Origin of the sequence: Pedococcus sp. NPDC057267 (assembly GCF_042668795.1) — a bacterium.
Classification (GTDB): domain Bacteria; phylum Actinomycetota; class Actinomycetes; order Actinomycetales; family Dermatophilaceae; genus Pedococcus.
Genome location: NZ_JBHUYG010000006.1, coordinates 1 through 57,062, shown reverse-complemented (window position 1 = coordinate 57,062; position 57,062 = coordinate 1). Strand labels below are relative to the sequence as shown.

53 protein-coding genes (1 of these 53 running past the window's edge) are annotated in these 57,062 nt (G+C 67.1%); 11 read left to right on the top strand and 42 right to left on the bottom strand.

Annotated features, from left to right (window positions below; genetic code table 11):
- The 8 genes from ACFUC1_RS02965 to ACFUC1_RS02930 all read right to left on the bottom strand — a co-directional run.
- Positions 1-82, bottom strand: partial view of an arginase family protein gene (locus ACFUC1_RS02965; RefSeq protein WP_379116453.1) — the beginning only. It extends 830 nt beyond the left edge of the window; 82 of the gene's 912 nt are visible here — the first part of the coding sequence; it begins with the start codon at positions 80-82; the stop codon falls past the left edge of the window.
- Positions 82-1,536 carry a purine-cytosine permease family protein gene (locus ACFUC1_RS02960; protein WP_379116451.1) on the bottom strand — a complete coding sequence of 485 codons (1,455 nt, stop codon included), beginning with the start codon at positions 1,534-1,536 and terminating at the stop codon, positions 82-84. The genes ACFUC1_RS02965 and ACFUC1_RS02960 overlap by 1 nt, the downstream gene beginning before the upstream one ends.
- Before the next feature lie 207 nt (positions 1,537-1,743).
- Entirely contained in the window at positions 1,744-2,484 is a 741-nt protein-coding gene (locus ACFUC1_RS02955) for a glutamine amidotransferase (protein ID WP_379116449.1), read from the bottom strand.
- Between the two features lie 14 nt (positions 2,485-2,498).
- On the bottom strand, positions 2,499-3,317 hold the full coding sequence (locus tag ACFUC1_RS02950; RefSeq protein WP_379116447.1) for an N-acyl homoserine lactonase family protein: 819 nt from the start codon (positions 3,315-3,317) through the stop codon (positions 2,499-2,501).
- 1 nt (position 3,318) lies between these two features.
- A complete protein-coding gene (locus ACFUC1_RS02945) occupies positions 3,319-4,422 on the bottom strand; it encodes an ABC transporter substrate-binding protein (protein ID WP_379116445.1) in 1,104 nt (367 codons plus the stop codon).
- Positions 4,423-4,435: 13 nt separating this feature from the next.
- Positions 4,436-5,242, bottom strand: coding sequence for an ABC transporter permease (locus tag ACFUC1_RS02940; protein WP_379116443.1), 807 nt, complete (start codon positions 5,240-5,242; stop codon positions 4,436-4,438).
- On the bottom strand, positions 5,229-5,999 hold the full coding sequence (locus ACFUC1_RS02935) for an ABC transporter ATP-binding protein (protein ID WP_379116441.1): 771 nt from the start codon (positions 5,997-5,999) through the stop codon (positions 5,229-5,231). The genes ACFUC1_RS02940 and ACFUC1_RS02935 overlap by 14 nt, the downstream gene beginning before the upstream one ends.
- An 11-nt stretch (positions 6,000-6,010) precedes the next feature.
- Positions 6,011-7,021, bottom strand: a complete 1,011-nt coding sequence (locus ACFUC1_RS02930; protein ID WP_379116439.1) for a LacI family DNA-binding transcriptional regulator — start codon at positions 7,019-7,021, stop codon at positions 6,011-6,013.
- Positions 7,022-7,583: 562 nt separating this feature from the next.
- On the opposite strand from ACFUC1_RS02930, the gene ACFUC1_RS02925 reads away from it, so the two are divergent.
- Positions 7,584-8,057 carry a pyridoxamine 5'-phosphate oxidase family protein gene (locus ACFUC1_RS02925; RefSeq protein ID WP_379116437.1) on the top strand — a complete coding sequence of 158 codons (474 nt, stop codon included), beginning with the start codon at positions 7,584-7,586 and terminating at the stop codon, positions 8,055-8,057.
- Between the two features lie 94 nt (positions 8,058-8,151).
- On the opposite strand, the gene ACFUC1_RS02920 is transcribed toward ACFUC1_RS02925, so the two are convergent.
- Complete coding sequence (locus tag ACFUC1_RS02920; RefSeq protein WP_379116435.1) at positions 8,152-9,372, bottom strand: IS110 family transposase; 1,221 nt, start codon at positions 9,370-9,372, stop codon at positions 8,152-8,154.
- A 395-nt stretch (positions 9,373-9,767) separates the two neighbouring features.
- Between ACFUC1_RS02920 and ACFUC1_RS02915 the strand changes: the two genes are divergently transcribed.
- The gene (locus tag ACFUC1_RS02915; RefSeq protein WP_379116433.1) at positions 9,768-10,202 is read left to right on the top strand and encodes a GNAT family N-acetyltransferase; all 435 of its coding nucleotides are present in this window, start codon (positions 9,768-9,770) and stop codon (positions 10,200-10,202) included.
- A gap of 467 nt (positions 10,203-10,669) precedes the next feature.
- Complete coding sequence (locus ACFUC1_RS02910; RefSeq protein ID WP_379116431.1) at positions 10,670-11,026, top strand: Lsr2 family protein; 357 nt, start codon at positions 10,670-10,672, stop codon at positions 11,024-11,026.
- Positions 11,027-11,138: 112 nt separating this feature from the next.
- On the opposite strand, the gene ACFUC1_RS02905 is transcribed toward ACFUC1_RS02910, so the two are convergent.
- The 8 genes from ACFUC1_RS02905 to ACFUC1_RS02870 form a co-directional block, all read right to left on the bottom strand.
- The gene (locus ACFUC1_RS02905; RefSeq protein WP_379116429.1) at positions 11,139-11,321 is read right to left on the bottom strand and encodes a YegP family protein; all 183 of its coding nucleotides are present in this window, start codon (positions 11,319-11,321) and stop codon (positions 11,139-11,141) included.
- Positions 11,322-11,410: 89 nt separating this feature from the next.
- Positions 11,411-12,514, bottom strand: coding sequence for an ATP-binding protein (locus tag ACFUC1_RS02900; RefSeq protein ID WP_379116427.1), 1,104 nt, complete (start codon positions 12,512-12,514; stop codon positions 11,411-11,413).
- 308 nt (positions 12,515-12,822) lie between these two features.
- Entirely contained in the window at positions 12,823-14,262 is a 1,440-nt protein-coding gene (locus ACFUC1_RS02895; protein ID WP_379116425.1) for an SCO6880 family protein, read from the bottom strand.
- Positions 14,259-15,617, bottom strand: coding sequence for a type IV secretion system protein (locus tag ACFUC1_RS02890; RefSeq protein WP_379116423.1), 1,359 nt, complete (start codon positions 15,615-15,617; stop codon positions 14,259-14,261). Before ACFUC1_RS02890 ends, ACFUC1_RS02895 begins: the two co-directional genes overlap by 4 nt.
- Positions 15,614-16,219 (bottom strand): hypothetical protein, encoded by a 606-nt coding sequence (locus ACFUC1_RS02885; protein ID WP_379116421.1) that lies wholly within the window; start codon positions 16,217-16,219, stop codon positions 15,614-15,616. The genes ACFUC1_RS02890 and ACFUC1_RS02885 overlap by 4 nt, the downstream gene beginning before the upstream one ends.
- Before the next feature lie 206 nt (positions 16,220-16,425).
- Positions 16,426-16,704, bottom strand: coding sequence for a DUF6112 family protein (locus ACFUC1_RS02880; RefSeq protein WP_379116419.1), 279 nt, complete (start codon positions 16,702-16,704; stop codon positions 16,426-16,428).
- Between the two features lie 154 nt (positions 16,705-16,858).
- Positions 16,859-17,164 carry a hypothetical protein gene (locus ACFUC1_RS02875; RefSeq protein ID WP_379116417.1) on the bottom strand — a complete coding sequence of 102 codons (306 nt, stop codon included), beginning with the start codon at positions 17,162-17,164 and terminating at the stop codon, positions 16,859-16,861.
- Positions 17,142-17,366, bottom strand: a complete 225-nt coding sequence (locus ACFUC1_RS02870; protein ID WP_379116415.1) for a GDCCVxC domain-containing (seleno)protein — start codon at positions 17,364-17,366, stop codon at positions 17,142-17,144. Before ACFUC1_RS02870 ends, ACFUC1_RS02875 begins: the two co-directional genes overlap by 23 nt.
- A gap of 110 nt (positions 17,367-17,476) precedes the next feature.
- Between ACFUC1_RS02870 and ACFUC1_RS02865 the strand changes: the two genes are divergently transcribed.
- Positions 17,477-17,779, top strand: coding sequence for a hypothetical protein (locus ACFUC1_RS02865; RefSeq protein WP_379116413.1), 303 nt, complete (start codon positions 17,477-17,479; stop codon positions 17,777-17,779).
- 318 nt (positions 17,780-18,097) lie between these two features.
- Here the strand turns inward: ACFUC1_RS02865 and ACFUC1_RS02860 are convergent, their stop codons facing one another.
- Complete coding sequence (locus tag ACFUC1_RS02860) at positions 18,098-19,102, bottom strand: C40 family peptidase (protein WP_379116411.1); 1,005 nt, start codon at positions 19,100-19,102, stop codon at positions 18,098-18,100.
- Positions 19,103-19,251: 149 nt separating this feature from the next.
- Here ACFUC1_RS02860 and ACFUC1_RS02855 point away from each other — a divergent pair, with 149 nt between their 5' ends.
- Positions 19,252-19,758: a hypothetical protein gene (locus ACFUC1_RS02855; RefSeq protein WP_379116409.1), complete on the top strand. Its 507-nt coding sequence runs from the start codon at positions 19,252-19,254 to the stop codon at positions 19,756-19,758.
- On the opposite strand, the gene ACFUC1_RS02850 is transcribed toward ACFUC1_RS02855, so the two are convergent.
- Genes ACFUC1_RS02850 through ACFUC1_RS02840 form a run of 3 tightly spaced genes read right to left on the bottom strand, consistent with a single transcriptional unit; the run spans position 19,728 to position 20,895 of the window.
- Positions 19,728-20,147: a hypothetical protein gene (locus ACFUC1_RS02850; RefSeq protein WP_379116407.1), complete on the bottom strand. Its 420-nt coding sequence runs from the start codon at positions 20,145-20,147 to the stop codon at positions 19,728-19,730. The two genes, ACFUC1_RS02855 and ACFUC1_RS02850, sit on opposite strands and share 31 nt — an antisense overlap.
- Positions 20,144-20,575, bottom strand: coding sequence for a hypothetical protein (locus tag ACFUC1_RS02845; RefSeq protein ID WP_379116405.1), 432 nt, complete (start codon positions 20,573-20,575; stop codon positions 20,144-20,146). Before ACFUC1_RS02845 ends, ACFUC1_RS02850 begins: the two co-directional genes overlap by 4 nt.
- Positions 20,572-20,895: a hypothetical protein gene (locus ACFUC1_RS02840; protein WP_379116403.1), complete on the bottom strand. Its 324-nt coding sequence runs from the start codon at positions 20,893-20,895 to the stop codon at positions 20,572-20,574. The genes ACFUC1_RS02845 and ACFUC1_RS02840 overlap by 4 nt, the downstream gene beginning before the upstream one ends.
- Positions 20,896-20,918: 23 nt before the next feature.
- On the opposite strand from ACFUC1_RS02840, the gene ACFUC1_RS02835 reads away from it, so the two are divergent.
- Positions 20,919-22,094, top strand: coding sequence for a hypothetical protein (locus tag ACFUC1_RS02835; RefSeq protein WP_379116401.1), 1,176 nt, complete (start codon positions 20,919-20,921; stop codon positions 22,092-22,094).
- Here ACFUC1_RS02835 and ACFUC1_RS02830 read toward each other — a convergent pair.
- Together ACFUC1_RS02830 and ACFUC1_RS02825 are read right to left on the bottom strand one after the other, a co-directional pair.
- Entirely contained in the window at positions 22,032-22,742 is a 711-nt protein-coding gene (locus ACFUC1_RS02830) for an NUDIX hydrolase (RefSeq protein WP_379116400.1), read from the bottom strand. The genes ACFUC1_RS02835 and ACFUC1_RS02830 overlap by 63 nt on opposite strands.
- Before the next feature lie 34 nt (positions 22,743-22,776).
- Entirely contained in the window at positions 22,777-23,094 is a 318-nt protein-coding gene (locus tag ACFUC1_RS02825; protein WP_379116399.1) for a hypothetical protein, read from the bottom strand.
- A 325-nt stretch (positions 23,095-23,419) separates the two neighbouring features.
- Here ACFUC1_RS02825 and mobF point away from each other — a divergent pair, with 325 nt between their 5' ends.
- Positions 23,420-26,635: a MobF family relaxase gene (gene mobF / locus ACFUC1_RS02820; RefSeq protein WP_379116398.1), complete on the top strand. Its 3,216-nt coding sequence runs from the start codon at positions 23,420-23,422 to the stop codon at positions 26,633-26,635.
- A 356-nt stretch (positions 26,636-26,991) separates the two neighbouring features.
- Here mobF and ACFUC1_RS02815 read toward each other — a convergent pair whose 3' ends face one another.
- The 14 genes from ACFUC1_RS02815 to ACFUC1_RS02750 all read right to left on the bottom strand — a co-directional run bounded on the left by ACFUC1_RS02815 (position 26,992) and on the right by ACFUC1_RS02750 (position 44,477).
- Positions 26,992-28,143 (bottom strand): DUF262 domain-containing protein, encoded by a 1,152-nt coding sequence (locus tag ACFUC1_RS02815; RefSeq protein ID WP_379116397.1) that lies wholly within the window; start codon positions 28,141-28,143, stop codon positions 26,992-26,994.
- The gene (locus tag ACFUC1_RS02810) at positions 28,140-28,928 is read right to left on the bottom strand and encodes an FRG domain-containing protein (RefSeq protein ID WP_379116396.1); all 789 of its coding nucleotides are present in this window, start codon (positions 28,926-28,928) and stop codon (positions 28,140-28,142) included. Before ACFUC1_RS02810 ends, ACFUC1_RS02815 begins: the two co-directional genes overlap by 4 nt.
- A 170-nt stretch (positions 28,929-29,098) precedes the next feature.
- Complete coding sequence (locus ACFUC1_RS02805; RefSeq protein ID WP_379116395.1) at positions 29,099-30,268, bottom strand: DNA cytosine methyltransferase; 1,170 nt, start codon at positions 30,266-30,268, stop codon at positions 29,099-29,101.
- On the bottom strand, positions 30,265-30,708 hold the full coding sequence (locus tag ACFUC1_RS02800) for a very short patch repair endonuclease (protein ID WP_379116394.1): 444 nt from the start codon (positions 30,706-30,708) through the stop codon (positions 30,265-30,267). Before ACFUC1_RS02800 ends, ACFUC1_RS02805 begins: the two co-directional genes overlap by 4 nt.
- A complete protein-coding gene (locus tag ACFUC1_RS02795) occupies positions 30,705-31,331 on the bottom strand; it encodes a hypothetical protein (RefSeq protein WP_379116393.1) in 627 nt (208 codons plus the stop codon). Before ACFUC1_RS02795 ends, ACFUC1_RS02800 begins: the two co-directional genes overlap by 4 nt.
- Positions 31,328-32,989, bottom strand: coding sequence for a DEAD/DEAH box helicase family protein (locus ACFUC1_RS02790; protein ID WP_379116392.1), 1,662 nt, complete (start codon positions 32,987-32,989; stop codon positions 31,328-31,330). The genes ACFUC1_RS02795 and ACFUC1_RS02790 overlap by 4 nt, the downstream gene beginning before the upstream one ends.
- Complete coding sequence (locus tag ACFUC1_RS02785; RefSeq protein WP_379116391.1) at positions 32,986-35,319, bottom strand: ATP-binding protein; 2,334 nt, start codon at positions 35,317-35,319, stop codon at positions 32,986-32,988. Before ACFUC1_RS02785 ends, ACFUC1_RS02790 begins: the two co-directional genes overlap by 4 nt.
- 1,245 nt (positions 35,320-36,564) lie before the next feature.
- Positions 36,565-37,446, bottom strand: coding sequence for a polysaccharide deacetylase (locus ACFUC1_RS02780; RefSeq protein ID WP_379116390.1), 882 nt, complete (start codon positions 37,444-37,446; stop codon positions 36,565-36,567).
- A 45-nt stretch (positions 37,447-37,491) separates the two neighbouring features.
- Positions 37,492-38,457: an asparaginase gene (locus tag ACFUC1_RS02775; RefSeq protein ID WP_379116389.1), complete on the bottom strand. Its 966-nt coding sequence runs from the start codon at positions 38,455-38,457 to the stop codon at positions 37,492-37,494.
- 32 nt (positions 38,458-38,489) lie between these two features.
- Entirely contained in the window at positions 38,490-39,338 is an 849-nt protein-coding gene (locus tag ACFUC1_RS02770) for a nitrilase-related carbon-nitrogen hydrolase (protein ID WP_379116388.1), read from the bottom strand.
- An 11-nt stretch (positions 39,339-39,349) separates the two neighbouring features.
- Positions 39,350-40,591, bottom strand: coding sequence for a M20 family metallo-hydrolase (locus ACFUC1_RS02765; protein ID WP_379116387.1), 1,242 nt, complete (start codon positions 40,589-40,591; stop codon positions 39,350-39,352).
- Positions 40,588-42,015 carry a dihydropyrimidinase gene (gene hydA / locus ACFUC1_RS02760; protein ID WP_379116386.1) on the bottom strand — a complete coding sequence of 476 codons (1,428 nt, stop codon included), beginning with the start codon at positions 42,013-42,015 and terminating at the stop codon, positions 40,588-40,590. The genes ACFUC1_RS02765 and hydA overlap by 4 nt, the downstream gene beginning before the upstream one ends.
- 28 nt (positions 42,016-42,043) lie before the next feature.
- Entirely contained in the window at positions 42,044-42,982 is a 939-nt protein-coding gene (locus ACFUC1_RS02755) for an N-carbamoyl-D-amino-acid hydrolase (RefSeq protein WP_379116385.1), read from the bottom strand.
- A 7-nt stretch (positions 42,983-42,989) separates the two neighbouring features.
- Positions 42,990-44,477, bottom strand: a complete 1,488-nt coding sequence (locus ACFUC1_RS02750; protein ID WP_379116384.1) for an NCS1 family nucleobase:cation symporter-1 — start codon at positions 44,475-44,477, stop codon at positions 42,990-42,992.
- 678 nt (positions 44,478-45,155) lie between these two features.
- On the opposite strand from ACFUC1_RS02750, the gene ACFUC1_RS02745 reads away from it, so the two are divergent.
- Complete coding sequence (locus ACFUC1_RS02745; RefSeq protein ID WP_379116383.1) at positions 45,156-46,187, top strand: LacI family DNA-binding transcriptional regulator; 1,032 nt, start codon at positions 45,156-45,158, stop codon at positions 46,185-46,187.
- Positions 46,188-46,423: 236 nt separating this feature from the next.
- Here the strand turns inward: ACFUC1_RS02745 and ACFUC1_RS02740 are convergent, their stop codons facing one another.
- The 5 genes from ACFUC1_RS02740 to ACFUC1_RS02720 all read right to left on the bottom strand — a co-directional run bounded on the left by ACFUC1_RS02740 (position 46,424) and on the right by ACFUC1_RS02720 (position 52,658).
- A complete protein-coding gene (locus ACFUC1_RS02740; protein ID WP_379116382.1) occupies positions 46,424-47,929 on the bottom strand; it encodes an FGGY-family carbohydrate kinase in 1,506 nt (501 codons plus the stop codon).
- A gap of 61 nt (positions 47,930-47,990) precedes the next feature.
- The gene (locus ACFUC1_RS02735; RefSeq protein WP_379116381.1) at positions 47,991-48,761 is read right to left on the bottom strand and encodes a DeoR/GlpR family DNA-binding transcription regulator; all 771 of its coding nucleotides are present in this window, start codon (positions 48,759-48,761) and stop codon (positions 47,991-47,993) included.
- Between the two features lie 188 nt (positions 48,762-48,949).
- On the bottom strand, positions 48,950-49,996 hold the full coding sequence (locus ACFUC1_RS02730) for a substrate-binding domain-containing protein (RefSeq protein WP_379116380.1): 1,047 nt from the start codon (positions 49,994-49,996) through the stop codon (positions 48,950-48,952).
- Between the two features lie 84 nt (positions 49,997-50,080).
- Positions 50,081-51,094, bottom strand: coding sequence for an ABC transporter permease (locus ACFUC1_RS02725; protein WP_379116379.1), 1,014 nt, complete (start codon positions 51,092-51,094; stop codon positions 50,081-50,083).
- Between the two features lie 52 nt (positions 51,095-51,146).
- Entirely contained in the window at positions 51,147-52,658 is a 1,512-nt protein-coding gene (locus ACFUC1_RS02720; RefSeq protein ID WP_379116378.1) for a sugar ABC transporter ATP-binding protein, read from the bottom strand.
- Positions 52,659-52,819: 161 nt separating this feature from the next.
- Between ACFUC1_RS02720 and ACFUC1_RS02715 the strand changes: the two genes are divergently transcribed.
- Genes ACFUC1_RS02715 through ACFUC1_RS02705 form a run of 3 tightly spaced genes read left to right on the top strand, consistent with a single transcriptional unit; the run spans position 52,820 to position 55,881 of the window.
- The gene (locus tag ACFUC1_RS02715) at positions 52,820-54,556 is read left to right on the top strand and encodes a dihydroxyacetone kinase family protein (RefSeq protein WP_379116377.1); all 1,737 of its coding nucleotides are present in this window, start codon (positions 52,820-52,822) and stop codon (positions 54,554-54,556) included.
- A 35-nt stretch (positions 54,557-54,591) separates the two neighbouring features.
- Complete coding sequence (locus ACFUC1_RS02710; RefSeq protein WP_379116376.1) at positions 54,592-55,065, top strand: ribose-5-phosphate isomerase; 474 nt, start codon at positions 54,592-54,594, stop codon at positions 55,063-55,065.
- 51 nt (positions 55,066-55,116) lie between these two features.
- On the top strand, positions 55,117-55,881 hold the full coding sequence (locus tag ACFUC1_RS02705) for an SDR family oxidoreductase (protein WP_379116375.1): 765 nt from the start codon (positions 55,117-55,119) through the stop codon (positions 55,879-55,881).
- Positions 55,882-57,062: the final 1,181 nt, after the last annotated feature.

Genomic DNA, 57,062 nt, shown 5'->3' with positions numbered 1-57,062 from the left:
GGCCTGGGGTGTAGTGGGTGACAGCCTCCGGTTCACCCCCCTGCCATTGGGGCCAGTTGAGCCTGAGCGTGGTGTCGGCCATCATCGGCCTCCGATCGTGGAGACCGCGGGGCTCGGAGCAACAGGTGCCTCCTCGATCGTGTTGATTGGAGCAGCTGCTACCAGTTCGTACTCTGCTTGGCGGTCGAAGTTGCGGGTCAGCAAGAGGTAGAGCCCAGCGGAGACCAGCAGTCCCACGGCGAATGAGAAGTCGGCTCCGCCCATGGCCTTTGCGGCTGGGCCAACCCAGACGGTGGTGCTGAAGAACGGGATCATGGCGAGGAATCCGGCGGCGTAGCTGATGAGACCCGAGCGACCCCAGAAGCCGTAGATCCCGCCATCGGTCTTGAGGATATCGGTGATGGACAGGATTCCTCGACGCACCACGTAGTAGTCGGTGAGGTTGACCGCAGTCCACGGGATGAGGAAGTAGACCAGGATCGCAAGGAAGACGCTGAACGAGTTCAACGCGTTCTCGGGAAGGAAGAGGCTGGCGACGATGGCGATGGACCCTAGAGCCAGGATCGCCTGGGCCCGGATCCTGAAGGTTGACCGGAACCGGCGGAAGCCTTCGACGGCTGTCAGGAAGGCGACTGACCCGCTGTAGAAGGCGACGGCAACGGCGTTGAGGCAGGTGATCAAGGAGACAACCATGACGATTACCTCGAGCCCGGAGGAGGCATTGCGGGCCAACAGGCCGAACGCCGACACAGTGCTGGCGCCAGGGTAGGCGATCGCGAGGATGGCACCGAGGATCTCGATCCAGATCGCGGACAACAGGGTGCCGCCGAAGACGGTGGCTGACACTTTGGCCCCCGAGATTCGCTCCGGCAGGTACCGGGTGTAGTCGGAGACCACGGGTGCGACCGCGATCTGGAAGGTGGCTGAGGCACCGAACTGCAGGAGGAAGGGGGTGAGCCTGAACTCGGCGTTGGCGAAGTAGTTGCTGACCGGCAGGTACACGAAGGTGCACACGGTCAGGAAGATGAGTGCGGCGACCATGAGGTAGGACACGGTCTTTTCGGCGCGCATCACCAGCTGGTAGCCGACGGTGGCCACCACGAGGGCGGCGATGCCTACGCCCAGCTGCATGAGACCGAGGGAGGAGCCGGCGGACACCTCCTTGATGGACGACGCCCCGGTCTGGACGTAGAAGATGGCGAAGCCGAACTGCACCAGGGCCGCCGCGGCGAGGGGAAGAACGGCACCACGGGTACCGAACTGTGCCCGGGACTGGATCATCTGCGGCAGCCCCATCCGCGGTCCCTGCGCACCGTGGAAGGCCTGGAAGAAGGTGCCGAAGACACTGCCGAGGACGATGGCAACGACGGACCAGGTCAGGTCCAGTCCCGCAAGGGAACCCAGGGCTCCGGTGAACGCGGTGAGGAACGAGGCGTTGATCATGAACCACAGCTGGGTCTGGGACCACAGGCTCCCAGTGCGCTCATCAGGGGGCACGTAGTCGAACGAGCGGTCCTCGAGGAGTTGGTTGGCCATCTTGTGCCCTTAGTGTGTGAGGGGAAACTGTTTGGGTGTATGGGCTTGCGGCCTAGCGAGTGCTTGGCCGTGCGTAACCGACGCGTTGCGTGCGGTGAGCTGTTTCGCGTGGGAGTTCGTGGGCAGACGGAACGCGGGCCGCCTGCCGCCGGGCCCGGCAGCACGGAACTGGCCGCCGGAGCCCGTCGGGTCGGTGTCCAGCGAGGTTCAGTCGCTGTTGCTTAGCCAGGTGAGCAGGTTGTGCCACAGCTGCGCGTAGCCATCCCAGGCCAAGAAGGTGGGGGGCGCCCAGTGCGGCGCGAGGTCGGAGGTGAAGACACCCGCGCGACCTTGGCCCACGTTGGCCACTGCTACGAGAGGGGCATCCTCGACGGTCACGACCACCTCGGCGTCCGGCTTGGCGATTGTGGCGTTGTATCCGAGAAGTGCTGGCCAGTCCGTGTCGGTGGGGATGGCTGGGTGCTCACGTAGGACCACGGGCTTGACCCCTTGGGGTGCCTCCATGCGGTCGTCGCCCACGAGCAGCTCCACCGGCAGAATCGGGGCGAGTGGGCTGCGGGCGTAGTGCGCCTTGCCGTCGATGCCCGAGAATGACAGGTAGCCGCCCACCATGAGCATGGCCCCACCTTGGCGGACGTATTCGGCGAGAACCTCCAGGCGGTTGACCTCCGGCACGGAGGTCTTGAACACGCCGGGCGTGAGCAGAAAGGTGTTGGCGCCTACGTCGCTGACGACCACGCAGTCGTACGCGGACAGCCCTTCGACGGTTTGGGGCATGTCGTCTGCGATGCGATGTGCCGGGATGTGTACGACATCCCAGCCTTGCTGTGTCAGGGCTTCCTTGAACTCGGCTCCTCCTTCGACGTACTCGCTGTTGGTGAAGCTGTCGAAGCCCTTTTGATGGATGAGGTGGATGTGCCAGGACTCACCCAAGAGGAGGATGCGCATTGTCGGAGTTGTCCTTACTTGATTGTTCCGGTGGGGAAGCGTTGGTGGAATTGCCAGTCGTGCTCGGGGACTATGAGGTCCGCTTCACGCCGGATCCGGTCGTACCCGAGCATCAGTTCCGGCAGGTTCCAGAAGGAACCCATGGGCCAGTTGAGCTCGAGGTTGCGGTAGTTGTACATGACGTCGCTCGTGAGGCACACCACCCCGGAGTCGGTCTCAACCATGACGACCATGCAACCGGGGGTGTGACCGCCGATCTTGACGAGGCGGACACCGTCCGCGATGTCAACGTCTCCGTCAATGACGACGAGGCGGTCGCGGACTTCCGTGACCTTGTAGGAGTACTCCGGGTAATAGAACATGCAGAAGGATGGTGGTGCGATGCCCTGTGGGAGCTCGTCGCGCTGCACGTAGAACTTGGCTCGGGGGAAGAGGTGGTTGTTGCCGACGTGGTCGAAGTGAAGGTGCGTCAGGACAACGATGTCAATGTCCTCGGGCTTGATGTCGTGACGGGCAAGTCCGGCCACGAGGTCCTGGTCCCGGCTGCGGCTGGCGACGAAATCTACGCCGTAGCGGCTCTGCATGGTGCTGACCTCGTCGATGTCGCCGAGGCCGGTGTCGATGAGGATGGTCTTGTCCGCACCCTCGATCAGCCAAACTGGGACTGGCACCATCACCCCCGAGGTCACGTCCCCATTGCGACGCCGGATGTCGTTGCGGAATCCGAACGGCTTGACGTCTTCGGGGTCAAGGTTGGGGTGGGCGCCGGCGTTGAGGAGGCTGACGGACAGGGAGCTCTCGAGCTCCCCGGTGACGATGTTGTGGATTCTCACGTCAGGATCCCGTCTCGTTCTCGCCGTACTTCTTCACGTAGGCGTCCCACGTCTGCTGGACCAAGAAGTGGTCCTTCGCGTCGACCGTCCTCGGGATGGAGCCGTTGGCGGTGAGGTACTCGTTGTCGCCGGTCCAGGTCTTCTCCCAGTACGCCACACCGGTGGGGGAAAGGATCATGTCCTTGACGCCCTTGGCATTACCTGCGTAGAGCTCGAACTTCTGCCAGAAGTCTTCGAAGCCTTGAACGGTGAGGTTGGCGCCGGTGTCCTTGTTGAGCTTGTCAGTGATGATCTTTCCGCAATCGGCGGTGTTGGCGTCGCAGTAGCGGATGGTCTTGTGCATGACGTGGACCAGCTTGAGCATGTTGTCCTCGTTCTTGTTGGCGTACCCGGTAGTGGTGACGAGCCCGTTGATGGGCGGCGGTGCCAGGTCGGGACCTGAGGCGATAACACTCATGCCCTCGGCAGTGGCGCGCACGCGCTGTGGAATACCTCCCAAGTAGGCATCACCGGTGCCACTCAGGAAGGCGGCCAAACCCTGATCTGGGTCCATGTCGACGATCTTGACGTCCTTCTCGCTCAGGCCCACCGACTTCAGCGCTGCGACGACCTGTTTGCCCATGTCTGTCGACATAGTGGTGACGATGGTGCGTCCCTTGAGCTGCTCGAATGCCTGCTTGCGGGCGTCGTCGGGGGACGACCCGGAGGCCTTCAGCTCGTCCATGGTCTTGAGTCCAGCCCCCTTGCGCCCCATCAGGGCTGACCCTTGGGTGAAGGGATTCCATGCATACCAATAGACGATCTCGGGTGACTTGTTGGCCACCGACACCACGCCAGTGGTGTTGTTTATGGCGGCGTCGACGCCTCCCGAGGCCACTGCAGGCATGATGGCGTCCCAAGCGAGGGACTTGAGTTGAACGTTGATGCCTTCAGCCTTGAACCATCCCTTCTGCTCGGCCACGATCGGGAGCATCGTGTCTTGGAAGGGCGAGATGCCCAGACGGATGGTGGGATTCGAACCGTCCGAGGCTCCGCCGGAGCCACCGCAGGCGGCGAGCGCGAGGGCCGAGGCCGCGGACACGGCCAATGCGAGGGTGCGACGCATGATGTCTACTTCCTTAGTTGTTGTTCTCGGACCAGGTGGTGGCACGTGAGCTGACCAGCAGGATGAGTCGGTCAACCAGCACTGCCTCGAGCGCGATGACGACGGTGCCAATGAGTACGACGGGGGTGTTCAGAGTCCTGCTGGCCTGCATAATGAGGCGCCCGATTCCGTGCTCGGCCCCGAGGAACTCGGCAGCCACCACGACCGCGAACGCCAGGGCGCTTCCGATGCGCAGACCTGAAACGAGCTCGGGCACAATCGCTGGAAGCACGATGGTCCGGTACACCTGCCCCTCTCGCGCGCCGAGTGAGCGTGCGGCTCGCCCGTAGACGGGCGGGACGTTGCCGGCTGAGACGATGGCGTTTACCACCATCACCATGAAGCAGGCCAATGATCCAAGGAACAGCTTTCCGCTGTCGCCAATCCCGAACCACAGGATGACGAACGGGATCAAGGCGATCGGCGGGATCGGGCGCAGCGCCTCGATGATGGGGGTCAGCGCGTAGAAGGTCACACGAGACCGGACCATGAGCAGGCCGACCACGACGCCGGCGATAGAGCCGAGTGCCCAGGAGCCGAGGACTCGCAGCAAGGTGGCCAGGGCGTCGGATCCCAGAGACGTCCAGACTTGGCCGAATGCTTGCCCGACCTCGCTTGGCGATGGGAAGAACAGCGGCTTGACCGCGCCTGTCACATCGGTGAGTAGCCACCAGACCACAAGCAGTATCGCCATGACGAGTGCGCCGATAGCCATGCCCGCGAATCGCGCCTTGTCTCGGGCGGCCGTCGATAGGCGCGCCGTCTGGTCAGGCGTGTGCATAGGAGACCTCCCTCAGCGAGTGGGCGATGTCGATTCGAAGCTGCTGGAAGTCAGCGGTTCCGCGGATGTCTAGGTCCCGATTCCTGGCAAAGGGGACGGTCACGTCCGCATGTACGCGGGCGGGCCTTGGCGTCATGACGATGACGCGGTCCCCCACAAAGAGAGCTTCTTCAATGTCGTGGGTGACGAAGACGATGGTTCTGGGTTCGGATGCGTTGATCGCTTGTAGTGCCAACCACATGGACTCCTTGGTGAAGATGTCAAGGGCACCGAATGGCTCGTCAAGCAGAAGAACCTGCGGTCCCGATGCGTAGGCGCGGGCGATGTCCACCCGCTTGCGCATTCCACCGGAGAGCTCCTTGGGGAACGCATCGCCGAACTGGTCCAAACCGACCAGGGAAAGGAACTTGTCGACCCGCTCTTCACGAGTGGTCCTATCCACGCCGCGCAGGCGAAGGCCGTACTCGACATTGCGCCGGACGGTGAGCCAGGGAAAGACTGCGTCGGCCTGAAAGACGACAGTGCGTGATGCGTCTGGCGCGGCGACCTGGCGGCCGTCTACCAAGACACTTCCGTGCGTCGGCGCGAGGAATCCTGCAACCAGGTTCAGCAGAGTGGTCTTGCCGCAGCCGCTGGGCCCGACAACGCACACCACCTGGTGTTCTTCGACCTTCAGAGTGGTCTCGGAGAGGGCCAGTGTGCGCTTGCCGCGACTGGCAAACTCCTTGCTGACCTGGTCGAACTCGATGACACCCATGAGCTGGTTCCTTACTGATTTGCTGGAGCGGTGGCCGTGCTGGCGCGCACGATGAGCTGGATGGGTAGGGCTGTCTTGGGATCGGGTGCAGATCCGGATAGCTGCGCGACGAGGGCTTCGGCTGCTCTGGCTCCCATGCCCGCCGCGTCCTGTCGGACAGTCGTCAGAGGAGGGTTTGCGTGGCGGGCTGCAAGCGAGTCGTCGAATCCGACGACTGAGCAGTCCCGGGGCACGTTGATTCCGGCGTCCCGTAGCGCACTGATCACACCGAGGGCGCCGAGGTCGTTCGTCGCGAAGATCGCGGTCACTTCGCCTGATCGGATCTTCGTCAAGAGTGCGCGTGCGCCGTGAGCGCCGGACTCCTCGTCGAATGATCCATTGACGACTAGGGCCCGCCGACCTGTGGCCTTGCGCCACTGCGTCTGGAAGCCGTTCAGCCGTTGCGCGTTGCTGGCGAGGTGGGTGTTGACGCCCACGACCGCAGCACCCCTGTGGCCCAGCGACAACAGGTGGTCCGCGGCCACTCGGCCGCCCTGTCGGTTCTTGGACAGCACTGAGGTGACGGAGACACCAGGAAGCGCCTCATCGACAGCTACAGCTGGGAACCCTGACAACAACTCCGCAAGCTTTGACGCAGCCGGCGGCGACCCGGATGCATACACGACACCGTCAACTGCGCGGGAACGAAGGGTCTCGAGATAGAACACCTCGCGCTCGAGGTTCCAGCCTGTATTGCATAGCAGAACGTTGAACCCGTTCTCGATGGATGTGGCCTCAACGCCCTTGGCAAGGTCAGCGAAGAAGCCGTTACTGATGTCGGGAACGAGCAACCCGATGGTGCGTGTCGATCCCAGCGCCAAACTCTGGGCCGCGCGGCTCGGCACGTATCTCAGTTCCGCCATCGCAGACCTAACGCGCTCAGCAGCCGCGGCGCTGACCGGTCGGTTGCCGCTCAAGACGTGCGACACGGTCGTACGGCTGACACCCGCGCGCTGCGCGACATCCGCGATCGAGACCGTCATGGGCTGCTCCTATGCAAACCGGTTTGGCAAACCGGTTTGCATAACGTAGGAGCCTCGGTCAGAACTTGTCAATACTCAACCTCCAGACGGGTCCACATCGTGAGCCACTGAGCCCCTTAAACCGCACGCTCCCCCTATAAGCCTCGATCCACGTATGGGCCGTCGGTGACTGGGCGCGGTCGCTGAGATGCAGGACCAGGGCATCGCGGCATGGGTAGATTCCTGACCTCGCTGTCAGGGGTGTTCCACGTCGGGTTCTGATCTGTGATTCCAGCGACCGGTTGGGTCGTGACTTTGAAGAGGGCGCTGAGCAGACGAGGTGGGAGGCGGCTGGAATGGGCGTGGGTCACAGCACCTACTTGCTGACCAAGGCGTGGCGGTCGAGAGGGACCGGGCCCTGCACTTGGTATACCGCGTCCGTCGCCGACGGGACGAGCCCCTCCCGGCCGGCCGGGTCCTCGCGCCACGAAGTAGGGGCTTGCCGAGGCGCTCGGGGCGCGTAGTTTAAACAGATGCAGACGATCAACTGGGGAAGGCAGATGGGCTGCCCCTGGTGGACTGGATGGCGATCGTGGCCAAGCTCGATGCTGGCTCGCAGCCCGATCCGGAGTCGCCAAACAGGCGCACGACCTGGTTGACGACCATCAACGAGAATGGCAGCCCGCACGCGACGGCGGTCGGTGCGGTGTGGCTAGAGGGTGCGTACTGGTTCCAGACCGGGGCGGGCACGCGCAAGGGACGCAACGTCGCCCGTGACCCGCGCTGCTGTGTCGCGGTGTCGATCCGGGATGCCGACGTCGTGATCGAAGGCGAAGCGGCCAGGGTGACCGAACCAGCCGTCGTGGCACGCGTCGCGAAGGCGTGGGCGGATGGCGGGTGGCCAGCAGTGCCGGACGAGACTGGGTCGGGCATCACGGCCCCGTTCAACGCGCCGTCTCAGGGCCCACCGCCGTGGAACGTGTACCGCGTCGATCCTCGTTCGGCGACAGTGGTCCTAGCGACGGATCCGGGTGGACTGACCCGCTTCCAGTTCTGACGCCTGGACGGCGTTGGTAGTTCGAGAGCGTCGAAACCCGCTCGACGGGCGGTAAGAACCATTCGAGCTGCGTCACTTCGGCTCCCTTCTGTTGTCAACCGGTCGCCGCGAGGTTCTTGGTGGCGTGGGGCTTCCGGGGCGTCGAGGCTGGGCGTAGCGTCGACTCTGCGGGTCCGGGAAGTGGCTGATCCGAAGTGTCGATAAGCGGGGGTAGGTCGACCGCGCTGGATTCTTGAGTCGCCCCGCAGTGCCCTCCCGGGCCCGCGCAAGCTCGCTGTGCCGCATCGAGCTGGGCATCTGCGAGCAGCTGTCGATAGATGGCGTCAGAGATCCTTCGCTTCAGACATCTAATCGCCTCCAGAGGCTTCTTACCCTCGGCTCGTTTGCGTCTGTAGTAGGCGCGGCCGTCGGTGTCCAGGCGGATCTGGCTGATCGCGGCGATGTGGATCATGTGGTTCATCCGCCGGTTGCCGGCCCGTGACAGGCGGTGGCGGTTCTGCTCGCCCGAGGACGCGTCCAGTGGTGCGGTGCCGGTCCAGGACGCGAAGCGGTTGCGGTCAGCGAACCGGGCGACGTCACCGACGTCAGCCAAGGTCCGGGCAGCGTCGACGGGTCCGACGCCGTGCGGGTCCATCAGGTGTGAGCCGCGGGCCAGCACGTTGGCCTTCAGCTCGGTGGTGGGCTTCTTGATCTTGGCCTCGACCGCGATCAGTTCGGCCAACTCCTCAGCAGCGATGCGTCGGCGCGTCTTTCCGGCGATGTCACGCGGTCGCACGGACGCGAGCATCGTCTTGGCCTGACCTTTGGTGATGTCCTTCTTCGCCTGTCCCGGAAGGAGTTCGGCCAACAACGCCTGGAGTCGGTCGACGGTCTGTACCCGACGCCGGGTCAGTGCCTCGCGGCGGTCGGTGAGCATCCGCAGCGCCTCGAGCTCCCCGTTGAGCTGCAGCACCCGCAGGGTTTTGGTGCGGACCGCGACGACCGCGATCGAGTGCGCGTCGCGGGCATCGGTCTTGCGGTTGTGACCGGTGTCGAACAGCCGAACCCGGGCGGCGAGCTTGGCGGGGACATCGACCACATGTTCGCCATCCTCGAGCAGTCGCTGCGCCAGCGGTCGGCCGGCCCCGTTGCTGCCTTCGACCGCCCACACCCGGTCCGGCCACCCGGCGACGTACTTGCGCATCGTGGCGTAGCCGGCCCGGTCGGTGGTGAACCGTCCCGAGCCCAGCAACTTCTCGTGCGCGTCGACGACCTCGATCGTGGCCGACAGCTTGTGGGGATCGACCCCGATGATCACTTGCTTGGTTTGCTGCATGTGCTGCTCCCGCCTTCGCTCGCACCAATGTGGACGGCGAGGTGGGCATTGCTACTACGAGCAGGGCAGTCCCTTCTTGAGCCACGCCTCGTCATGGTGACCGGCGGGCTGCAGACCGAAAGAGAACCACACCAGTACAGCCGGTGGGCAGCCGCATGGAGAGCTGCGCGCCGATCACCTAGACCGAGTTTGGCCAGACACCGGCCCTAGAGGAATCGTCTAGTAGCCGCTCAGGTCGCCCGTATGGACCGTAAGTGGTCGACGGCACGGCAGCGCAATTTCGAGCGTGACTCCATCCATCGGCCTGTAAGAGTTCATCATTACAGCGGGGTGGCGTTGGGCTCCGCCAGAGTCCAGCAAGTTGGACTCGCGGTCCTCGTGGGATCCTCTTGCTGATGACAACGGACCCGACTCGGATCACAAGTGGGACCGCCTCCCAAGCCTCCGCGGTATTCACCGCCGCCGGGATGCGCACCGCCTGTGAAGACTTATCAGAGGGCCTGGCAGATGACGAGCTCTGCCTGATCGCGTGGCTTGGGGAGGAGGTCGCGGGTGCGGCAGTAGGCAGGCCCGACAGTCTCGCGTTCGACGATGCCGGCCGTGAGTACCTCTACGCAGTCCTCGAGTGGTTGGCGGTCCTGCCGGTGCACCGAGGACTCCACATCGGTACTCGTCTGCTCGAGGCGTTCTGCGAGCTGAGTTGCAGTCGGGGTGCCCGCGCCGTCCACCTCCGCATGTCGCCAAGCCGCGTCACCGAGCTGCAAGGGTTCTACGAGGCGAGGGGGTTCTCGGACGCGGGTGACGGCTCCTGGTCGCGCAGCTGCCGCTAGCCGTTGGGCGGCGCCGGTCGCTCCTCCCGGGCTTGCCCGCGCCCCAGAGCCTTTCGACACCCCCCGAGGTCAACGCCCATATCCGTGTGTATGCCGGGGTGTTGGCCGAGTTGGTCATCGCCAGCGGAGGGATCGCGCTAGACGTCCGCGGCGTGACCGATGCACTAGGCCCTACAGCGTTCGACCCCGATGGAATGCACCTCACGCGCGCGGCGTACGAGAAGCTGGCGCCGAAGATCGCGGACGCAGTCGAGGCGCTCCGCCATGAGCACTCGAGAAATGCATGATCAGGCCCAGCGAACTCCACGGCCATTGGCGACCCACTCAGGACGTCCGCGCGGGTCTGCGAGTGCGAGCCTCGGAATGTGCGCCCCAGGCCTTGGCCCGACGACACCGCGGAGCAGCTTTCTTGAACGCGACGAGAGGAAGGGGCGGTCAGCGCGGTCTTGATTAGGTGTTGGTGACCGGTGGGCGAGATCATTAACTCCATGGCGAAACAGACGACGGTGACCATCACCGATGACCTTGACGGTTCGGCCAACGCGAAGGAGGTCTCCTTCAGCCTCGACGGCCGCACATGGGTGATCGACCTCAGCGCCAAGAACCGCGCAGCCCTGGAGAAGGCACTCAAGCCGTACATCGCCAAGGCCACCGAGCAGGGTCGTCGTAAGAGCCCGACGAAGCGCGGGCGCGCCACGTCCCGACCGAAGCGTCGCACCGACTTGGCCGCTGTGCGCGAATGGGCGAGGAGCAACGGCCACCAGGTCAGCGACCGCGGTCGGATTAGCGCCGACGTGCAGGCGGCGTACGACGCCGCTCACTGACGGCGGTGTTGAGGTAGAGCAGGATCCCGGCTGAACGGCGTTGGCAATCGGCAGTCGATGAGCTGCCGATACAGAGCAGCGCCCCAACAGGGCGCTGCTCTGTCACGCTGGGTCAGTCCGTCTGGTCGTCCAGTGACGCGTCACCAGCGTTCTTGCGCACCGACTCGATCCCGTTGAGCGCCGACGCCTTGCTCTCGTAGGCCTCGCCGACGGCGATCACCTGCCCGTTCCCGGCCTTCAACCGGAACCGGAACTTCCCAGCCTGGTCCTTGTACAACTCAAACTTGCCTGCCACGTTCGTGACCTCTCGTGTGGATGGAAGCTGGCTCCCTGAAAATAGGGCAACCGCAGCCGACGACCTAGCAAGCCCGCCAACCTGAACACTCAAGTTCCCGCCAAAACCGTTGGGTTCCCGGGGAACTTCGGAGCCTCAAGCCCCATCCTGACCCCTGTCTCGAAGGTGGCCTTCTCGGCGGCCGTCGCGAGGTGGCGGACGATGTACGCGTGACCTGCAACTCGCCAGAGGCCTTCGCCTTGCTGGAGGTCTGGGAGCTGGTCGCGTTCGACGGTGGTGAGGCCGAGTTCGGTTGCGGTTCGGGCGGATTCGCTGTGTTCCTGCTGGTAGGTGATGGTGGTGGAGCAGTCGCCGAGCAGCCCGCGGGCGAGGTTGCGAGCTTGGCTGTCAGCGTCGCCGACCGCGTCGAGATCGGACAGCCGGTGGACGATCATGAGGTTTGCGATGCCGAGCCCGCGGGAGAGTTTCCACTGGGCCTGCATCCGCGCGACGAGGGCTGGCTGCCGCATGAGCCGCCACGCCTCGTCGTAGACGACCCAGCGTTGGCCAGCGGCTGGGTCGGCGAGCGCCGCTTCCATCCAAGTGGACGCGCATGTCATGACCATGGCGATGAGCTCGTCCGAGCCCTGGATACCGGACAGGTCGAGCGACACCATCGGCAGGGACGGGTCGAACGCCACCGTCGACGGCCCGTCGAAGAGCCCGGCGAGGTCACCCGCGACGAGGCGCCGCAGCGCGTGGCCGACGTCCCGGCCGTCGCGCGCGAGTTCGGCGGTGCTGGCCCCGGCCATCGCGACGCGGGGGTCCAGTAGGGCATCGACAACGGCTGGCAACGTTGGCGTGGTCGATGACGAGACTGCGTGAGCCAGTGCCGCGTCGAGGGCGGTGTGTTCCACGGCCACGAGAGGGCGGCGCAGCGCGGACTCGGCGAGCGACCCGAGCAGGGTCCGGCGCCGCCGGGTCACCTCGGCCCGCCACGCCTCCTCGCTCAGGCCGGCGCCGCGTGGGCCGGGGTCGAGCGGGTTGAGCCGGTTGGCGCTCCCACCGCCGAGGGTGATCGCGGCACCACCGACGGCCTGCGCGACCGCGGTCCACTCCCCCTTGGGGTCGCCCGGCACGTACACGCGCCGCCCGAACGCGATCGAGCGGGTGGTCAGTGATTTGGCCAGGAACGACTTGCCCTTGCCGACCACCCCGGCCAGCAGGCAGTTGGGGTTGGTCAGGACACCGTCGGCGTACAGCACCCACGGGTCGAAGCAGAACCCGCCACCGGACCAGGCGTCCTGACCCACGTACACACCGCGACTGCCCAGCCCCGCCTCGGCGAGGAACGGGTACGCCCCGGCGACGACGTCCGTGGTAGCCCGATGTGCCGGGACCCGGAACCGGCGCCACGACCGCAACGCCTCAGGCCCAGGCTCCCCACCAACGGGAAGGTAGGCCACCCGCTCCCCCGCGCCCCGGCCCCCAACCCGGGCACCCGGCATACGGGAGGCGCCCATCAGCTGACCCTCCGCGCCAGCGGCAGCGCTGCGGCGGCGAAGGCCCGCGCCTGCCTGCCGTGGACGCGGCGGGTCTCGCACCCGCAGTGGATCGCCGCCCGGGAGACCTCGGCGACGGCCGCTTCAAGGGCGTCCCGGTCGGCGGCGGTGATGGTGATCAGCCCGGTGAGGCGGACATCGGCGTGCCCGGCGAGCAGCGCCCGTTCCCGCTCGAGGACGTCGGAGTGTTCCTGGGCGTCGGCGGCGTCGGCCAACGCGCCGAGGCGGGCCTTCTGGGCCGCGTCGGTGACGTACTCGACCTTGGCCTTGCGGATGTCCCGCATGGCCTGCTCGACCGGCAGGGGCTCCAATGTCAGCGAGATCGTCTTGCGCACGCCGGGCTGGAACACCAGCGCGTGCAGGAAGAACGTCGGCGCCTCGGTGCGCGGCCACTGGGACACCCACAACACCGCCGAGTGACCGGTGTCGTGACGCAGGTGGTCCCAGTGCTCGTCGACCGCGACCGGACCGGCCGTAGCCAGCTGGCCGGCCATCCCGTCCGGTTCGTGGGCGGGGTCGTATGCCGTGCGCAGCACCCCGGCGAGCCCGGGCTCGTCGAGCCAACCGGTCATGGTGAGGTCGGCCGCGCGCAGGCCCGCCTCGAACGCGGTCATCTCCTGCCGCAGGAACCCAGCCGCCGCGGCGATCCCGCGCCCCGCCTGCCACAGGTGGGTGCGGGCTCGGCGCAGATCGAGGCCGACCGCTACGAGGGTGCGGTGCGTCGCCGTCGCGGGGACGACGGTGCGCATCAGCTCCTCGTACTGCTCCGCGGCCCACCCACCGTCCCGCGCCCCCTGCGTCTCCCACCAGGACGTGATGCCCGCACCCGCGTCCGGCAGCGTCGTCTCGAGGACCTGGATGCGAGTCCCGGTCCCGGTCGCCGCCAGTGACGCGAGGGCGCGCCCCCACCCGTGCACTCGGCGGGCCTGCTCGTCGGCCGACATCAGGACGTATGCCGGGTGGCTGACGTGCGCGACCGCCGTCAACGTGTGGGCGTGCGGGTCGTGCACCATCGCCGCTCCGGTGGTCGGGTCGAGGTGGAACCGCAGACTTGCCGCGTCACCGGGAAGTGCAAGGGTGCCGACCGGGCGAGGGCGGTCGATCCGCGCCCGGAATCTGCTCTGCCGCATGGCCCGGCGGGCCAGGAAGTGGGCGGCGGTGAGGAGCGCCTCCGCGGCGGGTCGTTCCTGCCAGCGCCCGAACGTCAACGCCGCGAACGCGACCCAGGCCGGTGCCGTTTCGGCAAGCCCCGCCTGACCGGCGGTGACCAGCCCTCCCACCATGGTCGCGATCGCAATGGCCAGGCAGGCGACCCTGATCCCAGAAAGGCCCAGCAGCAGGCCGCGGCGCGGCAGCCCGGCGAACCGCACCGTCGGGACACGGCTAGTGGTGTCGGTCATGACGGACTCCTCGGGCTCGGCGGTGGTGACGCGGGTGGCGGGTTCTTGGGTGGCTGCTGCTCGGGCGGTGGGGCGGGAGCGGACGACGACTCTGTCCGCCCGGCCTCGGCAGCTGACTGCGCGGCCGACGTGGCGGCACCGGCCGCGGACCGGGCGGCGTTGACGCCCGCCTGGGCTGCGGTCCCTGCCGCGATGACCGGGGCGGCCGGGGTGGCTGTGGCTGCGGCACGGCCACTCGCTCCGACCGCCCCGGCGGCTACCTGGCCCCCGCGAAGGGCGGCCCCCGCTCCCGGTGGTGCGGGCCGCAGCGACCCGTCGGGGTTGTGACCGGCCCGGGACGTGGCCGGCGCGCCGGAGGTCGCGGGTCGGCGAGACGTGGACCCGATCGAGGAGATCGCCCGCATCTGGGTGCTGATCGCGGCGACCTTGTGCGGGGCGGCGATCGCAGCCCGCGCACCGGTGGTCGCGTGCCCGCTTGTGGCGTGCGCGGCATACAAGGTGTCCCCGGCGAATTGGAACATCCGGATCGCGACCCATGGTGACAACCCGCCCAACAGCAGCACCAGCGCCCCCCCGGCGAGCTGCGTCGTGGACTGGGTGACACCTGTGCCGGACTGGCCAGCGCCGTTCAGCACGGACAGTCCGATCCCGAGGATGATGACGAGCAGCAGCTTGGAGACGACCATGGCTGCGACGAACTCGACCCACTTGCGCACCCAGCCGCGTGTGATGTCGGCGGTCGCGCCGGCGAACGCCAGCGGCGCCAGTACCGCCGCGATTAGCAGCATGACCTTGCGCAGCATCATCGCCGCCCACACGATCACCACCGCGGCGATCACCACCACGGACAGCAGCAAGCTGACGGCCGGGTTCTTGACCGCGGCCAACTGGGTGACCGCGAGCTTCTGCCCGAGCCCGGCCATGTTGGTGTGCAGCGTGTAGTTCAGCAGGCCGGCGGAAAGTGCGTCGACCGCGGCCAGCAGCGCCTGCGTGGCGGCCAGAGCGAGGGCGCTGCCCACGAAGCTGACCAGCAGCCCGGTCAAGGCGCGGCCCAGCCCGCCTGGTTCACGGCGCAGGGTCGACGTGATGACCTGAATGAGAAACAGGCCCAGGCACAGGACGGTGGCGATGGCACCGGTCGCGGCGAGCTGGGTGCGCAAGGCCGGAGAGGTCAGGTCGAGGGTGGTCGCGGTGTCGATCTCGCGCCACAGCCAGGTTGCTGCTGCTTGTGCGGCGAGCCCGAACCAGCCGGCGATACGCGAGAACGCGCTATCCGCGACCTCGCTCGTCGCGGCAGAGGTGGCCGCCCCGACCAGGCAGACCGGGTTCATTGCCCACGGGCCGGCGCAGCTCACGACGCACCACCGACCGGGATGACGGTGTACGTGACAGCTGTGACGAACCGCCACCCCGCCCGGGTCGGCGGGCCCTCGAGGTTGAGGCTGAGCGCGACGCTGAACTCCTCCGTCGTTGCGTTGGAGCCGGTATGCCTGGTGATCGTGGCCGCGACGAGCCTCGCCGTGGTGCCCGGGTCGGTGACCCTCCCGGCCTGGACCGCGTTGGACCATGCGGTCGGTTCGATGACCTTGTCGATGCGGACAGTCGTGTATGCCGCCGTGGCGCCCAGCGCCGTCCACTCCGTCTGCGTGGGGATCGGCGCGGGCCCGTCGCTGGCGTCGCTGACCGAGTACACGCCGAACCGGTCCCGTAGATTCGGCGGGACGAGACCGACCACCAGCTGGTCCGCAACCGGCGTGGACTCCGCCTGTACCCACGCCAGCAGCTCCTCGCGGGGCTGCCGGTAGTCCTGGGTCAGCAGGCGACGGACGAACTCCGCGGCATACAGGTCGGGCTGCCGGGTCGCCTCCCCGCCGATGGGCGGCATGCCCGGCCCGTCACGGGGGATGTCAAGGCGCCGCATCCGGTCCAGGTGCCGCTCGAGGTCGACGGGGTTCACGGCGGCCGAAGGCGATGGTGTAGACGGGTTGGGTCGCGGGCTGTCCGGCGACTGGGTGGCAGTGCCAGTGGTGGTCGCAGCCTGGCGTGGGGTGGACGGGCCACGCTTGACGGCGACGGCATGCACGCCCGCGGCGCTCGCGCCCGCGAGCAACGCGAGGACGACTACGGTGACGGCGAGCCGGGCAGGGCGGGTGCGGTGGCCCATCAGCGCACCGCCCCGCCAGCGTTGCTGAAGAAGGTGACCAGCGTGTTCGCCGCGCCGATAAGCATCGCGGCGCCGGCCGAGACCAGGACGCCGCTCTTGCCACGGCCAGCGACGTGCGGGTTGGACGAGTGGGAACCGACCGCCCACGCGATCGCCGACAGGGCGATCCCGGCGACAGCCGCGATGAGACCAAAGGTCAGCAAAGCGCCGACGATGGACTCAAGGGCGGCGATACCGGGCAGGCCGGTGGTGTTGGGGCCGATGTCGATCGTGGTCATGGCAGAGACCTTTCGCAGCAGCACGACGCCGAAATGACGTCACGCCCCTGACTACGCACCCCCATGGGGCAGCATCGGGCCAGGGCTTCCGGATCAGCCGACGATGGCGAGTTGCTCAGGCGCCTTCAGCGATGAGCGGGCGCTACCCTTTGGACTAGGGCAGACGCTTGCCGAGCCAGCGGATGGGGCCGCCGAGCCATCGACCGTTGTGCCACCCGTGCTCGACAACGTTCCGTCGAGCGGCGCGCAGGCGGTCATGAGCAAGCACAAGCGGGCCGGTCTTGCCCTGGTCCTCGATCTCCCACGCCTGTTTGGCAGCCCATCGGGCGCACCGAATACAGAGGGCCACCTCAGGTTGGTCGCCGAGGTGAACCATCCGCGCCGGGTCATCAATCACGCCGCAGCACCAGCAGCGCGACGGTTCGCCTTGCTCAGCCTCAATGGCGGGCTGAATCGCCACGGTCGACCTTCTCTACCTGCTTGGGCTGGCATCTGACCGTGCCGTAGGAGCAGAACACACAGCAGTCGCCGGGCAATGGCCGCAGGGTGTCACCGCAGCCGCGGCATCGGTAGAAGAACAGACAGGCGTCCTTCGGTATCGTCTCGATCGCCATCGTCCCGCACTGAGGGCAGGTGATGAGGGACTCCAACACCAGAATCACCTCGCCAGCGTACGTCGCACCCTCATCGGCGCTAAGCCTCAGGTGGGCTCGTCCGGACATCGCTTGAGCGAGATGATTGAGGGTGGTCTTTGACTGGACGGAGGATCGAGATGATCGGAACACGCACGGCCACCCTGCGGCTTACAGGTGCTGGCGAACACCTGCGGCTGAGGATTGCGAAGGCTCCGGACCCGCTCGCCAACGTGCGCGAGTGCTGCCGGGCATCGGTCGCCGTCGAGAAGGCGCTGGGCGAGGCGATCCGCGACGCGATCGACTCCGGACATACCTGGGCCGAGGTGGGGCAGTCGCTCGGTGTCGAGGCCAACACGTCGACCGGGGTCGGGGAGCGGTACGAGGCTTCACGACGTTGGATGCGGTCGAGGTTCTGGGGCAGAGGCGGGGCGGAGCGATGAAGCGCGCACTGATGTTCGTGGTCGGGCTCTACCTGCTCTTTGCCATAATCGGCCGATTCGTGGAGGGGATGGGGGCGGTCGAGTGTGGCTGCGCCGACGATTGCTGGTGCAGGCGTCCGGTGCTGAGCACCTTCCGCTGGGTGTTCCCCTCCGGCCACCGGACTGCGCCACAGGCCGAGTGACGAAGTCCGTGGTGGTGGCGGCTTGCCGGACTGCCGACGCACCCACATCGGCAAGAGCGTGATGTCACGACCCGCCAGCTCAACTGTCCTGACTCTTGGCCAGTTCGTGGCCAAGCGTGCGGGACGACCCATCACCTCAGCCGACGTGCCGTAGGGCGGAGACGCCGCGAGACACGAAGGATCTGTACGTAACGACTTTGACGACGTCCCCAGTCTTGGGCGCCACCACAACGAGGCCGTCCCCGATGTACAGACCGACGTGGCCGGGCAGGGCGAGGGTGCCGTCGCTGCCGGGGGTGAGGACGAGGTCGCCGGGTTGCAGGTGCGCCGTGTCGGTCGAGATGCCGTCGTTCATCTGGTCGTAGGTGGTGCGGCTGATTGTCACGCCAGCGCGTGCCCACGCGGCCTGGGTGAGGCCGGAGCAGTCGTACCGGTGGGGTCCGGTGGCACCCCACTGGTATGGCTTGCCGAGCTGGGCGACGGCGAATGTGATTGCGGTGACGGCGGCAGGGCTGGCGGACGCCGGGATGGTCCAGCTTTGGGGCACGCCCTGATCGCCCGGAGGCCCGGCCAGCACGCCGCCCTGCCCTCCGCCGCAGTCGGGTACCTGCCCGCCGGCACGGATCTCGGCGAGCAGTCGGGCCGCCTCCGCTTGCCGGGCTAGGTAGTTGCCGCCCACGGTCGCCGAGTAGTGGTTGGCCGGGCTCGGCGTGCCGTCGTATGCGGAGCGCTGGACCACCTGCGCGGCATACGCCGGCGGCAAGGACGACCACTCGCGCGTGGTGAGCAACACATCGACGAACAAGCCAGTGGACGCAGCTGGGTCCATTCTCTGTGCGGCGGTGCCCCAACTCGGCCGTTGCTGGAACAGTCCGAGCGAGTCGTGGTCGTACCCGACGCCTTGGCTGGGGTGTGCCGCGCCCGCCGGGTCGTGGGGATTGGCCAGGACGAGCAGGTCGGACTCGGCGAGGGCCACCATAAGCGCGATGACGGCCACACGGTCTCCACCTCGTGCGGCCGCGACGGCGACGATGGTCCTGGCGTTGGCAGCCTGCGCCGGCGACAGCCCGCGTACTGGCCCGCTGCTCGCGCAGACCGGCGTGGCCGCGAAGGCCGGGTCACCACCGGACCCAATCACCACGACAGCGACAAGACCAGCCGCTGGCCAGGCGAGGCAGAGACCGGCTGCGACGATCCGATGGAACGACATGCTCAGGTTACGGGCGGCGAGGGGCCAGCATCCGCCGATCGCCCGGTTGCGGTGTCGGCGGGGCGCAGGACAGTGTGAGCATGACGACGACCGAGAGGGAGGCGCGGATGCGGCCCAGGGCAAGGACGCGTCAATATCCGTCGACCGCGCTGACGCGGGCGGCGGTCGAGGATGCCCGTGCCCTCGCGCTTGAGCTTGCCGGCCTGAGGCCGCACCAGATGGTCGACGCTTCCTCGCTGGGCATCGTCGTCGAGCCCGGTGAGACGGCGCTCCGTTCGGTCCCGATCTGGCTGCGGTGGCAGGTGGACGGTGAATGGCAGGCGGCCCAGCACTGCGCTGCGCTGGTCACAGATCAGCGCGTCGTAGTGCGGTTGGTGACCTCCGGCCTGCGGTCCTTCTGGTGGGGCTCCCTCGTTGGCCTCGACATCGATCTGTCGGCAGGCCACGTCGTCCTCGACTTCGGCGATGGCCGGCCCCGCGCACTGTCCGGCGAGGCGGCTCCCGTGGTCGCGGTCGCCGGCGTGGCGGCGGCATATGGGATTGAGGCCTTGGCGACTCACGAGGCGATCGGGCCCCTGCGTTCCTGACCCGCCACCACTGCCGGGCCGAACGCCTCCCGCAGCTGGCGCCGCCAGTTCCTGCGTTGTGTGTCGGTGAGGTCGGCGCCTGCGACGTACAGCCTGAGCAGTCCCGGCCAACCGCCTGGTGATCCACCGAGGAGCCGGTGCATGATCCGCAGCTGTGCCGGGTTGTAGCCGAGATGCTTGAGCATGGTGCGGGTGGCGACCCGCGAGTTGCCTCCGGATTGCGTGTTCCGCACGATGGCAAGGGGATCGGGGACGTTCCGGCGGGCGGCATCCTCGACCCGGCATACGACGATGTCGAACGCCGCACCGAGGTGGACCAGCGCGAGTCCCTCCGTCCGGCACCCCAACTGGTCGGCGGCCCAGCTGACGAACGATGGCCTCGACGTCATGGCGCGGTCCTCTCCTCGTCAACGAGGGCCCACCGGATGGGTGTGCCGGACGGGACGCCGGTGAGGCCGCGGAGCTGGTCGGCGCGGGCGGCACGCCCCGACCCGTTCATCCCCAGAGTCGCGACGGCCCGCATCATCCGGAACAGGCGGCCCGGAGTGAGGGCGCGGGCCTCCGCCTCGTGCAGCTGCAGCCACTCCATCACGGCGAGGACCTCGTCCCCGGCGTACTCAGGCGTGATGGTCACCGACTTCGCTGACCCCATCGGGACAACAGTCCGGTTCGTGCGGGTGCACACCGTCTTCCAGATCACTTCCATCAGGTCCGTGCGCTCACTGGACTCCTCGCCGACGGACGGGCAGGCAGCGAGCGCTTCGGCGAGTGCCGTGTCGTATGCCGCGGCCTCCGTGTCCCGCGTCGTGGCGGTCATGCGGTTCTCCCCTGCTCGGGGCGGGAGCGCTTGTTCTGTCCCGCCTCTCGTGCCATGACAACCCGGTCCCGGGGGCAACGGCGCATGATTCCGGGTCTGCTGTGGACAACCGGAAAGGTGCGCTGCGTTGTCCACAGGTCGGCGAACGACTGCCTCCACGCGACCTGGGCGTTGAGCGCCCCACTGGCGCCGACGAAAGGCAGCCCCGGGGCGGACGGTCCGGGATGTTCTACATTGGTGAGCGTCCATCGAGAGGCCATGCCCTGCTTCTCCTTGGTGGTTGCGACCTTGGCGATTGCTTCCACCGTGGCGTCGGACATGGCTGTGGGGTAGGTGACTTCCGGTGACTGAGGGTGACTCGGCCGAAGTGACGAGGGCGCGAACTCCTTTGCGGGAGGCGCGAATTCGTCTCGGCTGGAGTCAGGCTGCTGCGATGCGGCGGTTCGCTGTCGCGGCGGAGGGGATGGGTGCGGTTCCTCCGGTGGGTGCGTCGCTGAAGCGCATGTTCGCCTACTGGGAGGCGGGCGAACGCGCAGTCTCGGTGCCTGAGTACCAGCGCGCCTTCATGGCGATCTACGGGGCCACGCCCGAGGCATTGGGTTTCGTCCCGCCCGACGACACAGGCCGGATCGCACAGATCCGCAGCGACGAGTTCGCCCTCGTCCATGCCGACGACGGGCTCGTCGCACTGCTTGAAGCGCAGACCCAAGGGCTGCGCATGGTCGACCGTCAGCTCGGGTCATCGGTCCAGTCGGCCGTGGCCGAGGCCCACGTCCGACAGATCGAACAGATCCTCCACCGCTGTGTTGGTGACCACCGGGCCGGGCTCGGGGCGGCGCTCGCAGGCGCGGCCGCGCTCGCAGGATGGCAGGCGCTCGACAGGGGTGACATCAACGCGGCATGGGCACTGCACGAGCTGGCGAAGGACGGCGCCAGGGAGAGTGGCGACCCGGCTCTCCTGGCCCACGCCACGGCACAGCAGTCGACCGTCCTGCTCGACGCCGGGCAACCGCAGGTGGCGCTGGAACTGGCCGGGAACGGCATACAGCTGGCCGACACGAAGGCGGCACCCATCCTTCGCTCCTGGCTCCTGGCCACTGCGGCGGAGGCGTTCGCGGCTGCGGGCGACGGCGGGTCGTCGCGCAGACAGTTCGACCGCGCCCAGCGGCTCTTCTCCCCCGAAGGGGCGGAGGCGCACCCCTCCATTATGCTCACCGCCGCGCACCTGGACCGATGGCATGGACACTGCCTCGCCGAGCTCGGCGACCCGGCGGCCGTCGAGGCACTCCATCGGGCCCAGTCAGGGGAGAACGACTCGGTGCGTGCCGCCACCGGCCTGCACGCCGACCTGGCCTTGGCGTTGCACGCGGCCGGCCGGGAGGATGAAGCGGCAGCCGAGGCGGTCCGCGCGAAGTCGATGGCAGACCGGTTCGGGTCGGCGCGTCAGCGGCGACGCCTACGGGCTGTGCTCGCCAGGGTCGAGGGCCAGCACGTGCAGGAGCCCCACCAAGGTTCCTGAGTTCAGGATCTTCCCGTCGATGATCAGCTGGCGGACCTCGTCGAGCGCGACCCACTCGAACGTCCCCTCGTCCGCCTCAACCGGCTCGGCGACCCTCTCGGTGCCCTCGGCGAGGAAGACGTGGTGCGGGCTCGAGACCATGCCGACCATCGGCTCGAACGTCACCAACGGCGTGATCGTCCCGACCCTGTAGCCAGTCTCCTCGACGAGCTCACGAGCGATCGTCTGCTCAGGTGGTTCGTCATCCTCGAGGAGGCCGCCCGGCAGCTCGTAGTTCCAGATATCAGGAACGAACCGGTGCCGCCAGCTCAGCAGCACGTGCCGACGGTCAGGCGATAGAACGACCGCCATTGCGGCCGCCGGCATCCTGACCGTGTGGTGCTCGAAGTGCTGGCCGGACGGGAGGACCACCTCGCTGAGTCCCACCGTGACCCAACGGCTCTCGTAGATGGGCCGGGATGAGAGGACCCTCCATCCGTCGGTGCGCTGATCCTCTCCCATGTGCGAACCTCCCATATCCCGACGCGCGGGCCGACCGGGGCGATGCCCGGAGTGCCCAATCGGGCCCAGCCTAAGCGCCTCGGCGAACCGCGCGACGGACCTCGGGCTGAAGTCCGTGGTAGTCCTCACCTTCGGCAAGGCGCGCATGGCTCACGGACTGGGGGGCGAAGTGGGTGCAGGTTCACGCCTGGCCGGCCGTGGAGGACTCTGTCATGCTCACGGCTGGCTGGCCTTGCTGATCCGCGTGCTCGGTGTCGCGCACCCGTCGCTTGAGCTCGGCGCGGTCCACATCGAGCAGGTATGCCGCGCGGTCCAGTCCGGAGGTCTCGACGACCGCCGCTTGGGCTCGTGCCAGCGCGCAGTCGGCGTCATGGAGGCGCGTCGCCGCGCGATCTCGGCTCTTGACGGCCGCATCGACCTCCTTGAGGGCGCGGGCCTCGGTCTGCTGCGCCTCACGCAGCCGATCCCTGGCTGAGCGCCTGACGGGTGTTGCGGTCATGGGCTGACTCCCTTCGCGGATTGGCATGTGCCAGGCATACGGTCGCCACCGGGGCAGGATCGCCCACACCGAAGGGCGGCCTTGTTTCGCCAAACCACAGTCACGCCTGCCCGAGCGCACCCAGCCTCCACTGCCCATGCACGCATTGCCGCTCATCGTCCCCGCCTCGCCCGACCCACGGCCAGGGACCCGACATACGCCAGCGACCCCGCCCGGCACCTCGCCGTCATTTCCACCCTTCCGCTGATCACCACACCTCTGGCACGGTCGCTGCGCTCCGTGGGCGGGTGCTGCCCCGCCGGCTCCCGTAGACCCTCTCGTGACGATGTCGATCAGGCGGATGACGCTCGGCGCCGGGTACGCGTACCTGATGTCGTCGGTGGCCCGCGCCGACGAGGCGCGTGGCGTGTCCGGGCTGACCGCGTACTACGCCGCGACGGGCACCCCACCTGGCCGGTTTCTCGGCGCCGGGCTCGCCGGGCTCGGCGCCGGCGAGGGAATCGCAGCCGGGTCGCTGGTGAGCGAGGAGCAGCTGTGGCGGATGCTCGGGATGCTGCAGGACCCGCTGACCGGGCAGCCCCTCGGCCGGCCCCCGCAGCCGGACCGGGCCCAGCTCATCGGCCCGAGCGGGCGGGTCGGCAAGTCCGCGAAGACGGTCGCTGGGTTCGACCTGACCTTCTCCGCGCCCAAGTCCGTGTCCGTCGCGTGGGCCTTGGCCGACGACGCGACCCGCGAGCGCATCCATGCGGCGCACCGGGCGGCGATCGAGGACGTCCTCGCGTATGCCGAGCGGCACGTGTTCACCACCCGAACCGGTGCTGGGGGTGTGGTTTCCCAAGACGTCCGTGGGGTGATCGCGGCAGCGTTTGACCACTGGGACTCCAGGGCCGGCGACCCTCAACTGCACACCCACGTCGTCGTCCTCAACCGCGTGCAGGCCGTCTCCGACGGCGGCTGGCGCACCCTCGACTCCAAGGCGCTGTTCCGAGCGACCGTGGGCCTTTCCGAGCTGTACAACGCTGTCCTCGCCGACCGGCTGACCGTCGAGCTCGGGTGGGCATGGGAGGCCCGGCAGCGCCCCCGCTCCGCTGCCCCGGCGTGGGAAGTGGCCGGGGTTCCCGAGGCGCTGATGGACGAGTTCTCCCAGCGGGCGCACCAGATCGAGACGGCGACCGAACACCTTGTCGGGGAGTTCGTGGCCTCGCACGGGCGGCGTCCGAGCACGGACGAGGTGCTCCGCCTGCGGCAGCAGGCGACCCTGTCGACGCGGCCGGAGAAGGAGCGGCACAGCCTGCACGACCTCGTCGCCGGCTGGCTGGCCCGGGCCGAGCGCATCATCGGCATGGACGGTCCCGGCTGGGTTGCCGGACTGGCCCGCGAGGGCGCCAACGCGGCCAGCCAGCGGGCCGGCGTCGACCATGCGGTGATCGGCGCCGCCGCGCAGCGAACCCTGGCCCACGTCGGGTCGAAGCGGTCGGTGTTCAACCGCGCCAACGTGTTCGCCGAGGCCGTCCGACAGCTGCACGGGCACAGGTTCACCACCGCCACGGACCGTGTTGCGGCGGTCGAGGGCGTGACCGGGCTAGTCCTCGACGCCGCCGTCCGGCTCACCCCCGACGACGGCATCGAGTCGCTCCCGGCCGAGCTGGTCCGAGCCGATGGGTCGTCCCGGTTCCGTGCCCGTGACGGCGTCACGTTCACGACCAAGGAGACGCTGGCGGCCGAGGAAGCGCTCGTCGACGCCGGCCGCACGACGGACGCACCGATCGTCGAACATGTCCTCGCCGAAGCCGCCGTCGCCGCACAAGTACCCCGATCCGACACCGTCCTCGGCCCCGACCAGGCCGCCGCCGTGGTCTCCATCGTGACATCAGGCCGCGCCCTGGACGTCCTCGTGGGCGCGGCCGGGACAGGAAAGTCCACCGCCATGGCCGGCGTCCGCGCCGCGTGGGAGGCGGTCTACGGGGCCGGGGCCGTCGTCGGGCTCGCACCCTCCGCAGCAGCCGCCGAGGTCCTCGCATCCGCCGTCGGCGTGCCGACCGAGAACACCGCCAAGTGGCTCACCGAACACGACCGCCAATCCCAGCGTGAGGCCGAGTTGGCCCGCCTCGACGCCCGGCTCCGCTACGCCGCCCCTTCCCTGCGTACGCGTGCTCTGCAGCGCCGCCGCGACCGCATCGACGCCGAACACAACCGGTGGGGACTCGCCCCCGGACAGCTGGTCATCGTCGACGAAGCCTCCATGGCCTCCACCTGCGACCTTCACCGCATCACCACCGAAGCCCGCACCGCCCATGCCAAGGTCCTCCTCGTCGGCGACCCCCACCAGCTCTCCCCCGTCCAAGCCGGCGGTGCGTTCGCCCTCCTCGTCGCCGACCGCGACAACCCACCAGAGCTCGGCGTCGTCCGCCGCTTCCGGCACGAATGGGAACGCGACACCTCCCTGCATCTGCGCGCCGGGCACCGCACCAGCATCGACATCTACCAGGCACACGGCCGGGTCACCGGAGGCCCGCGCGAGGATGTCCTCGACCGGCTGTACGCCGCGTGGCGGGCCGACATCGATGCCGGCCGGACCGCGGTCATGGTCGCCGCCGACGCGACCACCGTCGCCGAGCTGAACTCCCGCGCCCGCGCCGACCGGGTGGCCGCCGGCATAGTCGGTGACCACGGTGTCACCACCGCCAACGGAACAGTCATCGGAGTCGGCGACGTCGTCGTCACCCGGCGCAACAACCGCGACCTGGCCGTTCGTAGCGGGTGGGTCAAGAACGGCGACACCTGGACCGTGTCAGCGTTGCGTCCGGATGGTTCGGTGACGCTCATGCGGCCCGGAAGGGCTGCTGAAGCGCCTGACTCGGTCGAATTGCCCGCGGCATACGTCACCGAACACCTGGACCTCGGCTACGCCATGACCGCCCACCGCGCCCAAGGCCGCACCGTCGACATCGCACATGCATACGTCACCGCCACCACGACCCGCGAACCGCTCTACGTCATGGCCACTCGCGGCCGCGAGGCCAACCTGCTCTACGTCGACACCACCTACGACCCCGACCGCGGAACCGCCCACGACGACCTACCCGAGACCGACCCACTCACAGTCCTGCGCGGCGTCCTTGCCAACGGCGCCGCCGACGTCTCGGCTCTCCAGACGCGCGCCGACGAAGCCGCCACGGACGCAAGCCCCACCCGGGCCGCCGCCGAAGGCTCAGCCCTCCACGCCCTTGCCCGCGAACGCCGCTACACCACCGCCCTACTCGCGGCCGGCTACACCAGCCAGGAGATCGGCGCCGCCAAGGATGCCGACCAGTGGCGTCGCCTCGTCGCTCGGCTCAGCACAGCAGAGCGAGCCGGCCTCGACCCCGGATCGGCCGCCACGCTGCTCCGTACGGATACGGTGACACCATCCCTCGCCCGTCTGAACGAGACTCTCGGCCGATGGATTGACCACCCCCGACAGTACGGTCGCTCCGTCGACGACAGCTGCCACACTCGATGGGGCGCCGAAGTGCCGCGCTCCATCGAGCACCAGATCTGAACCGCAGACGTGCCAACTCCACTCACGCGCGCCAGCCGATCAGTGGTCGAGAACGCAGACGGTCATGAACCCGAGTCCTCTGGATGCCTTCGAGGGCATCGCGACTACCTCTGCTCCGTGCCGGAACCTACCGATTCACGCGGTTTGGTGAGGGATTCGCCCGCGCTTCCAGACCTCAGGATACTCGTGCGTTGCGGACAGGATCCGATCGTTCCGGCCAATAAACGGTACCGGCGCGAATGCCCGCCACGCAGGCGGAGAGTGCTCGGCGACGGGCCGCTTCAGGCGGGGTGACTTTCGCGTGGTCGCGGCCCCTCGCCGTCGGCTGGCCACCCTCTGATTTCGTGGCGACTTGGCTACTCCTCGACGTCGTCGTGTTCCGGCGGGTCGACATCGTCGAGTTGGTCCAAGCCGGCGAGCGGGTCGCTTTGAGCGTGCCCGGTCACGAAGGCGCTCAGGATCTCCGCCCGACGTTCAAGGGCGCGCCCGTCGTTGGTCGATTGGACGAACACGTTGTACTCGCGCAACCGGCCGTTGGCCGGTCGGCTATAACCTGAGTCGTCTTCAGGCATCCGTGACGCCTCACGCCTAAGCTCCTCGAACTGGAGAAGTTTGGCCCTCGTCGCTGATGCCATCGCAGTCGTCTCGCGGAAGACGATGTAGTAGACGACGACTGTCCCGATAGAGGCCAGGAGAGGGTCGTCGGTCTCGAACACCGACGACATCCGATCGAGCGTCGCCGTGGCCTGATCCCGATACTGCTTCATCGTCGAAGGGGACAGAGACGGATTGGCTCCGTGAGTCGCCACGAAAAGGTCGTAGAGCGTCGCGGCCTTGGTGTCGACGATGCGGTTCCTCGTTGCGGTCTGATGCTCGATAGCGAGGAACTTGGCTCCAAGCTCGCGGTACTTGTAGCGCGCGCTTCTAATCGGGGATCGGCGTACGAGAAGTTCATGCTCCGCGAGCTCGTTCGCCGCGTCGCGGGTAGCCCCTGAAACCGCATTCCTTCGCTCAGCGGCATTCAGAGCAGAGGACGCGTTCAGCCGCTGAAACATCTCTTCGATTAGATCGACGCTGTCGGTGTTGACCCTCACGACCGGAAGCTCATAGTCGAGGAACCGTTGGGCGAGGTTGGGATAGGACGCGCGTAGGTCCTGCAGGGTCATGCCGCCGGCACGCACGTCTTCATCTTCGAAGAACCAGAAGTCGTCGGCCAGGCCCAGTTCCCCGTCGAGAAAGGCGGTGATGGCTTCGAGTCGCTGTTTGCCATCGATGACCGCGTACTGCACGGTGAGCCCTTGATCGTTTCGGTGCTTGGTCGTCGGTACCTCAAAGTAGAGCTTGGGTACATCAAGGCCGTTGAGGATCGAGTCGATCAGCCGGCTGCGAGTCTCCTCCTTCCACACGCCACCTTCACGCTGGTACGCGGGGTTCATGTCGATAACCGACCGAAGGCGAGTGAAGCGCGTCACGGACAGCTCGCGCAACGGCTCTGTCCGGATCTTCACGAGACTCCTCCTCCGTGCTGTGACCTGATCGACTTGGCTATCCGGTCGAGATCCCGATAGATCGACGCTTCATTCAAGCCCAGCACCTCGAGCTGGGTTCGAATGTCACGCTTGGCATCCGAGGGAACGAGGAACGACAGCAGCGCGTCTGCGCGCCGCAGCGGCTCATCCGGTTCACCCGCCAGTGGGCGCTGGCTCACCGTGAACGTTCCGGCTTGGAAACGGATCCGATCGAACGAGTGCGGCGCGACCACTGCCCTGGGCTTCCTGCGGGCGCCGCCATCACCGCCGGGCAAATACTCCCGCAGCGAGATCTCGCTGTCGTGCAAGAGGGCGGGGTGGCCGCCCCCGGCGTCGCCCGCTTCCTCGTTGAGCCTGTTCGGATAGAGAACGAAGAGTTCGCCGTCCTGCTCAATCCCCTCTGCGCCTGCAGCCGCGACGCGTTCGCTGGCAAAGTAGAGCGCCACGAGTGGGCTTTTGGACCAGTCGAGCAACCGGGTGGGCAGCATGTGGTGCTGGGCGAAGGTTACCCAACCCCACTCGTCGAACGCGTACGGCAAGCCGGCGGCAGCCGCCTCTTGGCGGAACCGGGCGAGCATCGCCAGCTCGGTGTCGCGGTGTGCGGGTGTGCGGTGGACGGAGGGCTCCAGGAGCCAGCTCTGGTCGCGATGGCCCCGATACCAAGTCTCGCGGCCCTCCGCGGTAACGGGCCCGAGCAGCCGCATCAAATCTTCGACGCTGGCGATCGTCGAACGCCCTTGGTCACCGCTTCCTTGTTCCGTCACGATGCCACAAACTATCAGCGCGTCACGCCGGGCTTGACCGAAACCGCGCGAGTCCCGAGGCGAGGTTCCAACGACCTCCGTGGTGGGGTTCGCTCATCTGAGCACGAGACTGACGATGCCCGCCGTGAGAGCGGGCTCGCCAGCACTGCGTCGCAAGGACCCGGGTGCGCTCAGACAGCAAAGTGCTCCCTGAGCCTCTCGGCGAGCAGTCGCGCGAGAGGAGTCGCGACAGCGTTTCCAATGGCTCCCATCGCGCGCGAGCGGGGCACGGGGAACTCATAGTCGTCTGGGAAGCCTTGGATCCGGGCGGACTCCCGCACTGTCAGGTATCGAAGGGTGTCGTCGTCGAATCGGATCATGGCTTCGCCGCCGCTGACGCCGTGAACGCCTGCCTTGATCGTCTTGGCTGGCCAGTCGAACGGGCTGCCGGAGTGCTTCGGGTACGCGCGGGCTCCGGGGATGCCACGGTGGTTCGCGACTCCATCCGCGTCCATGCCGTCGAGCGGATCGGGAAGGCCCTTGATGGCGTCCCGGATTGTCTGCCAACGGCCCTTGTCGGGGCGACCGGTCTCTTTGAGCTCCCGAATGCGCGACTCTATGCCGTCGGGCTGATCGGGCATAGCGAGGTTGTGTTCGGTCCAGTAGTCGCCGCTCACCCATTGGTCGTAAAGCAGAGCGTCGCGTGAGTGATCACCCAAGATGTCTTCTGGCCAGATGGCGGCCCCCGGCAGGTCGCTTCGCATTGCGATGAGGAAAACGCGTCGCCGGTTTTGGGGAAGTCCGAAGTCAGCAGCTTCGAGCAGGTGCTGCTTAACGACGTAGCGCAGCGAACGCGGGCTGGCCTTTCGGATCCGCGCGTCGTGTTCGGTCCAAAGCTCATCGCCCTTCACGGCGACGGTGGGCTTCTCCAGCTGATGCTTGATGTAAGTGAAGTAAGGCAAGAAGGACGGGCGGGTGAGGCCGGGCACGTTCTCGAAGATGACGAATTTGGGCTGGAACTTGCGGACCGCATCGAGCGCGGCGGGGAACATGTTGCGCTCGTCCTCGTCACCTGCGTGAACACCGGCGAGCGAGAACGGCTGACACGGTGGCCCGCCTGCGACCAAGTCGATCTCGCCGGCGGAGATGGCGGTCTCCTGGAGCCAATGGCGAACGTCTTGTTCGTGGACGTTTTCCTCGGGCCACAGGTCGGGCCGGCGGCGGGCGTTGTGACGAAGCACGGTAGCGGCGGGCTTGTACCACTCGACCAGGGCGCGATGCTCGAACCCCGCCTGCCGCGTGCCCAGAGCCATGCCGCCGCCGCCGGCGAACAGCTCGACGGAGGTGAGTGCGCGTGTCATCCCTCGCCGCCTTCCCGACGACCGCGAACGACAGCTTCGACGCGGTCGGCTGCGGCGGTGACGTCGCGCTCGATCTCGGAAGCCCAGATCCGGACGACTCGCCACCCCAGGTTGGTCAGTGCGTGCGTGACTTCTCGGTCTCGCTCGATGTTGCGTTCGATCTTCTTCTTCCAGAATCCGGAGTTGGCGTGTTCGAACTCGTCCTCGAAGGCGGTGAGTCCGCGTGTTTTCCAGCCGTTGCCGTGCCAACGGTCGCCGTCGACAAAGCAGGCGACACGTGCGCGACCGAAGACGAGGTCAGGTTTGCCGATCAGCTTCGAGGTGACTCGATAGCGCAGCCCGCGGCGATGCAGTTCCCGACGAAGCATCAGCTCCGGCCGCGTGCCCGTGTGCTTGACCGCGCCCATGATGCGCGAGGTGACTTCGGGACTGCGGGTCACGACTTCTCACCGCTTCCAGAAGGGCGCTGCGCCGCGCGGTAGTACTTGATCGGGATGGAGCAGCGCTCGGCGATGCGCGCGTGTCGCCGCCTTTCAGCCTGAGTGGTCGGGCGCTCCATGCTTTCCAGGACGATGACGCAGGCGGCATTGGAGGGATGGTCGGCAAGGTAGTCGATGGAGGCCCAGATGAGGTGGCGGAGGTTCTTCGCAGAGTCCCACGCCAGGTAGGTCGTCGCCCCATCGATGGTGGCTAAGCAGTGGAACGGCTTGATGCCAACGGATCCGTCGACCGTAACGGCGTCGTTCCCTAGGGCGTGGGCCACGAGCTGCCGCGGGGTCGGACCAGTCGAGGACCCGAACCTCGCGTAGCGGCCGGCGCCCAGTCGGGCACGACCGTACTCCTTCATCGGCCCGTCCTTGATCCACGATCGGGCGTTCTCGACGCTCATGTATTTGGTCAGGACGCCGCCGATTTCAGTGTCCGTGACCCACTCGTCGTATTGGTTCGTCCTAGCGCTGGGAGGCAGGTGCTCCCAGTCGAGGCGATCGGCAGCGGCGTAGAGCGCCTTGACGACCGACTCGATTTGGTCGCGTGGGACGCGACGGGACTGGCTGGCGTTCATGAGGCGGGAAGGTCTGGGTCGAGGAACTGCAGACGCGCGTCGTCGTTGGCGGTCTCCAGGTCGGCGGCGTCCAGGATCCACTGCTCCAGCAGTGATTCGGCTTGTGCGTCGCTGAAGGTGATCTGCGGCTGGGGCACGTTGGGCAGGACCTCGATCTCCTCAGCGTTGGCCTGCCGACGCAGGTTGAGCAGCGCGGCGACGCGCCGGAGGTCGCTGACGAAGTCTAGTGCGATGACCTTGTGCTTGCCCTCGCGCAGGCGCAGGCCGCGGCCGAGCTGTTGGACGAAGATGCGTCTGCTGTGGGTGACCCGGGCAAAGCAGATGATGTTGACGTCGGGGACGTCGACACCTTCGTTGAGGATGTCGACGGCCGTGAGGATCGGCACCCGTCCGGATCGAAAGTCGAGCAGTCGGAGTTGGCGGTCACGGACCTTCAATCCTTCGTGGATGGCCTGGACGTTTCGCCACTCGGGGGTCCGGCGCAGCAGCTCCGCCATCCTCTCGGCGTGCTCCTTGGTCTGGCAGAAGACGATGGCCCGGGGGTCGAGCGTGGAACGCCAGGCTTGGGCAAGCTCGTCGAGGATCGCCTCGTCGCGTTCGGGGAGGAAGAGCTTGGAGTTCAGCTCCTTCATCGAGTAGGAGCGGCGCGAGACGTCCTTCACGACATGCCAGTCGATGTTGTCTAGGAAGAGCCGGTAGTCGACCTGAGCGAGGTAGCCCAAGCGCATGCCTTCGCCGATGCCGAGTTTGAACGACGCCGCGCCGAAGTGGGCTTCGATGTCGTACTTGTCGCCCCGCCACGGTGTTGCGGTGACGCCGAACTGGCTTGCCTCCGAGAGGTCGTCGAGAAGTTGTCCATACAGTCCGTCCTCGCCGACGTGGTGGGTCTCGTCGATCATCACCAGCGACGGCCGATATCCGGCGAGGGCGACGTTGAGCGCGCTGGCGACGGTGGCGAACGTGACGCCGTGGATGTCCTTGGGCTTCTCGTCGCCGGTCAGGACTTGCGTCTTGACCGTCTTGGGTAGGTGTCGCCACATGGCCCGCTCGAGCTGAGCGACCAAGTCCTTGGTGTGGGCCGCGACCAGGATGTCGGCTTTCGGGTCCAAGGAAAGGTGGTGGGCGATCACTTCCCCACCGACGACGGTCTTGCCGAGGCCCGTGGCGAGAACCAGCAGAGCCCGACCTTCGGTGTCGAGGACGTCGATCAGGGCGGCGACCGCGTCACTTTGATACTTTCGCAGCCGGATTCGAGGCGGTTGATCGGGCGCTTGCTCCCACAGCTGCTGAAGGTCAGCGCCGGTCCAGAAATCGATGCGCTGTCCGGTGCGCGCGAGGACTTGGGCTCGCGCCACGGCGTCTCGGCTTGGTTTGACGTTCGTGACCACGACGCCTCGATGCGCGCGGTAGTGGTCCATCGCGTTCGAGACCTCGTCGACCGCCGTCCGGGGGACGCTGCCCTGTCTTTGCCACTTGGCCTGAAAGACCCACTGTTGACCGGCGATGGTGGCAAGCAGGTCGCCTCCAACGTCGCCGGATCCGTCGATGTTGGCGATATCACCGTAGCGAAGGAGGCCGAGGAGCCGCTCCACTTGCGCGGTGAACCGGCGCTCGCCACCCAGGATGAGCTGTCGGGGGTCTACGAAGGAGTCGCTCATGGCGATACCTCTTCGATATCCACGAGCTCGGCCTCGAGAAGCCGGCAGCTCAACTTGCCGCGGTTCAACTCGTCGGGGCGGCGTCGCGTCTGGTGCTCGGCCAGCTGACCGGCGTCATTGAGATATCCGATCAGGCGGTTCACGGTGAGTGCCCGGGCGTGGTTATCGGTGAAGCTGGAGTACGAGGCGCGGAACACCCTGCCATCGAGGAACTCGCCCGGTCTCTGCTGGATCAGACGCGACAGAGCCGCCGAGGAGGCGTAGAGGATCCAGTCCCCGCTCTCGCGAGCCTGCTGCCAGTCGGTGTCGAGACCTTTCTGGGCGAATCGCTGTTCAGCCGCAGCCTGCTCGGCTTCGACGACGTAGGCCCAGAAGCCTTCGGAGTTTCCGGCGATGACCGGGCGCATGATGACGCGGACGCGGTCGAGCAGCGCGTGTGCCTGCGCTCCCAGCGCGCTCGGGGTCAGCTTCTGATCCGGGAGGCATCGGTCCTTGAGCTCGGCGATGATCGAGCTCAGCCCTTGGTGGCTGCCACGTCGGTCGCGGATGTGCTCCGCGATGCCGAGGACCGCGTATTCGCGCGGGTCGCCGCCGAACTCGGTGAAGAGCGCGTGGTCGAAGTCGACGAAGACATGGACATCGCTGCCCCGTTGCTGCTGGACATAGACGGGCACCCGTTCCCCGTTTGTGTCAGTGACCTCGGTATTGGCGATGGCGTACACGGTCACCTTCAAGGCATTCCCGAAGCCGGGGAGGGCGTAGTCGCCTGAGACGTCGTGGAGCACCGACCCGGACTGGCGATACCGCTCCTGCTTCTGGTCCTCGGTCTCCCGTGGAGGAGTTGGGTCGCCCTGTTCGGGTTGGGAATCGGTGGGCTCGGGGATGTCGAGCCGGTTGCGCGCGTCCCCGTCGCCATCCGCGAGGGTGTCGCTCGCCTCGGGCGGCACGATGACCTTCGGCTCGTCGTGCTGCTTGGCCGCTTCGTACCAAATGTGGTCGTCTTGGTAGTCGGGCTCGCCCTTGCGGAACAGCTTGGACCACTCGCGGGCCTTCTCGTGGATGGCGTGGGAGCCGTCACCAGGGACCAGACACTTCAGGCCCGGGTCGAGTCTGCGGTAGCCAGTGAATAGTCGACCGATAGGTGATTCGTTCGTCGGGTAGCCCGCCACGCGAGCGATGTTCGGGCGGAGCGGCCCCTCACCTCGCAGAGTGCGCGCGACGTGCTTCCACTCGACGGTGTTGTACTCGAACGCGTTCTTCTGGTAGTTGACGCGGACGTGGTCGATGTGGATTTCCCCCACGATCCGACCCTCGTAGGGGACCTCGATCGGGTACTCGACCTCGGGTCGGGCACCGGGCTCGTTGGGGTCTTCCCAAGCGAATAGCCTGACATCACGCACCAGGATCTTGCGCCCGTTGCGTAGAAAGTCGATGCCGAAGTCGGACTTGTGAGAGTAGCGCTGGATGCCCAGCCAGCCCGTGATGCGGCGCTCTCGTTCCTCGAGATCGGTGCTGCCGCACTCCTCGCACTCGCGGGCGGTCAGGTCTTGCCAGCGGCCACAGGAGTGGCAGGCTTTCAGCGGTGTGAGTTCCTTGTTGATCTCGATGTAGGCCGGGTACTTCTCTCCGCGCTGGACCACGAATCGTTCCTCGCCCCAAACGCACGGCAGGAGCGCCCGGACGGCCTTGCTGTCGACGAGCAACGAGAAGTGCCGGTCACGCAGCAGATAGGAGTAGACGTCGCCGAGGAGGTCGCGGATCTTGGACTGTTGACGCGAGAGAAGGTCGTGCTGTTCCTGGCGGAGGTCGCTGACGATGACCTGGGTGCCGTGTTCGGCGGGGTCGTCCTTAGGCTCCCGGATGACGGGCACCAGGAAGTTGTCCCGGGACGCCATTCGTTGCAGGTCGAGGGTGACTGTGACCCACTCGGGGTCGCCGGCCCGAGTGGTGCGCACCTTGGTCGTGTTGCCCAACCGCGCCGTGGCGATGTTGAAGCCCATGCCGAAGAGCCCTAACTTGCCGTAGCGGGCGTTGCTGGACCAGCCCGCCGAGAGCGCGTTGTTGAGGTGCTCCAGGCTCATCCCCCGGCCGTTGTCGCTGACCCAGACCTGGGCGTCTCGGTGATCCGAGTCGCGGCTTGGCAGGCTGATGGCGACCCGAGGGCTGACATCCTTGGGCGGGCTGCTCAAGAAGTCGTCGAAGGCGTTATCGATCAGCTCCGCCAAACATTGCCAGGGAGCGAACTCGATGTCGCCCAGCACGGCCAGCAGTCGTGGGTGCGGCGTGACGTCGATACTCTCCCCGCTGAGCGAAATCTGCTCATCGACCACCGTCTAATTCCTCCCCGACCAGTCACCAGTTCTCGAATCTGACCCTATCCGGAGGGGCCGACAGTCGGTGGTAGATCGGCCACGCGCGCCGGACGATCAATGGTGACGACAACCAACAGGCAGAGACCGCAGGGTCTAATCCAGTCACCCCCGACACGTTTTCGCAGGTCAGAGGCCCTTTGGCCGTTGCTAGCGAAGGCTCGTCCGCGCCGACTGAGTAACTATTGAGGAACTATCCGCGCTTCCAGCGAAGCGCATTCTCAGCGCGATCGCGATTGGTGCGGACAACGGTCTCGGCTCCAAAACCTCGGCAGACGTCTCGGATGAGCCTCTGCCCTCTGCCCTCGTCCGCGGGCTCCTTGACATCAGCCCGCGCTCGGCGATTCGCATTTGGCCGCAGGGCTCCGCGTCGCACGAGATCCCGCACGACGCCCCTGGGCGGGTCCTTGACCTGCACGTTCGCCTCTGACTGAAGATCGGAAACGCCGAGAGCTGGTGGCGGACTGGACGTCTTGGCCGTCCCCCAAGAGTCAGTGGATCGGGGCAGCGGGCGCTGCGCGGCAAGCGCGGATGTGACGTTTAGAGCTGGTATCGACAGAGCTTGGACCCTGGAACGGCAGGCTAGGTGACCAGCATGTTCGCGTGACCTGGGCTGCCGATGGGACTCGGTTCCGCCACCGCTCTATGTCAGGCACTGAAACCGACGCCATGGACGTCGGCGGGCAGTGGCCAAGGCGCCGCGCCACGGATGTGGGCGCTGCACCACGGCCATGCCCCTTAGGGCAGGGGCAGAGCTGTGCGTCCCAGGCTTCAGACCTTTAAGGCGTCCGCGGCATCGGAGGTTCCTCCAGGTAGGCGACCTAGTGGCAGTTCGGCTCTGCCTTGCCGAGCGGGCCGGGGCCGTCAGACGATCTCACCCGGCCAAGGAGAGTTGCCTGCACAATGCCGCCGGATTCGAAATCAGCTCCATGCACCACGCTTGGTCCACACTCGGCGACAATGAGAGCGATCAGGCTGTCGAGGCTCGCGTGGACGCCTCGAGCACCAGTTCGGGTGAGAGTTTGATATCCCGTGTCTCCAAAGGCCCGAACCTGCAGCCTGCCTCCGCTGATGCGTTGAGCCTCTGCGGCTCGTCTGTTTAGGTCCCGTCGAGTGCCACCATCGGCCCGTACCTCCCAAGGGTCCTCTGTGAGCCCGCTGCCGCAGCCGCCGCACACGTTTCGTCTGTCTCTCGGGTCGCGACAGTCAGCCCTGAGTGCTTCGGCGGGCGAAGTCGTCGGCGATCTGGTCGAACGTGCACCACGAGATGCCGTCGTGGGAGTTGATGTGTTCGATGAGCCGCTCGACGGCCATGAGCACCTGGGGTCGTCCTGACACGTCGGGGTGGATGGTCATGGTGAACGTGGCGTAGTCCATTTCGCGGTAGACCCAGTCGAACTGGTCTCGCCACATTTGTTCGATGTCGCGAGGGTTGACGAAGCCGTGGCTGTTTGCGCTGGCCTTGATGAACATCATCGGTGGGAGGTCGTCGAGGTACCAGTTGGCCGGGATCTCGATGAGCGCTGTCTCGGTCCCGCGCGCCAGGGGCTTCATCCAATCGTGGGCGGAGGACGCTTCGTAGTTGATCTTGGTCCAACTGTCGCCGACGCGGACGTAATAGGGCTCGAAGTCTCGGTGCATGAGTGAGTGGTCGTACTTGATGCCGCGCTCGAGGAGAAGCTCGTTGGTCACGGGGCTGAACTCCCACCACGGCGCAACGTACCCCGTGGGTCGGCGTCCGGAGACTGACTCGATGAGCTCGATGCAGTGGTCAAGGACCTCCTCCTCCTGCTGGCGGGTCATGGCGATCGGGTTCTCGTGTGAGTAGCCGTGCACGCCGATCTCGTGGCCCGCCTCGACACAGGCACGGAACTGCTCGGGAAAGGTTTCGATCGAGTGACCGGGCCAGAACCACGTCTGGGTCAGACCGTGCCGCCGGAACAGTTCGAGAAGGCGGGGTACGCCGACTTCGCCGGCGAAGATTCCCCGCGAGATGTCGTCGGGAGAGTCCTCTCCCCCGTAGGAGCCCAGCCAACCGCCCACCGCGTCGACGTCGGTTCCGAATGCGACCTTGATGTCCTTGCTCACGTCGTGCCCTCCCGTAGTTATGTTGGTTTGCGGTTCTGCTGCGAATCACTGTGGTGCCGTGTGGTGGCGGAGCCACCTGGCTGCGTCGTCCAGGCCCGTGGTCCGCGACAGCGTCATCGACACCGAGAGGAGGATTCGGGCTTGCCAGGTGGACAAGGCGCCGGCGAACACGGCTCCTGCTTCCTCGAGTGCCTTGCCGCCGCCGTTGCCGTACACGGCCTTGACTTGGCCTTGCTGCACCCGGCTGGTGACGAGGACGGGGATTCCGGCTGCGGTTGCTTCGGCGACGGCCTCCGCATCGTGGAGTGATACGTTTCCGATACCCAGGGCCTGAAAGACGATGCCCGCGGGGGCGTGGGCGCAAGCGTCCCGGAGCGCCCGCCCGTCACCCCCAGGCACCGCGGCCACCACGGTGACAGGTGCCAACGCCTTGTCAGCCACACCCGCGGCAGCTCCCGCGATGGAGCTCCTTGGCCAAGGGGTCTGTGCGCTGTGCATGGTGTTGGCGAAGGCCCTCAGGCCCTCGGTGGAGACCTTCCGGACGCCGACGGCCGGCATCACTCCGTCGGCAAACGCGACCATGACCCCCCTTCCACGGTGTGTTGCATCAGCGGCCGTGGAGATGGCGAGGGCGAGATTGGCCGAGCCGTCACCGGCGGGGTCGTCGAAGGGGCGCTGTGCGCCTGTGAAGACGACCGGCTCGTCCCCCTCGTGCAGGAGGTCGACCAGGAACGCCGTCTCCTCCATGGAATCGGTGCCATGCGTGACGACCACACCGTCGGCACCAGACGTGCAGCACTCGATGGCGGCGTCGGCGATCGCCTTCATGTCTTCGAGTGTGAGTGCGTAGCTGCCCCGGACACCGACGTCCTGTGCCTTCAGGGTGAGGCTCTGCGGTAGGGCCGCACCCAGAGCATCCAGGAGTTCACGGCCGGTGACGGACGCTACGACACCGGCATCGGTGTGGCGGCTCGCGATGGTCCCTCCCGTAGCCACGAGCTCGACGACCATCCGTGACGCGTGGGCCGGCCGGGGGTTTGCCGTCACGGCGCGGCGATGGGGCCATAGGCGTCTGGGCGGCGGTCCCGGTAGAACTGCCAGTCATAGCGAGTCTTCTGGATCATCGACATGTCGAGCTCGCGGATCAACAACTCCTCGTCTGTGGCGCTCGCCTTGTCGCCCACGAAGTTGCCCATGGGGTCCACGACGTAGGACGTCCCGTAGAAGTCGACCGCGGCCTCGCCGAACTCGTTGGTCTCTCGACCGACCCGGTTGGGCACGCATACGAAGTAGCCGTTGGCTCCTGCCGCCGCGGGCTGTTCGAGCTCCCACAGCCGGTTGGACAGGCCGGGTTTGGACGCGTTGGGGTTGAAGACGATTTCCGCTCCCCCGAGCCCCAGGACCCTCCACCCCTCGGGGAAGTGGCGGTCGTAGCAGATCGTGACCCCGACGCGTCCGACAGCCGTGTCGAAGACGGGCCAGCCGAGGTTGCCCGGCTTGAAGTAGAACTTCTCCCAGAACCGGTCGAGGTGGGGGATGTGGTTCTTGCGGTACTTCCCGAGGTAGGTGCCGTCTGCGTCGATGACGGCCGCGGTGTTGTAGAGCACCCCAGTGTTCTCTTCCTCGTAGAGCGGGAGCACCACGACCATGGAGAGCTCTCGAGCAAGGTCTTGGAAGCGCTCGGTCGTGGGCCCGGGAACGCTCTCGGCGTACTCGTAGTACTGGGCATCCTGGACGATGCCGAAGTAGGGGCCGTGGAAAAGCTCTTGGAAGCAGATGATGTCGGCGCCGCGCTCATGGGCGGTGCGCATGAGCTCGACGTGCTTGTCGATCATCGATTCCTTGTCGCCTGTCCACATCGTCTGTGTGAGCGCGACGGTGACGTTGTCCATGTACGTGTCCTCTATGCGCGGGTCGAGTCGAGATCGGTCAGGGTTTCCTTGAGAACGCCCACTCCGTGGACGAAGTCCTCGATGGTGGTGTTCTCCTCCGGGCAGTGGCTTCGCCCTCCGATGGAGGGGACGAAGACCATTGCTGTAGGGCACACTCGTGCCAGGTGCACCGCGTCGTGCGTGGCGCCGCTGGGGATCGCTTCCCACCTCAGCCCGAGGGCCTCGGCCGCAGTTGAGATTCGTCGCTGGATGGTGCCGTCCATCGGGCGGGGCTCGTTGTCGGCGATCCACTCGAGGTCGACCTCGACGCCGTATGACTCGGCCATGTGCTGGATCTCCTGCGTCAGACGGCGCTCGGCTGCGCTGAGCCAGACGGGTTCTATGCTGCGCATCTCCGCTTGCAGCCTCGCGGTCCGGGGTACGACGTTGGGTCCGCTGGAGTATCCGGAGATGTCGGAAGCGGTGGCCACCCCCTGGCCGCCTGCGTCGCACCCGGTTTGCCGGACGGCCAGCACGGCCGAGGCTGCGGCGACCAGGGCGTCGCGTCGTCGATCCATCGGCGTTGTTCCGGCGTGGTCTGCTTGCCCGATGAACGTCGCGAGGAGTCGCTGGATACCGACGATGCCGGTGACGACGCCGATGTCGGCGCCGCGTTCCTCCAATACCGGTCCCTGCTCGATGTGGAGTTCGACGTACGCACGTGGGCGCTGGAACTGGCGCCCTGCTGCAAGCAGACCATGGGGGTCGAGTCCGCTATCTGCGCACCGTTGTCCCAGAGTCCTGCCCGCGGTGTCGACGCGAGCGAGGTCACTCGCCGTGAGGTCGCCAACGAAGGACCGCGAGCCCAGACAGGTGAGCCCGTAGTCATTCGACTCCTCCCCGAGGAAGTCGACAACGACTACGTCGTGGGCGAGGCGTCGCCCCTCCTCGCGGAACTGACGGACCACCTCGATGGCCCCCAGGACGCCCACGACCCCGTCGTAGTTGCCGCCGCCGTCGACGGTGTCCGTGTGCGATCCCATCATCAAGGTTCCAGCTCTGGGGTCATTGCCTTCGAGCACGCCGACGAGGTTGCCAGCGGCGTCCGCTCGGACGACGAGACCAGACTCGCGCATGGTTTCGCGCACCCAGTCCCGAGAGTCGCGGTAGGCGTCGCTGAACAGACGCCTGCTGGTTCCAGGGCCGCCCTCGCTGTATGTCGCCAGCTCGGCAAGGTCGCTGTGGAGTCGCTCCGCACCCGCAACCAGTGTCACGAGATCACCTTGATGCTGGTGTCGATTCGCCTCCCCGGCAGGGGCTCCAGGTGCTGGGCCCGCTTGATGAAGCGCCCGTGACCGGGGCGCCCCACCACCTTGCCGTCACGGGCGACGGTCTCCCCGCGGCTCATCACGACCGTGGGACTTCCGACCACCTCGCGGCCCTCGTAGTTGCAGTAGTCCACCTTGGAGACCTGCGTCTCCACAGACAGGACCTCACGCTTGTTCGGGTCGAAGATGACCAGATCGGCGTCGCTACCGACTGCGATGGTGCCCTTCTTGGGGAACAACCCGAAGAGCTTGGCCGGGGTGGTGGACAGCACGTCGACCATGCGGTTCAGAGAGATGCGTCCCGTCCGCACGCCACCGTCGTGGACCAACTGCAGGCGAGCCTCCACTCCCGGGCCGCCGTTGGGGATCTTGCTGAAGTCGTCGATGCCCAAACGCTTCTGATCTGCGAAGCAGAACGGGCAGTGATCGGTCGAGACGACGGCGAGGTCGTCGAACGCCAGCCCGCGCCACAGCGCCTCCTGGTGATGCTTGGCTCGCGCCGGCGGGGTGAAGACGTACTTCGCCGCCTCGAACTCCGGCAGGTCGTAGACCGAGCTGTCCAGGAACAGGTACTGGGGACAGGTCTCTGCGTATGCCGCGATACCCCGTGCCCGCGCCTGGGCCACGTGATGGAGCGACTCCTCAGCGGACAGGTGGACGATGTACACGGGCGCGCCCGCCATCTCCGCGATGGCGATGGCCGAGTGCACCGCCTCAGCCTCCGCCTTGGCTGGCCTGGTCGACTCGTGGTACTTCGGACCCGTCCGACCCTCGGCCAGCGCCCGCCGGACGAGGACATCGATGACGCCACCATTCTCGGCATGCATCATCGTCAGCAACCCGTGGTCTGCCGAGGCACACAAGGCCTCGAAGATGGTCTCGTCGTCGGCCATAAGGGAGTTCTTGTAGGCCATGAACAGCTTGAAGCTTGTAACGCCCTCGTCGACCAGTCGGGGAACCTCGGCGAGCTTGCCGTCGGACAGGTCGCTGACGATCATGTGGAACCCGACGTCCACCATCGGCTGGTCCTGGCCTAGCAGGCCATGCCAGTGGTCCAGCGTCTCGATCAGCCCCTTGTCGCGGGACTGGAGCGGGAAGTCGATCACGGTGGTTGTGCCGCCTCGGACAGCCGCGGCGGTTCCGCTGGTGAAGTCGTCGATGGTCTCTGTGCCGGCGAACGGCATCCGGAAGTGCACGTGCGGATCGACCCCACCCGGCAGGACGTACTGCCCCGCGGCATCGATGACCTCGTCGGCGTCGACGTCGATGTGTGCGGCAATCGCGACGATGGTCTCGTCCTCGACGAGCACGTCGGCGACATAGTCATCGACGGCGGTGATGATCCGTCCGCCGGTGATCAACTTCCTCATGTCTGGGGCCTCTCCTTGCGATTGGGAATCAGGGGATGGGTGCCGGGACAGGCTCGCCGCGCCCAGTCCGCTCGATGATGAGCCGGTAGTGCTCGGGGCGGCGATGCGCCTCGAAGTCAAAGACGCTTCGCCTGAAGGGCTCGGAGTAGTCGGTGTCGATGGTGCCGACCACCACCTCGTCGCTGTCCGACAGTGCCTGCACCAAGATGTCGCCGCCTGGCGTGGCGATCGCAGAGCCGCCGATCATGTAGCTGCCGTCCTCGACCCCGCACTTGGCGGCCGCGGCAACCCACAGCGAGTTCTGGTACGCGCCGGCCTGCAGTGAGAGCAGGTGCGTACTCATCTTCATGTGAGGCGGCTCTTGCCAGCCAGGGACGTCCAGCGGCGTGTTATACCCGAGGACCACCAAATCCGCGCCCTGCAGGGCGAGCACACGGTAGACCTCCGGCCAACGGCGGTCGTTGCACAGGCACAGGCCGACCTTCAGCCCGTCCACGTCGAACACCCCGAACCCCAGGTCTCCGACTTCGAAGTACTTCTTCTCCAGATGCTGCGCGCGAAGGTCTCGCCGATTGTCCGAGTGGCCAGGCAGGTGGATCTTGCGGTACTTGCCGCAGATTCCGCCCGAGCTATCGACCACGATCGCGGTGTTGTAGTGGTGGCCGTCGTCCGTGCGTTCGGCGTAACCGAGGTAGAAGCCCACGCCTAGCTCCTTCGCCCGGTCGAACAGCGGCTGGACGGCCGGGTTGGGCATGGCGGACTCGAACCACGAGTCGACCCTGTCCGTGTCCTCGGTCCAGTACCGGGGGAAGAAGGTCGTGAGAGCCATTTCCGGGAACACGACGAACTGGGCACCGCGCTCCGCCGCCTCCTCAAGGAGGTGCACCAGGCGCTCGACCACGGCGGGACGGTCCTCGTCGGGCTGGATCCCACCGACCTGCGCGACAGCAACGGTTCGCCGCGTCATGAACGCCTCACACCCTCGGGGCTTCCAGGTCGAGTTCGCTGCGCTCGGCGGCAGGTGCCGAGTACGGCGCCACTCCGCGGTTGAGCAATGCCGTGATACCGGCGCCCGCGATAACACCGACAGGCCAGGAGAAGTGACCCAAGCTGGCCAGAGCCGGCAGATACGCCACCAGCAGGGCGATGACTCCGGAGACACCTAGCGCGATCAGCGAGTTTCGGCTGAAGCCGTTGTTGTAGTGGTACGGGGCATCTTCTGCGTCGCGGTACAGGTCGGCTACCGACACCGAGCACCGCTTCACGTAGTAGTAGTCGACCAACATGATGCCGAGCAGCGGGCCCATGAGCGCGCCCACGCCGCCGATGAAGTAGTTCACGGCGACCGGGTTGGCGTAGAGCTTCCACGGCATCACCAGAAGGGCCAGAACTGCAGTGATCAGTCCCCCGCGACGGAAGTCGATCTTCTCCGGCCACACGTTGGCGAAGTCGTACGCCGGCGAGACGAAGTTGAGGATGATGTTGATACCCACAGTTGCGATGCCGACCGAGATGATGGCCACCAGCAGCAGGGCGACAGAGTCGATGTCCGCCAACATCACGATGGGGTCGGTGATGGCCTTGCCGTAGACCTTGACCGAAGCCAGCACGATGACTACGGACAGGGCGCAGAAGGCGATCCCATTGCCGAGCAGGCCGTACATGTTTCCCCTGCGGACGTCCTTCTCACTCGGCGCGAGACGGGTGAAGTCAGCGAAGTTCAGCATGGGGCCGCCCATGTACGCCGTGGTGATGAAGGTGGCACCGAGGACCGCCATTACAGTGCCGCCGCCCGACAGGGCCGGACCCTCGTGGTAGTTCCAGCTGATCGACCAGTGGGCCCGGTTCAGCACCCACACGGCGAGGGCGATCATGGCGATCCAGATGGTGGTGCCCGCGAAGTCAGACAGTTTGCGAACTGCCTCCATCCCACCCCAGAGGACGGCGAGCTGAGCCACCCACAGGACGATGAAGCAGATCCATCCCAACATCGACAGCCCGAGGAAGCCTCCCTCTGCCGCTGACTTGGCTCCCGGGGCTACCTTGATGACGAGCAGCATCACCGCTGCCGACGCCAAGTACGTCTGAATGCCGTACCAGGCGATCGCGACGATGGCTCGCAGGACCGCGGGGATGTTTGCTCCGCGCGTGCCGAAGCTGATGCGCGCGAACACGGGGAAGGGAACCCCGATTCGTTGCCCCGCAACCCCCATGAGGTTGCTGCACACGAAGATGATCACCAAGCCGATAACCATGCCCAGCGTCATCTGCCACCCGGTCAGGCCGAGTACCAGCAGGCCCACCGCCATGGTGTATCCACCGAGGCTGTGCCAGGCAGACATCCACCAGGCGAACAGGTCCCAGGTCTTCCAGTGGCCGTCGTGAGCTCGAGGGGCAATGTCCTCGTTGTAGAGCCGGGGGCTGTACCCGGCCGGAACCTCGCCATGAACTTGCCTGTCCATAACAGTCCTTTCCAACGGTGACACCGTTGTCACCGAATCGGGTCACGGTCGCGCAGTCCATGGCGCTCCGTGGGCATTGGCGTGCGTGCTTTGCCCTCGGCGAGGCGGCTGCCTAGGGCGGCTGGTACTCAGATGCGGCCACTGAACCGGTGGCCACATCAGGCGGACTGGGTCAATCTGAACGTGTAGAAGCCCTACGCGCTCCGGTCTTCTCGGTGGCTGGTCGCATGGTTCCGGCAGCCTCGGGTTTCAGCGACTGAGGTTGGCTGCGGTGTGCCAGCCAACCGGCGACATCCTCTGTGATTGCGCGACGGCGGCCATGGTTTCGTCGTCGATCGGTGACTTTACGCAATCGATTGCGTGAGCGGAAGAGTTTCGCAGAAAAAGGTCACTCGGCTCGTCGGCTGCCCTACGTCACGGGGGCGGCAGTCGGTTTAGTGGGCAGCCGATCACGGCGCTCATCTGGGCGCGAGTGGCCCCTGCCGGCTGATGCTGAAGGCCCCGACTGCGGCGGATCCGCGATGCTGCGCGCGTTCGTGGGCGAAGCCTGCGGTACGAAGCCTCTCAGTACAGTTTCAGTTCGCAGCATCGATGCTGGCCATCGCGCCCCTGTTACGGCGCTAGGGTCGGGCTTTGTGCGGTAGAGCACCTCTCTGCACCGGGACGCGAGGAATGGCAATGAAGCACTCTGACGCCGTCACCCTGGCCGACGTGGCAGGTGCTGTTGGTGTACACCCTTCGACCGCCTCCCGCGTCCTCAGCGGCCAGATGACAGGTACGCCCACCGCCGAACGGATTCTGGCAGCGGCGGCCGAGATGGGGTACCGACCCAACCTGGCGGCCGCTTCACTAAGGACCCGCAACTCCCGCGTTCTAGGCGTCCTCGTGCCAAGGTTCACGGACTACGTCCTGGCTCGCGTGTACGAAGGGATCGATGACGCAGCCTTCGCGGCTGGCTACTCCACCGTTGCAACGTACAGCCAGGATCACGACTCATCCCGACTGGAACGTCTGGAGGCACTGCTGGACCGACGCGTCGACGGCGTTGTCATCGCTGACGCGAGACCGCAGAACGACGAAGTGATCGACGCCCTGGCGCATGGCGCGGTGCCGTTCGCCCTAGCTGTGCGACGTTCCCGAGGGCAGTTGAGCGCTACTGTGAACGACACCGTCGGCGGCGCCCTGGCCGCGTCCCACCTGGTCGCGACAGGCCACAGCCGAGTTGCCGTATTGCGCGGACCGGAGAATGCGAGCACAGCAACCGAACGAACCCGTGGCTTTCTAGAGGAAGCGAAGCGCCTATCGATGCATGTGCCCGAAGCCTTGGTCGTTCCCTCCGAGTTCGACGAGGAGAGTGGGTATCAGGCGACACGCCTGCTGCTGCGGCGCGCCAAGGTCACGGCCATCTTCGCGACCAATGACCTTGCGGCTGTCGGCGCCATGGGCGCGCTGCGCGAGGCATCCCTGCAGCCCGGCCGCGACGTGGCACTCATCGGTTACAACGACGTACCCTTCGTTCGCCACCTGCCCGTTCCGCTGACAAGTATCGACAGCCCCATCTATGAGCTGGGCCGGCGGGCGACCACCCTGCTTCTCCGCCGCCTGGCTGGCGAGAACGTGCGATCGGTCCGCCTGACACCGAACCTTGTCGCGAGGGCCTCGACATTGGACTACATGCCCTTAAGGGACGCCAGGCGGGCGGCGCACTAGTCATTCGCCGCTTGAGCTAGGGCGACCTCCAGGGGACGCGAAGAAGGTTGGCGTCACCGACTCAAGGGAGTCAGCCCATGGGTGCTCCAGATCCCTTCCCGGTAAACAAAGTTGGTCGGGGCTACGTGGCAACCGAACTCGCGGCGATATTGCTCAACTTCAGCGGCGATATTGCCCAACTTCACACGACTCCTGCCGCACAGGGCTCCGCGCGACCGTTCGCAGAATGGGGAGCGTCAGGCGGGCCCAGCCTTGCGCAGCCGCGCCAGGGCTGGGCCCAAGGAGGCCACTCTTGGATAGAGGTCGGCGAAGACAGCTGCAGCCTCGGCATATCGCTGCGCCAGTTCGGGGTTCGGCAGCACGGAGTCCTGGGTGCCGCTCATCGCCGCGACCGCCTCGCTAACCGAGGCGAAGGCAGCAACGTCGGTGGAGGCAGCAGCGATGATAGCCGCTCCCAAAGCCGTGGACTCGCGCTCACGAGCTAGGCGGACTGGCCGTTGCAGGGCGTCGACAAGGACGCGCATCACCAGGGGTGATTGAGTCAGCCCACCCGTGGTGGCCACCGTCGTGACGGCCGTGCCCGTGACCGCCTCGAGCGTCCCGACGGCCTGGCGCTGTTCGAGGGCGAGCCCCTCCACCAGGGCCCGGTAGAGCTCCGCGGGGCCGTGCGTCGTCCCGAGCCCGACTAACACCCCGCGAGCGGTGGGATCGCGGTGCGGGCTCTCGGCACCGGTGAGGTGGGGAAGGAACATCAGACCGTGCGTGACAGCAGGCACCTGCGCTGCCAGGGCCTCAATGCGGCCCGAGGGCTGGTCCGGCGCCAGGCTGTCCCGGAACCAGCTCAGCGACAGTCCAGCCGACGCCGTCAGGCACTCGGGCACGAACCAGCCGTCGACCGGCCCTGCGAAGGTGCGGTAGCCCGGCCCCCACGTGTAGTGCTTGGTCAGGACGCCCAGGCTCAGGCTGGTCCCGGCGTTGAGGAAGGCATCGCCGGGCCCCATGGCCCCGGTCCCCAGGAGCGACGCCTGGCCGTCCCCGCTCCCGGCAATGACGGGGAGTCCCGACGGCAGTCCGGTCCGCGTCGCCGCCCCGGGAGTGAGGTGGCCGAGCCGTGTGCCGGGACCGACGAGGGCGGGGAGCTGCTTCGGGCGCAGACCGGCGGCCGCCACGAGCTCGTCGTGCCAGGTACCAGCCGCTACGTCGACGAGGCCGGTCGAGTCGGCACTGGCACGGCTGGTGACACGAGCGCCGGTCAGCCGCCAGGCAAGGAAGCCCTGGACATCGGTGACGGTCGCGGTCCGCGCCAGCACCTGTGGCTCGTGCCGGGCCAGCCAGGCGATCTTGTACAGGCTCGGTGCCGTGCTCGGGGGTTTGCCGGAAAGCTCGTGGACTCGCGCGGTGCCGAGACGTTCGATCTCGTCAACGGCTCGTCCGTCGAGCCACAGGATCGCCGGCCGCAGCGGCACCCCGCGCCGGTCCAGGCAGACGAAGCTCTCGCGCTGGTTCGTCAGGCCCAGGGCCAGAACGGTGTCGTCCGGAGACAGCATCGAAGCGACATCGGCCAGGGCGTTGGCGGTAGCTTCCCACCAACCTTCGGCGTCCTGCTCGTACCACCCCTGATGGGGGCTCGACATCCGCAGGTAGTGGCGCGTCTCCGCGATGGTCCGCCCGGCCAGGTCAAACGCGATCGCCTTCCCGGCTGTGGTCGAGCAGTCGACCGCCAGCAGGACCGATCGGGCCATGGGCTGCCTCCGGGCGGAGCGTGCTCGCCGTGAGGCGTGCAATCTGCGGGTCGCGCCCAGACTAGGTGACGTCCGGGGCGACCACGAGGTTTACTCCCGAGCGTGTCAGGCGGTCGATGTGCTCCTCGGGCGTTCCGGCGTCGACGATCACGACGTCGAAACTGGTCAGCGGCAGCAGTGCGTGAACCGCGCGCGCCTCGAACTTGCTGTGGTCGACGTACAGCACCCGGCGCCGTGCCGCCTCGAACATGGCCTTCTTCACGATCACCGTGTCGTGGTGCTGGTGGAAGCAGATGTCGTCGGTGATGGCCGACGTCGACATGATGAACAGGTCGGCCCGCACCTGCTGGAGGGCAGCGACGGTCAGCGTGCCCATGTACGCCCGGCACCAGGGGTAGTACTGGCCGCCCAGATTCATCAACGTCAGCTCGGGATGACCGACGAGCGCGTCGAGCATCGGCTGGAAGTTCGTCATGACGGTCAACGGCTGTCGCTCCGGGAGCATTCCGGCCAGGTGCAGACCGGTCGTCGAGTCGTCGAGGATGATCGCCTGCCCCGGCTCCACGTACTCGAAGGCCGAGCGTGCCACAGCCTCCTTGTCGGCGGTGTTGATGCGCGTGCGATATTCGGTGCTGGACTCGGCGAGGCTGGTGCCGGTGGCCATCACGAGGCCACGCGTCTTTCGCAGGAGCCCTTGTGCGGCAAGGGTGTCGAGGTCTCGGTGGATCGTCATCAGGCTCACGCCGAAGCTCTCAGGCAGGTCCTCGATCCGCACCGACCCGGCCGCGATCACCGTCTCGCTGATGGCGTGGAGCCGTTCGCTCCGGCTCATGGTCGTCTCCGAGTCTGCGGCCCGGCCGTGGGAGTGACCCGAGCCGTTCTTGACCTTCGTCATCCGGTTCCCAGTTCTTGTGGTCGTCTTCGTCGAGGCGGACTTGGGTCGGCCGCCGGACGGCGAGGCAGCGCCAGGGCCCTCTGCCGACCCTAGCGCTGCCTCGACCACGACGTCCTCGGCCTTGCTCAGTTTTCGTTCGCGATATCGCCGCTGGCGAGGTTCTTCGCGATGAGCTCGGGAAGGCGGGCGAGGAATGCGTCCTTGTCCGTGACCACGTTCTTCATGTAGGTGTCCACGTTCTCCGGAGTGATGGCCGGCATCTTGTACACGTAGGTCTTCTCCACCTTCTCGCCCTTGGCGATCTTCTGGGCCACGGCGAGACCCGCGCTCAGCTCGACCCGGCCGTGCTGCAGCGAAGACCCGATGAAGGAGCCACTCTTCACTGCGGCCAAGCCGTCCTGGATGCCGTCGATGCCGACCACAGGCACCTTCTTGTGCGCCTCGTTGAGCGCCTGCACGGCGCCGAGCCCCATGTCGTCGTTCTCCGAGACCACCCCGTCGATCTTGTCGCCGAAGCTGCTGAGCCAGTTCTTGGACTTGTTGACCGCCTCATCGCGCTTCCAGTTGGCGGTGTCCTTGGCGAGGACCTTGATCCCCGGGTTCTTCGCAAGCACCTGCTCGATGCCCTTGGTGCGGTCGAGCTCGGGGGAGGAACCGAGCGGTCCCTGGAGGATGACGATGTTGCCCTTGCCGTTGAGCTTCTTGGCCATCATCTCCATCTCCTGCGCGCCGGCGGCGACGTCGTCCGGCAGCACGGAGGAGGTGAGGGCGCCGGCGTCCGAGAGGGCCGTGTTGACGGCGATGACGGGGATCTTGGCGTTCTTGGCCTGGGTCATCTGCGGGCCGAGCGAGTCGGCCTGCACGGGCACGATGATGATCGCATCGACACCCTGGTTGATGAGCTGCTCGACCTGGCTCGCCTGGGTGGCGACATCGTTCCCGGCGGAGTTCCACAGCAGGTCGATGTTGTTCGCCTTGGCGAACGCCTGCATGCCCTCCTGGCCCTGGGTGATGAACGAGGACATGTCGTAGACGGTGACGCCGACGCGCATCTTCTTCGAACCATCGGCGGCGGCCTTGGCGTTGGGGTCACCGGCGCCACAGGCGGCCAGGCCGAGGACGACAAGCGGCGCGACGCCGACGGTGAGCTTGGACAGGAACGAACGAGACATGGGGCGGTGCCTTCCTTGGATGGGTGGTGCAGTGCAGCTGATGAGGGGGACGGGTTGTGGGTGGAGCGGCTGGAGGAGCTTGGGCTACGACGTCTGGCGTCGGGTCGCCCAGACGTCCACGGCCACAGCGGCCACGATGAGGACGCCGCTGATGACGGCCTGCCAGTAGGCCGGCACGACGAGCAGGTCGAGCCCGTTGTTGAGCGTCTGGATGAGGAGCAGGCCGAGGAGGGTGCCCCAGACGGTGCCCCGGCCGCCGAGCAGGCTGGCCCCGCCGATGACGACGGCGGCGATCGCGTCGAGCTCATAGCCCTGGCCGAGGTTGGGCGGACCGGAGATGACGCGCGAGGACAGGACGATGCCCGACAGGCCGGCCAGAGCGCCGCTGATGACGTAGACACTGGTGAGGATGCGACGTGCGTTGACACCGGCGACCTCGGCCGCCGTCCGGTTGCCACCGACGGCATAGACGCGCAGCCCGAACGAGGTCCGGCGCATGACGAGGGCGGCGACGATGAACCCGACGACCATGACCAGGACCGGGATCTGGATACCCAGGATGGAGTCGTTCGCGATGTTTCCGTATGCCGCGGGCAGCCCGTTGATGGGCGCACCGTGGCCGATGACGTAGGCGATACCGGAGCCCGCGGTCAGGGTGCCGAGGGTCGCCACGAAGGGGGCGACCTCGAGCCGGCTGACGACCAAGCCGTTGATCAGCCCGATCACCGTGCCCGCGAGGACGCCCCCGAGCACGGCGAGCCAGAGCCGTTCGGGGTGACCGACGACGATCTTTGCCCCTGTCATCGCACTGACCGCGATGACGCTGCCTACGGACAGGTCGATGCCGCCGGTGAGAATGACGAGGGTCTGTCCCAGGGCGACCAGAGCGAACGGAGCGGCGGCGATGAGGATGGTGGTGAGGTTGCCCGTCGTCGCGAACCGTGCGCTGCGGTAGCTGAAGTACGCGATGACGAGCAGCAGCACCAGCACCATCGAGTTGCGGATGGCAAAGGTGCGCAGGCTGCTCCGGTCGAAGCGTTTCGGGCGCGGAGGTGCCTCGTCGGGCGCGGCAAGGGGCTGGGTCGAGGTGGTGGTCATGGTCCTTCTCCAGGGGTTGGGGCGGACGGTTCTTGCAGACGATTCGGCGGGGTCAGGCGGTTGCGCGGACCTGGCCGCTGGCGAGCCGGAAGATGGTCTCCTGCGCGTCCTCGCGCTCGAGGGCGTCGCGGTCGAGGACGCCGGCGATGCCGCCTGCCCTCATGACCGCCACCCGGTGGCTGAGCCCGATCAGCTCGGGCATGTCCGAGCTGACGAGCAGGACCGCCATCCCGTCAGCAGCGAGCCTGCGGATGATGGCGTAGATCTCGCCGCGGGCGCCCACATCTACGCCGCGGGTCGGTTCGTCGAGCAGGAGGACGCTGACGCCCTGGGTGAGCCAACGGGCCAGGACGACCTTCTGCTGGTTGCCACCCGAAAGCGTCCTCGCGGGCTGCGACAGGCCACCCGACTTCAGGCGGACGGAGGACGTTGCCTCCTCGACGGCCTTGCGCCGCGCGCCCGACCGCAGCCAGCCCCCCACTGAGAAGGCGTCAAGGTGAGGCAGGCTGCCGTTGTCGAGGATGGACTGTGTGAGCACGAGCCCGGCACCCTTGCGGTCCTCCGGAACGAGCGCGACACCAGCTCGGATCGCCTCGGCCGGAGCGCCGCGCTTGAGGCGGCGTCCCCGGACCTCGACCTCGCCCGCCACCGATCGGCGGATACCGAAGATCGCCTCGGCGACTTCAGTGCGTCCAGCGCCGACGAGGCCACCGATGCCGACGATCTCGCCACGGCGCACCTCCAGGTCCACGGCCGGACCGTCGGCCGCCAGGCGCAGGCCGCGGACCGCTAGCCCGACTTCCTGAGTCGGCTCGGCGATGTCAGGAAACAGGGCCTCGAGGTCTCTGCCGATCATCGCGGACACGATGCCGTCCGGGGTGGTCAGCTCCAGCGGCTCGTCGAGGACCAGCTGTCCGTCGCGCAGCACTAGGACGTGGTCGGCGAGCTGCTGGATCTCCTCCATGCGGTGCGTCGTATAGAGCATCGCGACGCCCTGCGCCTTGAGCTGCTCGACGACGGCGTAGAGCCGTCCGACCTCGCGCTCCGGGATCGACGAAGTGGGCTCGTCCAGCAGGATCACCTTGGCGCCCCACGTAGTCGCCTTGGCGATCTCGACCATCTGAGTGAGCGCCACGGACACGTCGCCCATGCGCCGGTTGGGGTCCAGGTCGACGCCGAAGACCGAGAGCATCTCGCGGGCCGCGGCGGCCATCCCTCGACGGTCCAGCAGCCCGCTGCGCTGCCGCAGCTCGCGCCCCACGAACAGGTTCTCGTAGACGCGCAGCTCCGGGTACGGGGCCAGCTCCTGAGGGACGATGCCGACGCCGAGGCCCCTGGCGACGGCCGGGTCCGCGTGGCGCAGCTCGATGCCGCCGACGGTCACCGTGCCCTCGTCGGGGCGCTCCTGGCCGGTGACGATCTTCATGAGGGTCGACTTGCCCGCGCCGTTCTCGCCGGCGAGCACGGTCAGCTCACCCGGCCGCAGGGCGAAACTGATGTCCCGCAGCACCGGGACTCCCCCGAAGCCTTTGGCGAGGTGGCTCACCTCGAGCGCTGCCTTCATGTCGGGTCCTCCACACCGTCGATGTCCTTCGAGCTGACGGCAGGGCACCGTCGCCATGCGCCACCGTAGTGAGCGGTTCTGTGATTAATCAACCCCTTGACGAGATTTCTCACATCTGCCATGTTAGAAACTCACCGCGTACCCCAGGAAGGACCCGGCACGTGACCAAGCTCTACGACGATCCCTCGACGTTCATGGAGGACATGCTCGAGGGTTTCCTCGACGCCAACCGTCGGTATGCCGTCGGTGTGCCGGGGGGCGTCGTGCGCGCCAGCGAGCCGCGGCGAGGCAAGGTTGCGGTCGTCGTCGGCGGCGGCTCGGGACACTATCCGGCCTTCTGCGGCGTCGTCGGTGCCGGCTTTGCGGATGGCGCCGTGGTCGGCAACATCTTCACCTCGCCGTCGACCGCGGACGCCTACAACGTCGCCAAGGCCGCCTCCGCCGGGGGTGGCGTGCTCTTCAGCACCGGCAACTACGCCGGCGATGTGATGAACTTCGACCTCGCGCAGAAGCAGCTGCGGGCCGAGGGGATCGACACCCGCAACGTCTACGTGACCGACGACGTGGCCAGCGCCCCGAGCCGGGAGGCAGAGCGCCGGCGGGGGATCGCCGGTGACTTCGTGGTGTTCAAGGTCGCGGGTGCAGCGGCCGAGGAGGGCTACGACCTGGACGGCGTCGAGCGGGTGGCGCGTCTGGCGAACGACCGGACGCGCACCATGGGCGTCGGCCTCGAGGGCTGCACCATGCCTGGGGCGGACGATGCACTGTTCCACGTGCCCGCCGGCAAGATGGGTGTCGGGCTTGGGATCCACGGTGAGCCGGGGATCTCCGAAGAGCACCTGCCCAGCGCATCCGAGCTCGGCAGCCTCCTGCTCGAACGGGTCCTCGCGGAGGAGCCGGCCGACTCGAGCAAGCGCGTCGGGGCGATCCTCAACGGGCTCGGCTCCACCAAGTACGAGGAGCTGTTCGTCGTGTGGCGGACGGTGGCCCGCCTGTTGCGCGAGCAGGGCTACACCGTCATCGACCCCGAGGTCGGAGAGTTGGTGACCAGCCTGGACATGGCTGGGGTCTCGCTCACGCTGGTCTACCTCGACGACGAGCTCGAGCGACTCTGGACCGCACCGGCTGACACACCGGCCTACCGCAAGGGCGCCGTGGCGGAGACCGCGCGTACAGCGAGCGCGGAGCCAGCCACGCGTGTCGCGCCGGCATCAGAGGCGGCGTCGGTCTCCGTTGTCGAGGCGTCCGACGCATCCCGCCGGTGCGCGACCACAGTGGTGGCGGCGCTCGCCGCCATGGAGGCCGTGATCCGTTCCGCCGAGGAGGAGCTCGGCCGGATCGACGCCGTCGCCGGCGACGGGGACCATGGCCGGGGCATGGTCAAGGGTGTCAGCGCCGCAGCCGCCGCGGCCAAGCGGGCGCACGAGCAGAAGGCCGGAGCGGCGAGCACCCTCACGGCCGCGGGACGGGAGTGGGGAGCCCGGGCAGGTGGCACCTCCGGTGCTCTCTGGGGTGCTCTGCTGACCGCGCTCGGGGGCCGCCTCGGCGACGGCGCCGGCGACATCACGGCAACCGACGTGGTGGCGGCCGTGCGTGCCGGTGCCGACGAGGTCATTGCTCTCGGTAAGGCCCAGCTCGGCGACAAGACGATGGTCGACGTCCTTATCCCCTTTGCCGACGCCCTCGAGCAGCACGTGACCGCCGGCGAGAGGCTTGCCGACGCCTGGAGGAAGGCCTCCGACGTGGCAGACGAGGCCGCAGTCGCCACGGCAGGTCTGCGCCCCCGCCTCGGCCGGGCCCGCCCGCTGGCCGAGCGCAGCGTCGGGACGCCCGACGCCGGCGCCACCTCGCTGTCCCTCGTGGCGCGAGCCGTCGCGGAAGTGCTCGGCCAGCGCTGAGCGAACCCATAAGCGAACAACCCCTGGAGTAAGAAATGAGCTCGAACCTGCGAGTCGTCGTCGGTGCCGACGACGCCGGACTCGACTACAAGGAGGCCCTCAAGAAGGACCTCGAGGACGACGTCCGAGTGGCCGAGGTCATCGACGTCGGAGTCGGCGTCGGCGAGCACACGGCTTACCCCCACATCGGCGTCGAGGCGGCGCGGCTGGTCGCCGAGGGCAAGGCAGACCGCGCGTTGCTGGTGTGCGGGACCGGTTTGGGCGTGGCCATCAGCGCCAACAAGGTCCCGGGCATTCGTGCCGTGACCGCCCACGACAGCTTCTCGGTCGAGAGGTCCGTCCTGAGCAACAACGCGCAGGTGCTCTGCTTCGGTCAGCGTGTCATCGGCCTCGAGCTCGCGCGCCGACTGGCCCGCGAGTGGCTCGGGTACGTATTCGACACCTCCTCACCGTCCGCGCAGAAGGTCGACGTCCTCTCCTCGTATGACCAGCCTGCGTCCACCTGCTGACCCGGAGCCTCCTGCCGCACCACAGACCCCTCACCAGGAAACGAGAGCCTCATGAGCACCCCCACCGTCGACCTCACCTTCCCCCTGACCGACAAGGTCGCACTCGTCACCGGTGGGGCGTCGGGCATAGGCGCCGCCATCGCCGACGCCTTCGCGGTCAAGGGGGCCACCGTCTCCATCGTCGACCTCAGCCTCGAGGCGGCGAAGGAGAAGGCCGCCGAACTGGGCGGTGACCACACCGCCCACGCCTGCGACGTGTCGGACGAGGGGGCCGTCGAAGCCGCCGCCCGCGAGGTGATCGACGTGCACGGGCGGGTCGACATCCTCGTCAACAGCGCCGGGGTGGCCCTGCTCGCGCCGGCCGAGGAGCTGTCCGTCGGCGCCTGGGACACGACGATGAACGTCAACCTGCGCGGCACCTTCCTGATGAGCCAGCAGGTCGGACGCCACATGCTCGCACGCGGCACGGGCAAGATCCTCAACCTCGCCTCCCAGGCGGGCAGTGTGGCCCTAGCTGACCACGTGGCGTACTGCGCCTCTAAGTTCGCGGTCATCGGGCTGACCAAGGTGCTGGCGTCGGAGTGGGCCGGCCGCGGGGTGGTCGTGAACTCGATCTCCCCCACCGTCGTCCTCACGGAGTTGGGCAAGAAGGCGTGGGCCGGGCAGAAGGGTGAGGAGCACAAAGCGCTCATCCCGACCGGCCGGTTCGCCTACCCCGAAGAGATCGCCGCGGCCGCGGTGTACCTCGCCTCCGACGCGGCAAACATGGTGAACGGTGTGGACCTTCTCGTCGACGGCGGCTACACGATCCGCTGATCCCACAGCTTACCTCCGGGCGTCGGCGCCCCTCCTGCGATGGGAGGGCTGGAGGGGGCCGGGGTCCGTGGCGGCGTCGGTTGATCGGTACGTCGAGGCGATCCTCATACAACAGGCCTAGACACGGACCCCCATGCCGTCGGACAGGCTGCAGGGGTCGGCGAAAACCCAGGCATCGTCATCGACACGCTCTTCCACCAACGGCAGAGCGTGTCGTTGGCCTCATCGCTGGACAGTCAACAGGTTCCCGGCCAGCGACGTGCAGCATTTTGACAGCGGCGGGCTACCGCTCGCCGGGGAACCGTCTGGCTGCGGCAGAAGCAGTTGCACGCGACGTCGGAGAACACGCCCTTCCGGCTCTGAACCGGGTGACGGCGGGTAGCAGACTCCCGCGACGCGGCGGCGGAAGCTCGGGACCAAGGTCGACATCAGGGGCCCGTGGCACAGTTGTGGCACACCTTGTCGCCAAGAGACGCCGAGTGACGTGGGTGAATGACAAGCATCCACGCACAAATTGGCTGCGACTACTTAGGTGCCGCACCCCCGCATGCGACTCCTAAAGCGGGTTGTCGGCAGTTCGAATCTGCCCGAGGGCACACACGACGACCAACCACAATGAACCACGCATGACCACCGCGCCACACCGGATCTGCTGGCTGGACGCACCGAACTGGCCGGTCGGGTGCGCCCGGATGATGCCTGCCAAGCGGGTGTCATCGGTATGAGGGCCTGCGCCGCCCCTGAGTGGGAGCGTGTGCGCCGGTCAGAGGAGGCCTCCGGCGATCATGCCGTCTGATGTCCAAGCCGGCGTCCCACTGATGTGGCACGCATGTGGCACACCAACGAGTTCATGCGGGCCGGTCACCGACCAGATCCGGAGCGGTCGTAAATCCAAGTGCATGGCCCCCAGGACGATGTCGTGACAGTGGTGATGAGTCTGCTTCCCGCCACCGTTCGTTCCGACGCCGACTGCCTCATCGGTCAGTGTGATGGTCGATCCCTTCTCTGTGCGGGTGTGTTCGCGGCTTGGCCGGATGTTGTCGGAGCTGACATCGACGGTCTCAAAGCCCTTCGCCCGCTGCGCCTGGTCAAGTCCCAGATTGTGGTGTAGCGCTGCGCGTTCCTTCTGCTGGTTTCAGGCGGTGAGTGCGGCGAGCAGGGTGTTGTCTCCGATCTCGTTG

Coding starts and splice junctions, on each gene's coding strand:
- ACFUC1_RS02840 (WP_379116403.1), bottom strand. CDS start 20,895: ATGTCCGACGCCACGGTGGAAGCAATCGCCAAGGTCGCAACCACCAAG.
- ACFUC1_RS02845 (WP_379116405.1), bottom strand. CDS start 20,575: ATGACCGCCACGACGCGGGACACGGAGGCCGCGGCATACGACACGGCA.
- ACFUC1_RS02725 (WP_379116379.1), bottom strand. CDS start 51,094: ATGACCACCACCTCGACCCAGCCCCTTGCCGCGCCCGACGAGGCACCT.
- ACFUC1_RS02795 (WP_379116393.1), bottom strand. CDS start 31,331: ATGAACGCCAGCCAGTCCCGTCGCGTCCCACGCGACCAAATCGAGTCG.
- ACFUC1_RS02925 (WP_379116437.1), top strand. CDS start 7,584: ATGGCGATCGTGGCCAAGCTCGATGCTGGCTCGCAGCCCGATCCGGAG.
- ACFUC1_RS02895 (WP_379116425.1), bottom strand. CDS start 14,262: ATGACCGACACCACTAGCCGTGTCCCGACGGTGCGGTTCGCCGGGCTG.
- ACFUC1_RS02940 (WP_379116443.1), bottom strand. CDS start 5,242: ATGCACACGCCTGACCAGACGGCGCGCCTATCGACGGCCGCCCGAGAC.
- ACFUC1_RS02720 (WP_379116378.1), bottom strand. CDS start 52,658: ATGAAGGCAGCGCTCGAGGTGAGCCACCTCGCCAAAGGCTTCGGGGGA.
- ACFUC1_RS02775 (WP_379116389.1), bottom strand. CDS start 38,457: ATGGTCGTCGAGCTCGTGGCTACGGGAGGGACCATCGCGAGCCGCCAC.
- ACFUC1_RS02805 (WP_379116395.1), bottom strand. CDS start 30,268: ATGACACGCGCACTCACCTCCGTCGAGCTGTTCGCCGGCGGCGGCGGC.
- ACFUC1_RS02855 (WP_379116409.1), top strand. CDS start 19,252: ATGACGACGACCGAGAGGGAGGCGCGGATGCGGCCCAGGGCAAGGACG.
- ACFUC1_RS02930 (WP_379116439.1), bottom strand. CDS start 7,021: ATGACGGTCTCGATCGCGGATGTCGCGCAGCGCGCGGGTGTCAGCCGT.
- ACFUC1_RS02865 (WP_379116413.1), top strand. CDS start 17,477: ATGATCGGAACACGCACGGCCACCCTGCGGCTTACAGGTGCTGGCGAA.
- ACFUC1_RS02920 (WP_379116435.1), bottom strand. CDS start 9,372: ATGCAGCAAACCAAGCAAGTGATCATCGGGGTCGATCCCCACAAGCTG.
- ACFUC1_RS02740 (WP_379116382.1), bottom strand. CDS start 47,929: ATGGCCCGATCGGTCCTGCTGGCGGTCGACTGCTCGACCACAGCCGGG.
- hydA (WP_379116386.1), bottom strand. CDS start 42,015: ATGAGGAAGTTGATCACCGGCGGACGGATCATCACCGCCGTCGATGAC.
- ACFUC1_RS02850 (WP_379116407.1), bottom strand. CDS start 20,147: ATGACGTCGAGGCCATCGTTCGTCAGCTGGGCCGCCGACCAGTTGGGG.
- ACFUC1_RS02915 (WP_379116433.1), top strand. CDS start 9,768: ATGACAACGGACCCGACTCGGATCACAAGTGGGACCGCCTCCCAAGCC.
- ACFUC1_RS02955 (WP_379116449.1), bottom strand. CDS start 2,484: ATGCGCATCCTCCTCTTGGGTGAGTCCTGGCACATCCACCTCATCCAT.
- ACFUC1_RS02755 (WP_379116385.1), bottom strand. CDS start 42,982: ATGACGCGGCGAACCGTTGCTGTCGCGCAGGTCGGTGGGATCCAGCCC.
- ACFUC1_RS02960 (WP_379116451.1), bottom strand. CDS start 1,536: ATGGCCAACCAACTCCTCGAGGACCGCTCGTTCGACTACGTGCCCCCT.
- ACFUC1_RS02945 (WP_379116445.1), bottom strand. CDS start 4,422: ATGCGTCGCACCCTCGCATTGGCCGTGTCCGCGGCCTCGGCCCTCGCG.
- ACFUC1_RS02710 (WP_379116376.1), top strand. CDS start 54,592: ATGAGCTCGAACCTGCGAGTCGTCGTCGGTGCCGACGACGCCGGACTC.
- mobF (WP_379116398.1), top strand. CDS start 23,420: ATGTCGATCAGGCGGATGACGCTCGGCGCCGGGTACGCGTACCTGATG.
- ACFUC1_RS02730 (WP_379116380.1), bottom strand. CDS start 49,996: ATGTCTCGTTCGTTCCTGTCCAAGCTCACCGTCGGCGTCGCGCCGCTT.
- ACFUC1_RS02770 (WP_379116388.1), bottom strand. CDS start 39,338: ATGGACAACGTCACCGTCGCGCTCACACAGACGATGTGGACAGGCGAC.
- ACFUC1_RS02935 (WP_379116441.1), bottom strand. CDS start 5,999: ATGGGTGTCATCGAGTTCGACCAGGTCAGCAAGGAGTTTGCCAGTCGC.
- ACFUC1_RS02705 (WP_379116375.1), top strand. CDS start 55,117: ATGAGCACCCCCACCGTCGACCTCACCTTCCCCCTGACCGACAAGGTC.
- ACFUC1_RS02790 (WP_379116392.1), bottom strand. CDS start 32,989: ATGAGCGACTCCTTCGTAGACCCCCGACAGCTCATCCTGGGTGGCGAG.
- ACFUC1_RS02745 (WP_379116383.1), top strand. CDS start 45,156: ATGAAGCACTCTGACGCCGTCACCCTGGCCGACGTGGCAGGTGCTGTT.
- ACFUC1_RS02880 (WP_379116419.1), bottom strand. CDS start 16,704: ATGACCACGATCGACATCGGCCCCAACACCACCGGCCTGCCCGGTATC.
- ACFUC1_RS02750 (WP_379116384.1), bottom strand. CDS start 44,477: ATGGACAGGCAAGTTCATGGCGAGGTTCCGGCCGGGTACAGCCCCCGG.
- ACFUC1_RS02830 (WP_379116400.1), bottom strand. CDS start 22,742: ATGCGCGCCTTGCCGAAGGTGAGGACTACCACGGACTTCAGCCCGAGG.
- ACFUC1_RS02825 (WP_379116399.1), bottom strand. CDS start 23,094: ATGACCGCAACACCCGTCAGGCGCTCAGCCAGGGATCGGCTGCGTGAG.
- ACFUC1_RS02735 (WP_379116381.1), bottom strand. CDS start 48,761: ATGAGCCGGAGCGAACGGCTCCACGCCATCAGCGAGACGGTGATCGCG.